Consider the following 56,976-nt stretch of genomic DNA (forward strand, 5'->3'; position numbering starts at 1 on the left):
CCCCCCCCCCCCCCCCCCCCCCCCCCCCCCCCCCCCCCCCCCCCCCCCCCCCCCCCCCCCCCCCCCCCCCCCCCCCCCCCCCCCCCCCCCCCCCCCCCCCCCCCCCCCCCCCCCCCCCCCCCCCGGCCCCCCCCCCCCCCCCCCCCCCCCCCCCCCCCCCCGTTCCCACATGTAGGCACAGTTCGGCCGTAGACGCAGAGAGGCGGCGATCATGGCCGCTTTCGTCGACCGCGTGACGGTCCACGTGGCCGCAGGCAAGGGCGCCAACGGGGTCAGCTCCGTGCACCGCGAGAAGTTCAAGCCCCTCGGTGGCCCCGACGGCGGGAACGGTGGCGACGGCGGCGACGTCGTCGTCGAGGTCGACCCCAGCGTGCACACCCTGCTGGACTTCCACCACCACCCGCACCAGAAGGCCGGCAACGGCAAGCAGGCCGCCGGCAACTACCGCAACGGTGGCCGCGGCGAGGACCTCGTGCTCCGCGTCCCCTCGGGCACCGTGGTGAGCATCGGCGGGCAGCCCGTGGCCGACCTGGTCGGCGCCGGCGCCCGCTTCGTGCTGGCCCGCGGGGGCAAGGGCGGGCTCGGCAACGCCGCGCTGGCCAACGCCCGCCGCAAGGCCCCCGGCTTCGCCCTGCTCGGTGAGCCCGGCGAGGCCGTCGACGCGGTCCTGGAGCTCAAGAGCATCGCCGACGTCGGCCTGGTGGGGTACCCCTCCGCGGGCAAGTCCTCGCTGGTCGCCGCCATGTCCGCGGCCCGGCCGAAGATCGCCGACTACCCGTTCACCACGCTCGTGCCGCAGCTGGGTGTGATCCGCTCCGGCGACACCACGTACACGATGGCCGACGTCCCCGGGCTCATCCCCGGCGCCTCCGTCGGCAAGGGTCTGGGCCTGGAGTTCCTCCGGCACGTCGAGCGCTGCGCCGTGCTGGTGCACGTCATCGACATGGCCACGATGGAGCCCGGGCGCGACCCGGAGACCGACATCGAGGCGCTCGAGCACGAGCTGCGCGAGTACGGCGGCGAGGAGCTGGACCTGGTGGGCCGGCTGCGGATCGCCGTGCTGAACAAGATCGACGTGCCGGACGCGCGGGAGCTCGTCGACCTGGTGCGCGCCCCGCTCGAGGAGCGCGGGCTGACCGTCTTCCCGATCAGCGCGGCCACCGGCGAGGGCCTGGCCGAGCTGGGCTTCGCGCTCGCGGCCGCGGTCGAGGAGCACCGGGCCGCGCTGCCGGAGCTGCCGCCGGCGCCGATCACCCTGACGCCGCGTGCGGTCGACGACGGCGGCTTCACCGTCGAGGCCGACCCGCGCACCGACGGCTGGCTGGTCCGCGGCGTCCGCCCCGAGCGATGGGTCCGGCAGACCGACTTCAGCAACGACGAGGCGGTCGGGTACCTCGCCGACCGGCTCAACCGGCTGGGCGTGGAGGAGGAGCTGGCCAAGGTCGGCGCCGTCCCCGGTGACGCGGTCACCGTCGGCGACGTCACCTTCGACTGGGAGCCGACGCTGCCGGCCGGCACGCTCAGCGTCGAGGAGACCGCCGGCCTGGGCGGCCGAGGCACCGACACCCGGCTGGAGACCAACACCCGGCTGTCGGCCGACGAGCGGCTGGCGGCCAAGAAGGCCCGGCGGCTGCCCTACGAGCTGGCCGACGCCGACGGCTCTTTCGACCAGGAGCTCCTCGAGGGCGACAGCGACCGGTGAGCGTGCGGGCGGAGATCGCCGGCGCACAGCGGGTGGTCGTGAAGGTCGGGTCGTCGTCGCTGACCACGCTGCCCGGCGGGCTGGACGAGGACCGGCTGCGCGCGCTGGTCGACGTCCTGGGGGCCCTGCGCGCGGCAGGCCGGGAGGTCGTGCTGGTCTCCTCCGGCGCCATCGCCGCCGGCCTGGCCCCGCTGGGGCTCGACAGCCGCCCCCGTGACCTGGCCACCGCGCAGGCCGCGGCCAGCGTCGGGCAGCTGCGCCTGGTGCAGACCTACGCCGACGCCTTCGCCGGGCACGGGGTGACGGTCGGGCAGGTGCTGCTCACCGCCGACGACCTCACCCGGCGCAGCCACTACCGCAACGCCCGGCAGACCGTCGAGCGGCTGCTCACGCTCGGCGTCCTGCCGATCGTCAACGAGAACGACACGGTCGCGACCGAGGAGATCCGCTTCGGTGACAACGACCGGCTCGCCGCGCTCGTGGCGCACCTGGCGGTCGCCGACGCGCTGGTGCTGCTCTCCGACGTCGACGGCGTCTACGACGGCGACCCGCGCACCGGCCCGGCCCAGCTGGTCGACACCGTGCGCAGCCGGGAGGACCTGGCCGCGGTCACCCTCGGCTCGGCCCGCCGCAACGGCGTGGGCACCGGGGGCATGGCCACGAAGGTCGAGGCCGCGTTCATCGCGTCGGCGGCCGGCGTGCCCGTCGTCGTCACCTCCACTCCCCAGGCGGCCGCGGCGCTGGCCGGCGAGCGGGTGGGCACCCTGTTCGCGCCCAGCGGCCGGCGCCCCTCGGCCCGGCAGTTCTGGCTGCGGTACGCCAGCCGGCCGCGCGGGCGGCTGCTGCTCGACGAGGGCGCGGTGCGCGCCGTCCGGGAGCGGCACGCCTCGCTGCTGGCCGCGGGCATCACCGGGGTGACCGGGGAGTTCCTGGCCGACGACCCGGTCGAGCTGGTCGGCCCCGACGGCGTCGTCGTCGCCCGGGGCCTGGTGGCCTACGACGCCCGCGAGCTGCCCGATCTGCTGGGCCGCAAGACCGGCGACCTCGACCCGGAGCACCGCCGCGAGGTGGTGCACCGCGACGAGATGGTGCTCGTCGGGCGCCGCGCCCCGGCCTGAGAGACTGCCGGGCGTGACCGTGCGACCCATCCGCGAGATCGGTGACCCCGTGCTGCGCACCCCGGCCGACCCGATCCGCGTCTTCGACAAGGACCTGGCCGCGCTCGTCCGCGACCTGGAGGAGACCGTCGACCACCCCGGCCGGGCCGGCGTGGCCGCCACCCAGATCGGGGTGGGCCTGCGGGTCTTCTCCTACAACGTCGACGGCGTGATCGGGCACCTGGTGAACCCGGTGATCACCGAGCGGTCCGAGGAGACGCAGGACGGCGACGAGGGCTGCCTGTCCATCCCGGGGCTCTACGCACCCACCGTGCGGGCGATGCACTGCGTCGCCGAGGGCTTCGACGTGCACGGGGAGCCGCTGCGGCTGGAGGGCAGCGGGCTGATGGCGCGCTGCCTGCAGCACGAGGTCGACCACCTGGACGGCACGCTGTTCGTCGACCGGCTGACCGGCGAGGCGCGCAAGCAGGCCATGCGCGCGCTGCGTGCCTGAGCTGCCGGTGGCCGAGCCGGCCGGCTGGGGTTCGGTTGCGCTGGCCGGTCAGCTGGTGACGCTGGCGCCGCTGTCCCTGGCCGACGCCCCCGACCTGGCCGTCGCCGCGGCCGACGGGCGGCTGTGGAAGCTCTGGTACACGTCGGTGCCCACCCCCGAGGCGATGGCCGACGACGTCGCGGCCAAGCTCGCCGCCCAGCAGGCGGGCACGATGCTCCCCTTCGTCGTCCGCCGCCGGGGCACCGGGGACGCGCTGGGGGTGACGACGTACTGCAACCTCGACCGGGCCACCCCGCGGCTGGAGATCGGCTACACCTGGACCCGGGCGTCGGCCCAGCGCTCCGGGGTGAACAGCGAGAGCAAGCTGCTCCTGCTGCAGCACGCGTTCGAGGTGCTCGGCTGCGTCGCGGTGGAGTTCCGCACGCACTGGCACAACCGGCAGTCGCGGACGGCGATCGCCGCGCTCGGCGCCAAGCAGGACGGCGTGCTGCGCAACCACCGCCGCCAGCCCGACGGGTCGCTGCGGGACACCGTGGTCTTCTCGATCACCGCGGACGAGTGGCCGGCGGTGCGGAGCAACCTGCGCTCCCGGCTCGCCCGCCACTCCGCCCGAGATCAGGAGAGCTGATCGTGCGTGCTCCTGGCTCACCGTGCACCGTGAGCCAGGAGCACGTGAGGCGAGCTCGGACGCCGGTGGCGCCGCGTAACCTCGACGCGTGTCCGACGCTGACTTCCCGCTCATCGGCGCCGCCGCGGCGCGTGCCCGCGAGGCCGCCCGCGTGCTGCGCACCCTGCCCACCGAGACCAAGGACGCCGCGCTCGCCGCGATGGCCGAGGCGCTGGTCGAGCGGGCCGACGAGGTGCTCACCGCCAACGCCGCCGACGTCGAGTCGGCCGCGGCCGACGGCACCCCGGCCTCGGTGCTCGACCGGCTGCGGCTGGACCGGCAGCGCGTGGCGGCGGTCGCCGACGCGCTGCGCCAGCTGATCGCGCTGCCCGACCCGGTGGGCGACGTCGTCCGCGGCTCGACGCTGGCCAACGGACTGCAGCTGCGCCAGGTCCGGGTGCCCCTCGGGGTGGTCGGGATCGTCTACGAGGCCCGGCCCAACGTGACCGTCGACGCCGCGGGTCTCTGCCTGAAGAGCGGCAACGCGGCGCTGCTGCGCGGGTCGGCGTCGGCGCACCGCACGAACACCGCGCTGGTGGCCGTGCTCACCGAGGCGGCCGAGAAGGCCGGTCTGCCGGCCGGCTCGATCGCCCTGCTGCCGGCGGACCGGGCCTCGGTGGGCGAACTGCTGGCCGCCCGCGGGCTGGTCGACGTGGTCATCCCGCGCGGCGGGGCGTCGCTGATCCAGCGGGTGGTCCGCGAGGCGGTCGTACCGGTGATCGAGACCGGCGTGGGCAACTGCCACGTCTACGTCGACGCCTCGGCCGATGCGGCGACGGCCGAGGCGATCGTGCTGAACGCCAAGACCTCCCGGGTCAGCGTGTGCAACTCCGCCGAGACGCTGCTGGTGCACCGCGACGTCCCCTTCCTGCCGCGGCTGCTCGCGGCGCTGGCCGACGCCGGGGTGACGCTGCACGGTGACGAGGCCGCGCGGGAGGCGCACGACGCCGTCGTCCCGGCCACCGACGAGGACTGGGCGACCGAGTACCTCTCCCTGGACATGGCCGTGCGGGTGGTCGACGACCTCCCGCAGGCGCTCGACCACATGGCGCAGTGGGGGAGCGGGCACTCCGAGGCGATCGTCGCCGACTCCGCGTCGGCGATCGCCGCCTTCACCGCGGGGGTGGACGCCGCGGCGGTGCTGGTCAACGCCTCGACCCGGTTCACCGACGGCGGCGAGTTCGGGTTCGGTGCCGAGATCGGCATCTCCACCCAGAAGCTGCACGCCCGCGGCCCGCTGGGGTTGCCGGAGCTCACCTCGACGACCTACGTGGTGACCGGCAGCGGCCACGTCCGCTGACGGGGACACCGCGCTCCACCCCCGGTGTAGCGAGACAGCACCGTCCACATGTGTCAGGGTGTGCGGCGGCGGGCGGCTGCCCGCGGGTGCCCGGGGTCTCCCACCGGGGGACCGGCGGCACGGGGGCGCCGGTCACCGGGCCCGCGCGACGGCGGCCGTCCGCCCCTGGCCGCCCGGTCCCACCGGGATCCGGTGGTCGGGCGACCGGATCACGCGATGCCGGGCTAGGCTCGGTCAGTGGCAGCGCGTCGGCTCGGGGTGATGGGTGGCACGTTCGACCCCATCCACCACGGGCACCTGGTGGCCGCCAGTGAGGTGGCCGAGCTGTTCGGGCTGGACGAGGTCGTCTTCGTCCCGACCGGCCAGCCCTGGCAGAAGTCCGAGCGCGGGGTCAGCCCGGCCGAGGACCGCTACCTCATGACGGTGATCGCCACGGCGTCCAACCCACGCTTCTCGGTCAGCCGGGTCGACGTCGACCGCGGCGGCCCGACCTACACCATCGACACGCTGCAGGACCTGCACCGCGAGCACCCGGACAGCGAGCTGTTCTTCATCACCGGCGCCGACGCGCTGGCCCAGATCGTCGGCTGGCGGGACACCGACAAGCTGTTCGACCTGGCGCACTTCGTCGGGGTGACCCGGCCGGGCTACCAGCTCGGGGACGCCGATCTGCCGGCGGGAGCGGTGAGCCTGGTCGAGGTGCCCGCGCTGGCGATCAGCTCCACCGACTGCCGCGACCGGGTCCGGCGGGGCCGGCCGGTCTGGTACCTGGTGCCCGACGGTGTGGTGCAGTACATCGAGAAGCGCGGCCTGTACCGCACCGAGGGCACCGGACGCCCCGCGGTCGGCCGCCCGGCCGCCGGCCGGCACACGCCCGAGCCCGCCGAGCCGACCCTGCCCGACGACCCAGCCCCCGGGGACACCTCGTCCCCCGATCTGCAGGAGATGCCCCGATGACCGCCTCGTCCGAGGCCCGAGAGACCGCGCTGATCGCCGCGCAGGCCGCCGCGGACAAGCTCGCCACCGACGTCTCGATCGTCGACGTCAGCGACCGGCTCGCCATCACCGACGCCTTCGTCCTGGCGTCGGCTCCCAACGAGCGCCAGGTGCAGTCGATCGTCGACGCGGTCGAGGAGCGGCTGCGTGACCACGGGGTCAAGCCCGTGCGACGCGAGGGCGTCGCGGAGTCCCGCTGGGTCCTGCTCGACTTCGTCGACGTCGTCGTGCACGTCCAGCACGCCGAGGAGCGCGCCTACTACGCGCTCGAGCGGCTGTGGAAGGACTGCCCGGTCATCCCCTTCGTCGACCGGTCCGCGCCTGCCGCCGCGCAGGCGCCGGTGGCCGCGACCCCGGACGCCGACGAGTCGACCGAAGACGCCGTCGCCGGCGCCGAGTCGACCGAGGACGCCGAGTCGGGCACGACCGACCGGTGAGCGAGGCCGCCTCCGGTACCCCGCCGGTCGGCCGGCTGCTGGTCTGGCGCCACGGGCGCACCGAGTGGAACGCCAGCGGGCGCTTCCAGGGGCAGCTCGACCCGCCGCTGGACGCGGAGGGGCGGGCGCAGGCCGCTCGCACCGCCCCGGTGCTGGCGGCCGGCCTGGACCCGGCCACCACCGTGCTCGTCTCCAGCGACCTGCAGCGCGCCCGGGACACCGCCGGTGCCCTGGCGTCGCTCCTGGGACTGCCCGTGCAGGTCGACGCCCGGCTGCGTGAGCACGGCCTGGGCAGCTGGGAGGGGCTGACCCGGGACGAGGTCGCCGAGCAGCTGCCGGAGCAGTACGCGGAGTGGGTGGCCGGTCGTCCGGTGCCCGGCCGCGGTGGGGAGCTGCAGGCCGACGTCGCCGCCCGCGCCGCGGCGGCGGTGGCCGACCTGCCGCCGGCCGAGACCGCGGTGCTGGTGACCCACGGCGGCACTGCCGGCCGGCTGCTGGAGGTGCTGCTGGACCTCGGCCCGGAGCACCGCAGGATCTTCGGCCCGCTCGGCAACTGCCACTGGAGCGAGCTGTCGTTCCAGGCGTCGGGCTGGCGGCTGATGCGGCACAACTCGGCGGTGCCCACGCCCGGTCCGGTCGAGGGTGGGCCGGGCGCCCACCGGGACCGCGGACCGTCCGGGTCCGATGCGCCGGACGCGCCGCTGCCGCCCGCCGGCGCGAGCCCCGAAGAGGGGGCGCCGGCGCAGGACGCCGACGCCCTCGGCTGAGCCGTCCGGTCCTCCGGGGCCCGTGGGTGGGAACGGCCGGCGCGGCGCCGGTTAGCCTCCGCCCATGTCCGTCGCCGTGGTCACCGACTCCACGGCCTACCTGCCGGCGGAGGTCGTCGCCGAGCTGGGCATCGAGGTGGTGCCGCTGTACGTGGTGCTGGCCGGCCGCTCCGGCCGTGAGGGCAGCGACGTCACCTCCGCCGAGGTGGCCCGCGCGCTGGCCGTCCGCGGGGGGCACGTCACCACCTCCCGGCCCACGCCCGGGGACTTCGTGGCCGCCTACCGCCGGCTGCTGGACGGCGGCGCCGACCGGGTCGTCTCCGTGCACCTGTCCGGTGAGCTCTCCGGCACCTGGGACGCCGCGCGGGTGGCGGCCGGGCAGGTGGGCGAGCACCTGGTCACCGTGCTCGACTCCCGATCGGCCGCCATGGGCAACGGCTTCGCGGTGCTGGCCGCGGCACGGGCGGCGGCCGCCGGTGGCAGCGCGGAGCAGGTGGCGCAGGCGGCCCGGGAGACGGCCACGGCCAGCCGCACGTTCTTCGTCGTCGACACCCTCGAGCACCTGCGCCGCGGCGGCCGGATCGGGTCGGCAGCCGCGTGGCTGGGCACCGCGCTGGCGGTCAAGCCGGTGCTCCACGTGACCGAAGGCCGGGTCGTCCCGCTGGAGAAGGTGCGCACCTCCGCCCGTGCGATCAGCCGGCTGGTGCAGCGCGCCGCGGAGGTCGCCGGGAACCGCCCGGTCGATGCCGCCGTGCACCACCTCGCCGCCCCCGAGCGGGCGGACCGGCTCGCCGAGCAGTTGCGTGCGCGCCTGCCCGGGCTGCGCGAGCTGCACGTCAGCGAGCTCGGTGCCGCGATCGGCGCGCACGTCGGCCCCGGTGCCGTCGGGGTGGTCGTCGACCCGACCGTCCACGGCGCGGACTGACCGGAGGCGGCGGGGGAGGCAGCGAGCGGGCGGCATCGGCCGACCTTGCCGTGCTGGCAGCTCAGGCCGGCCGCCGCCGTCCACAGCCGGGACCTCCGTCCACAACCTGGTCGGAGGCGGTGCGGGACGCAGCGCGGCCTCCCTAGCGTCCTCGGCGTGCGCTCCTCGCCCCGTCGCAACGACGACGACGTCATCCGTGCCCGGCTGCGGGCGCTGCTGGCGGAGGGACAGCGCCCGGGCGGCTGGGTCCCCGACGAGGACGAGGGCGAGGTCGATGACCGGTCGGAGGGGCCCGACGACCGCGAGCCGGACCATCTCCGCGACGGCGCAGCGCGCCGGTCCTCCCGGGCACCCGACGACACGCCGACGACCCCGCGCGGCGAGCCGGCCGAGGAGCAGGGCCTGCCCCCTGGGCTGGGGCGCCACCGAGCCCCCGGGCCGGCCGCGCGGGTGAGCCCGGGCCGGCCGGGGGCGTGGACGCTGTGGGCGGTCGCCGTCCTCGCCGCCGCGGTGGTGGTCGGCTGGACCTGGGCCGACCGGCCGACGGTGGACCAGGTGCCGGCCAGGTCCAGCTCGGTGGCGTCACCGGGCCCGCTGCCGGCGGCCCCGTCGCCGGCCCCGGCGGGCAGCGAGCCGTCCGCCGCTGCCGAGGTGGTCGTGTCGGTGATCGGCCAGGTCGCCTCGCCCGGGCTGGTCACCCTGCCGGCGGGCTCACGGGTCGCGGACGCGCTGGCCGCCGCCGGGGGGCTGCTGCCGGAGGCCGATCCCGCGTCGGTCAACGCGGCAGCGGTCCTGGTCGACGGCGAGCAGCTCGCCGTGGGGCTACCGGGCGCGGTCCCCGGGCCACCGGCGGCAACCGGAGGCCACACCGCCGGTGGGCTGCTCGACCTGAACCGGGCCACGGCGGCCGAGCTCGACGCCCTGCCGGGCATCGGCCCGGTGCTCGCCCAGCGGATCGTGGAGCACCGGACCACCCACGGCCCCTTCACCAGCGTCGAGCAGCTGGACGACGTCACCGGCATCGGGCCGGCCATCTTCGCCGAGCTCGTCGACCTGGTCACGGTCTGACGTGCCGGCCGGACGACGGCCCGCCGCGCCCGGCCCGGTGCCGCTGCCGGTGCCGGTGCACCGGGTGCGGGCGGCCGGCCGCTGGCGCTGGCTCGACCTGCGACTGGTACCGGTCGCGGCCACCGTCTGGCTGCTGACGCTGGCCGCGCCGCTGCTCTCCCCGGGTCTGCTCCGCGGCCTGGCGGGGGGCGCTGCGGCGGTCGCCGTCGTCCTGCTCGCCAGCCGCCGGGCCGGCGCGGCGCTGGTCCTGGTCGGGTGCCTGGCTGCGATCACCGTCACCGGCGCCGTCGCCGGCGTGCGGAGCCAGGCCCGGGACGACTCACCGCTGACCGGGCTGGCCGCCCGGGGCGCCGTGGTCTCCGTGGCCTTCGCACTCAGCTCGGACCCCCGGCCACTGGCCGGCAGCCCCGAGCGGGTGCTCGTGACCGGCCGGGTCAGCGAGGTCGACGGCCATCCCACCGGCGGAGCCCGGGTGTTGCTGTTCGGGCCGGCGGAGGAGTGGCGGGGCCTGCTGCCCGGCCAGTCGGTGACGGTGCGGGCCTCGCTGCGCCCGGCCGGCCCGATCGACGACGTGCTCGCGGTCCTGTCGGCGCGCTCCCCACCCCAGCCGGTGGGTGACGCCGGTGCCGTGCAGTCGGCGGCGGGGACCCTCCGCGCGGGGCTGTCCGCAGCAGCGGACCGCACGCTGCCCGATCCCGCGGCCGGCCTGCTGCCGGGGCTGGTCGTCGGCGACACGTCCGGCCTGGACGAGGTGCTCATCGGGGAGTTCCGCCGCTCCGGGCTCTCCCACCTGCTGGCCGTCTCCGGTGCCAACGTGGCGATCGCGGTGGGGCTGGTGCTCGCGCCGCTCCGGGCCCGCGGCAGCGACCGGCGGCTCCAGGCCCTCGTCGGTGTGCTGGCCATCGCCGGCTTCGTGGTGCTGGCCCGGCCGGAGCCGAGCGTGCTGCGGGCCGCGGCGATGGGCGCGGTGGCGCTGCTCGCGCTGGCCTCGGGCCGCAGCCGGGTCGCCGTCCCAGCGCTGGCGGCGAGCGTCACCCTGCTGCTGCTGGTCGACCCGGCGCTGGCTCGGGACCCCGGGTTCGCCCTCTCGGTCACCGCGACCGCCGCGATCGTGCTGCTGGCGCCGGGCTGGTCCCGCCGGCTGCGGCGACGGCGACTGCCCCGGCCGGTCGCCGACGCGGTGGCGGTGAGCGCGGCGGCCGGGCTGGCCACCGCCCCGCTGGTCGCGGCCCTCTCCGGTGCGGTGAGCCTGGTGTCGCTGCCGGCCAACCTCCTCGCCGCTCCGGTGGTCGCGCCGGCGACCGTGCTCGGGCTGCTGGCCGCGCTGGTCTCCCCGGTGACCGAGCCGGGAGCCGACGCGCTCACCTGGCTGGCCGGGTGGCCGGTGCGCTGGCTGGTCCTGGTCGCCCGGACGGCAGCCGCCGTCCCCGACGGTGCGACGCCCTGGCCGGCCGGGCGGACCGGCGCCCTGGCGCTGGCGCTGTTGCTCGGGGCGGTCTGCTGGGCGCTGGTCCGCTGGCCGCGGTTGCGCGGGCTGGCCCTGGCCGCCGTGCTGGGCGCGGTGGTGGTGGGATGGCCGCTGCGCCAGGCCGGGCGCGGGTGGCCGCTGCCGGAGACCGTGGTGGTCGCCTGCGACGTCGGGCAGGGCGATGCCCTGGTGTTCCCGACCGGGCCGCGCGAGGGGGTCCTGGTCGATGCCGGGCCCGACGCGGCTCTGGTCGACGGCTGCCTGGACCGGCTCGGCGTCGACCACCTGCCGCTGGTGCTGCTCTCGCACCTGGACGCCGACCACGTCGGCGGGCTGGCCGGGGCGCTCACCGGCCGCGCGGTGGGTGAGGTCGCCACCGGTGCCCTGGCCCCGGACGAGGACCGGCTCCCGGCGGTCCTGGAGTTGCTGGGCCAGGTGGGTGGGCGGCACACCGTCCTGAGGCCGGGGGAGCGGCGCACGGTGGGCGGAGCGGTGTTCGATGCGCTCGCCCCCGGTCCGGCCGACGCCACCGCGGGCGCCGACGCCAACCACCTGTCCCTGGTGGTGCGCGCGGAGCACCGCGGACTGCGGGTGCTGCTCACCGGTGACATCGGCGAGGAGGCGGAAGCCCGGCTCCGCAGGTCCGGCGCCGACCTCACCGCCGACGTGCTGAAGGTGCCGCACCACGGCAGCGGTGACGTCGACCCGGACTTCGTCGCCGCGAGCCGGGCCCGCGTGGCGCTGATCTCCGTGGGCGCCGGCAACAGCTACGGGCACCCGGCGCAGGAGCTGCTGGCGGCGGTCACCGAGGCCGGGATGCGGGTGCACCGCACCGACCGGGACGGCGACGTGGCGGTGGTCGGCCGGGCGGGGGAGTGGGGCGTGGCGGTGCGCGGCCCGGACACCGTGCTGCGCGGTGCGGCCACGCCCGAGCCGGCCGGCCCGCTGCTGACGGCGACGGTCCCGGTGCGCCGGGCGGCAGCGCGGTCGTGTCGGGAGCGCGTGGCAGCATGGCCACGTGGCTGCCGCACCCCCCGCTCCGACGTCCCGGTTGCGGCTGGTGGTCGGCGAGGAGGAGCTGCTGCGGGCCCGCGCCGTCTCCGCGGTGCGCGCCGCGGTCCGTGACCGCCACCCCGACGTCGAGGAGCACGAGCTGGTGGCCGCCGGGCTGCCGCTCGGGCACCTGGCCGACGTGCTGTCCCCGTCGCTGTTCGGCGGGCACCGGTTGGTCGTCGTCATCGGTGTGCACGAGGCCGCGGCCGCACTCGCCGACTCCCTGACCGCCTACCTGAAGGACCCGGACCCCGAGCTCACCCTGGTGCTGGTGCACGGCGGCGGGAAGCGCAACGAGGCCCTGCTGAAGGCGTTCAAGGCCGCCGGGGCAGCGGTCGACGAGTGCCCGAAGATCAGCTCGGCGGGGGAGCGGGTCGCCTTCGTGCGCAACGAGGTGCGCCACGCCGGTGGCCGGATCACCCCCGATGCGGTCACCGCCCTGCTCGACGCGGTCGGCAACGACCTGCGCGGGCTGTCGGCGGCGGCGAGCCAGCTGGTGTCGGACTTCGGCGGCAGCATCGACGCCGACGACGTCGCCCGCTTCCACCGCGGGCAGGCCGAGGTCACCGGCTTCACCGTCGCCGAGCGGGTGCTGGTCGGCGACACCGCCGGGTCGGTGGAGATGCTGCGGTGGGCGCTGGACCGCGGCGTGGCGCACGTCCTCATCGCCGACGCCCTGGCCGACGGCGTTCGCACCGCGGCCCGTGTCGCCTCGCTGAACACCTCGAACATCGGCGAGCTCGCCCGGCAGCTGAAGCTCCCGCCGTGGAAGGTGAAGAAGGCGCAGAGCCAGGCCCGGGGCTGGAGCATCGACGCCCTCCAGCAGGCGATCGGCGTGGCCGCCGAGCTGAACGCCGACGTCAAGGGCGCGGCCGCCAGCGCCGACTACGCCCTCGAGCGGGCGGTGCGCCGGATGGTGGCCATCCGGGCCGCCGGCGGCGGGCGGGCCCACTCCGGCCGTTGACCCGGTCGCCCCGGGCTGGCGCCGAGCTGCCGGCCGGCCGGTCAACGCGTCGGGCCCCCACTCCCGGAGGGGAGTGGGGGCCCGACGTCCAGCGGCGCAGCTCCGGTCAAGCGGGGCGCCGCTGCGGTGGATCAGAGAGAGGCGACCCGCTTGGCCAGCGCCGACTTGCGGTTGGCGGCCTGGTTCTTGTGGATGATGCCCTTGCTGGCGGCCTTGTCCAGCGCCTTGCTGGCGGTCTGGAGCGCGGTGGTCGCCGCTTCCTTGTCCCCGGCGTCGGCGGCCGCGCGGAAGCGACGCACCTGCGTCTTCAGGGCGGACTTGACCGCGACGTTGCGCTGACGCGCGATCTCGTTGGTCTTGATCCGCTTGATCTGGGACTTGATGTTCGCCACGCGTGAGCCTCGGATGTCTCGCAGGGAGGTGTACTTCTGACAGTGCGTCCGCGGCGCAGCACAGCGCACTGCGGACCGGCCTCACAAGATACCAGCTCACCGGCACCAGCTCCTACGGCGGACCGGTCGCCCACCCGGCGCACCACCCGGCGCACCACTCGGCGCACCGCCCCGCACCGCCCCGCACCGCCCTCGGGGACGAAGCCCCGCCGGGCGATCGCCGTCCCCGGCCCAGTCATGGGACGATGGTCAGCACTGTGACGACTCCTGCCTCCACCGATCCCGCCCGGATCCGGAACTTCTGCATCATCGCCCACATCGACCACGGCAAGTCGACGTTGGCCGACCGGATGCTCGAGGTGACCGGGATCATCGAGGCGCGGCAGATGCGTGCCCAGTACCTCGACCGGATGGACATCGAGCGCGAACGGGGCATCACCATCAAGGCGCAGAACGTGCGCCTGCCGTGGACCCCGCGCACCGGTGCTGCCGCCGGCGACGAGTACGTGCTGGACATGATCGACACCCCCGGCCACGTCGACTTCACCTACGAGGTGTCCCGGTCGCTGGCCGCGTGCGAGGGCGCGGTGCTGCTGGTCGACGCCGCGCAGGGGATCGAGGCCCAGACCCTGGCGAACCTGTACCTGGCGCTGGAGAACGACCTCACGATCATCCCGGTGCTCAACAAGATCGACCTGCCGGCCGCCCAGCCGGAGAAGTACGCCGCCGAGATCGCCCACATCATCGGCTGCGACCCGGCCGACGTGCTCCGCGTCAGCGGCAAGACCGGCGAGGGCGTCGCCGAGCTGCTCGACGCGATCGTGGAGAAGATCCCGCCACCGGTCGGCGACGCCGACGCCCCGGCGCGCGCGATGATCTTCGACTCGGTCTACGACATCTACCGCGGCGTCATCACCTACGTCCGCGTCGTCGACGGCCGGATCAGCGGCCGTGACCGGATCAAGATGATGTCCACCGGCGCCGCCCACGAGCTGCTGGAGATCGGCGTCATCTCCCCGGAGCCCAAGCCGGTCGAGGGCCTCGGCGTGGGCGAGGTCGGCTACTTCATCACCGGGGTGAAGGACGTCCGGCAGTCCCGGGTCGGTGACACCGTGACGCTGCAGCACAAGCCGGCACCCGAGCCGATCGGCGGCTACAGCGACCCCAAGCCGATGGTGTACTCCGGCCTGTACCCGATCGACGGCAGCGAGTACCAGCTGCTGCGCGAGTCGCTGGACAAGCTCCTGCTCAACGACGCGGCGCTGGTCTACGAGCCGGAGACCTCCGCGGCGCTGGGCTTCGGCTTCCGGGTCGGGTTCCTCGGCCTGCTGCACCTGGAGATCGTCCGCGAGCGGCTGGAGCGCGAAGCCGGGATCAGCCTGATCTCCACCGCGCCCAACGTCGTCTACCGGGTGGTGATGGAGGACCGCTCGGAGGTCGTCGTCACCAACCCCAGCGACTGGCCCAGCGGCAAGATCGACAAGGTGTACGAGCCGATCGTGAACGCCACGATCATCGCCCCCAGCGACTACACCGGGGCGATCATGGAGCTGTGCCAGAGCCGGCGCGGATCGCTGACCGGGATGGACTACCTGTCCGAGACCCGGGTCGAGCTGCGCTACACGCTGCCCCTCGGCGAGATCATCTTCGACTTCTTCGACGCGCTGAAGTCCCGCACCCGCGGCTACGCCTCGCTGGACTACGCCGAGGCCGGGGAGCAGGAGTCGAAGCTGGTGAAGGTCGACATCCTGCTGCAGGGCGAGGCCGTCGACGCCTTCTCCGCGATCGTGCACGCCGACAAGGCCTACAGCTACGGCGTGCTGATGGCCGGCAAGCTGCGCGAGCTCATCCCGCGCCAGCAGTTCGAGGTGCCCATCCAGGCCGCCGTCGGCTCCCGGGTCATCGCCCGGGAGACGGTCCGCGCCATCCGCAAGGACGTCCTCGCCAAGTGCTACGGCGGTGACATCAGCCGCAAGCGGAAGCTGCTGGAGAAGCAGAAGGAGGGCAAGAAGCGGATGAAGATGGTCGGCCGCGTCGAGGTCCCCCAGGAGGCCTTCGTCGCCGCGCTGTCCACCGCCGAGCCCACCAGCGCGAAGAAGTGACCGGCCAGGTCCTCGCCGTCTGTGTCTCGGGCGCGGACCTGCTGCCGCTGCCGGACAAGCGCCCCAGCCGGTCGGGCATCGACAAGCGGCCGGTCGCCGGCCGGGTCTCCGTCGGCGAGCTCGGCCTGGACGGCGACGTCCAGGTCAACCAGAAGCACCACGGCGGCGAGGGGCAGGCGGTCTACGCCTACGCCCAGGCCGACGCCGACTGGTGGGCCGCCGAGCTGGGCCGGGAGCTGCCGCCCGGCCGGTTCGGGGAGAACCTGCGGACCTCCGGGCTCGATCTGGTGGACGCCGTCATCGGTGAGCGCTGGCAGGTCGGGACGGCGCTGTTCGAGGTGACCGCCTGGCGTACCCCGTGCGCGAACTTCGCCCGGTTCTGGGGCGTGCCCGATCTGGTCAAGCGGTTCGCCGCCCGGGGTGCGACCGGCGCCTACCTGCGGGTGCTGGAGACCGGTGACGTCGGCGCCGGGGACGTGGTCGAGGTGCGCGACCGCCCCGACCACGGCATCACCGTGGGGGAGGCGTTCCGCATCGCGACGTTCGAGAAGTCGCGCGTCCCGGAACTGGCCCCGGCGCTGCCGTACCTGCCGGTGCGCGCCCAGCCCAAGCTCGCCGCCCAGATCGAGAAGCGGCTGGCAGCCCGGGTCTGAGCACCGCTCAGACGGTGAAGACGATCTTGCCGTTGGTGCGCCCCTCCAGCATCCGCGCGAACCCCTCGCGGGCCTCGGACAGCGGCAACTCCACGTCGATCTGCGGGCGCACCCCGGTGACCCGGCACATCTGGATCAGGTCGTCGAGCTCCTCGCGGGTGCCCATCGTGGAGCCGATCACCGACAGCTGGGTGAAGAAGACCCGGTTCAGCTCGGCGCCGGGGTTGAAGCCGGTGGTCGCCCCGCAGGTGACGACGACACCGCCGGGCTTGAGCGACCTGACGCTGTGGCTCCAGGTGGCCTCGCCGACGGTCTCCATCACGCCGTCCACCCGCTCGGGCAGCCGCGCGCCGGACTCGAACGCCCGGTCGGCACCGAGCGCCAGCGCCGCGGCGCGCTTCTGCTCGCTGCGGCCGGTCACCCACATCCGGTAGCCGGCGGCGGAGCCCAGCCGGACCAGTGCCGTGGCCACGCCACCGCTGGCGCCCTGCACGAGCACGGTCTGACCCGGCCGCAGGCCGGAGCGGACGAAGAGCATCCGGTAGGCGGTCAGCCACGCGGTGGGCAGGCAGGCGGCCTCGGCGAAGGACAGCTCGGCCGGCTTGGGGACGACGTTGCGCCGCGGCACCGCCACGCGCTCGGCGAGCGTGCCCTGGTACCGCTCGGACAGCAGCGATCGCTTGGGGTCCATCGTCTCGTCGCCGGTCCAGCCGGGGGAGGAGACGACCGCGTGCACGACGACCTCGTTGCCGTCCTCGTCCAGCCCCGCGGCGTCGCAGCCCAGCACCATCGGCATCCGCTCGGCCGGCAGCCCGACACCGCGCAGGCTGAACAGGTCGTGGTGGTTGAGCGAGGCCGCCTTGACCGTCACCGTCGTCCAGCCGTCTGGGACCTCCGGCTCGGGTCGGTCGCCCACCTCCAGCACCGAGAGCGGGTCGTCCGGGGCGGGCGTGGAGACGAAGGCAGCCAGCATGCCCGGACGCTAGCCGACCACCTCCCCCATCCGCGACGCCGTGGTCGCGACCGTTCCCGGTTCCCAGGCTGCCTGGCGGGCCGCGGTGGCGCGCCAGGCAGCCGGGTGCGAACGGTGCCCGGACGGTCGGGCGACCGGGTGTCAGCGGATGGCGTGCCCGTCCGGATCGAACAGCAGGACCTCGCCCAGGTGGACCCGCAGGACCAGCTCGGTGCCCTCCTGGACGACCTGGCGCTTGTCCAGCCGGACGATCAGCTCGCTCCGCGGGGCCACGCCGTCGTTGAGGCCCAACGGGTCGAGGAAAGCCAGCGTCTCCGAGCCGAGGCGCTCGATCCGGGTGACCCGGGCGGCCAGTCGGTCCTCTGACCCGGTCACGTCATCCCCGACGGCGTCGGCCCCCTCCGGGCGCATGCCGACCGTGACCTGCTCGTGCCCCGCCCCGCCACCAGGGACTGGGACCTGCAGCCACGGGGTGACCTCGGCCCGGCCGTCCCGCACCGGCACGCCGTCCACCAGGTTGATCGACGGAGAGCCGATGAACCCGGCGACGAAGACGTTCGCCGGCCGCTCGTACAGCTCGGTCGGAGTGCCCACCTGCTGGAGTCGCCCGTCCCGGAGGACGACGACGCGGTCGCCCATCGTCATCGCCTCGGTCTGGTCGTGGGTGACGTAGACGGTCGTGGTCCCCAGCCGCTTCTGCAGCTTCGCGATCTCCGCCCGGGTGGACACCCGCAGTTTCGCGTCCAGGTTCGACAGCGGTTCGTCCATGCAGAAGACCTTCGGGTCCCGGACGATCGCCCGCCCCATCGCGACCCGCTGTCGCTGCCCGCCGGACATCTTGGCGGGCTTGCGGTCCAGCAGGTCCTCCAGCTGGAGCACCCGGGCGGCCTCGGCCACCCGCGTGCTGATGTCCGCCTTGCTGACACCGAGGTTCTTCAGGGCGAACGCCATGTTCTCCCCGGCGGTCATGTTCGGGTAGAGCGCGTAGCTCTGGAAGACCATCGCGACGTCCCGGTCACGGGCCCGGCGGCCGGTGACGTCGACACCGTCGATGAGCACCCGCCCCGAGGTCACCGGCTCCAGGCCGGCGAGCATCCGCAGACTCGTGGACTTCCCGCACCCGGACGGACCCACGACGACGAGGAACTCGCCGTCCTGGACGTCCAGGTCCAAGTGGTCCACCGCGGGGCGCTCTCCCTGCGCGAAGGAGCGCGTGACCTCCTCGAACGTCACCGACGCCACGGCCGGCTCCCTCCTGCTGCTGGCCGGGGCGTCACAGCTTGGGCTCGATGTCCCGCTCGTAGACCTGCTGACTCTCCTCGGCCAGCTGACCGAAGACGGTCTCCACGTCCTCACCGCCGATGGTGATCCGGTCCAGGCCGGCGCCGATCCGGGCGCCACCGCCGGGCAGGAACACGCGGGCGTAGTCCTGCGGTGCGGTCACCTCGAGCTGCTCCAGCGCGGTCCGGGCGTTCGGGTTCTCTTCCAGGTAGGCGGCCATCTCCGGGTCGTCGATGGCGTCCTTGCGCACCGGCATGTACCCGGTGGCCTGGCTGAAGGTCACCGTGTTGTCGGTGTTGGTGAGGAAGGCGATGAGCTCCATCGCGGCTTCCTTGCGCTCATCGGAGATGCCCGCAGGGATCGCCAGCCCGGCTCCACCGGTCGGCGTGCCGGGAGGGGGGCCGGGCAGGAAGGCGGTGCCGAACTCGAACTGGGCGGTCTCGGTCAGCCCGCCCAGGGACCCGGTGGACTGCAGCAGCGAGGCGGCCTGCGCCGCACCGAACTGGTTGTTCGCGTCGTTGGAGATCGCGATGTCGCCGTTGCGGTACCTGTCCTGCAGGTAGCGACCGGCCTCCAGCGACTCCGGGGAGGTGAACGTCGGCTCCCACTCGTCGGAGTACGCCCCGCCGAAGGTCCAGATCATGCCCTGGAAGTACCAGTCCAGGTAGTTGCTGCCGTCCGGCAGCACCATGGGGGCGATCCCCGGGTTGGCGGCGGCCAGCCGCGGTGCCCACTCGGCGAACTCCGCCCAGGTCTCCGGGCCGCGGTCCGGCAGGCCGGCGGCCGCCCACATCTCCTTGTTGTAGTAGAAGAGCGGCGTCGACCGGGCGTAGGGCAGGGCGTAGTGGGCGCCCTCGTACTCGTAGTCCTCGCGGAGGGAGTCGACGTACCCGGCGGCGTCCACGCCGGCGCTCTCCCACAGGTCGTCCATGGGGGTGATGGCGTCGTTGAGCGCGAAGTTGAACCAGGTGACGTCGGAGGCGATGACCACGTCGGGCAGTTCCCCGCCGGACAGTGCGGCGTTGAACCGCTGGGCGGCTTCCTCGTACGAGGCGCCCGCGGTGACCAGGTTGACCTCGATCCCGGTCTCGGCCGTGAAGGCGTCGAGCAGCTCGGTCTCGACGGGCTTGGACTCACCCGGGTGGTTGGACCACATGGTCAGCGTCTCGACCGCTCCGCCGTCGCCGGACCCCCCGGTCCCTCCGGTGGCGGTGCCGGCGCAGGCAGACAGGGCGAGGACGCCGACCGTGGCACCGGTCAGCAGGAAGGAACGGCGGTCCAGGGACCTCATGGGGATCTCCGATCGTGGTGGGTTTCGTGCGATGGGGTGCAAGGCCACTGCCCGGCGCGCGGGACGCGCCGGCTGCCCTGATGAGGGAGGGGAGAGACGAGAGCGGGGACTGCGGCACGGACGACGTCCGCGCCGCCGGATCACCCCTTGACCGCTCCCGCGGTCAGCCCCTTGATCATGTGCCGCTGGAGCAGCAGGAAGACGATCAGGATGGGCAGCATGGTGAGGACCGTCCCGGCCATGACCGGGCCCCAGTTGGTGAGGCCCGCGGTGTCCTGCAGCTGCGCCAGCCCGACCGGCAGGGGAGCGGTGGAGGAGTCGTCCGCCATCAGCAGCGGCCAGAGGTACTGGTTCCACTCGGTGACGATGGTGATCAGGACGAAGGCGACCAGGGTGGGCCAGGACATCGGCAGCACGACCCGCCACAGCATCTTCAGCGGCCCGGTGGCGTCCATCTCGGCTGCCTCGATGATCTCCTTCGGCAGCGACAGGAAGTGGTTGCGCAGCAGGAACGTGCCGAAGGCGACGCCGGCCAGCGGGACGATGATCCCGGCGAAGGTGTTCCGCCAGCCGAGCTGGGCGACCAGGGCGTAGTTGCTGATCACCGTCACCTGGTTGGGGACCATGAGGCTGGCGATCACGAACAGCAGCACCAGGCTGCGGCCCGGGAACCGCAGGAATGCCAGCGCGAAGGCCGAGAGCACCCCGAGGGTGACCTCCACGACCGTGAGCACCGTGGTGATGACGATCGAGTTGCGCAGGTAGTCGGTGAACGCGACGCCGGTGCCCACCCGTGAGTAGTTCGCGGTCGTGAACGGGTCAGGCACCCACGTGACCGGCACGGTGTAGATGTCCGGTCGCTCCTTCAGCGACGAGATCAGGATCCAGTACAGCGGCAGGGCCACCACGAGGACGACCAGCAGCAGCCCTAGGTAGCCGCCGATGCGGCTCAACGGCCCGGACCTCTCGTGCGGCGCCGACTTCACGCGCGCCGCAGGGCCCGTCCGCACCTGCGGCGCAGTGTCCGTCCGCCCGGAGGGCGCCGGGGTGGTCACGACTCCCGCCCCCGCTCCATGACGCGGACCTGGACCAGGGTGACGACCAGCAGGGCCAGGAACATCATGGTGGCCACCGTGGCGCCGAAACCGGCCCGCTGGTTCACGAACGTCTCCTGGTAGACCTGGTAGACCATCGTCGTCGTGCCGTTGCCGAGCGGACCACCGCGGGTCATCGTGTCGATCACGTCGAAGACCTGGAAGCTGTTGAGCAGCACGGTGATGAGCAGGAAGAACGTCGCCGGGCGCAGCTGCGGCCACGTGACGTGCCGGAACCTGCGCCAGGTCGAGGCCGCGTCGATCTCGGCGGCCTCGTCGAGCTCTGCCCGGCGGCCCTGCAGGGCCGCCAGGTAGATGACGAAGGTGTAGCCCAGGTTCTTCCAGATGTAGGTGGCGGTCACCATGAACAACGCCCAGCCCGGGTCCTGGTAGAACGCCGGGGCGTCCAGGCCGACCCGGCCCAGCAGGTCCTGCACCAGGCCGAACGTCGGGTCGAAGACGAACTGGAACGCGACGCCGACCGCAGCGCCGGCGAGTACGAACGGCGCGAAGACCAGCGAGCGCACCGCGTTGCGACCGAAGAGCTTCTGGTCCAGCAGCAGGGCCAGCGCCAGGCCGATGACCATCGAACCGATCACCGCCGCCCCGGTGAAGACGACGGTGTTCCACAGCACCTGCCGGCTGGCCTGGCTGGTGAACCACTCGACGTAGTTGTCCAGGCCGATGAACGAGGCGGTCGGTGCGGAGATGTTCCAGTCGGTGAACGACAGCCGGACGTTGTCCAGCAGGGGGCGGTAGGTGAAGACCACCAGCAGGACGAGGTTGGGCAGCAGGAAGGCGGCTGCGATGAGCACGTCCCGCCGGCGGTTGCCCGGGGGGGCGGCCTTGGGCGAGGGCGCAGGCGGGTCGGGAGGGGCGGCCAGGGGAGCCGAAGGGCGCATCGTCTCCGACGCAGCGGTGATCGGCTGGGCACTCACGGTCGCCGACCTTGACCCGCTGTGGTGAACAGCGGGTGACCAGGCGTGTCCGCCGGACACGCCGTCGGGTGAACACGCCGATCCGGCGACTCGACGACCTGTGTCCCCGCTCGTCGAGCCCGGCGGTGCCCGGGTTCGGTCGACCGCCCTGGTCCGGCGCTGCCGGGCGCTCAGCGGACGATGAGGACGGCGTCCCTCCGCGGGACGAACTCACCGATCACCGGGGCGCCCAGCACCTCGCCGCCGAGCAGCAGCCCACCGGAGGTCTGCGCGTCGGCCAGCAGCAGCGCGTCGTCCTCGCTGACCGCGGACAGGTCGGCGTGGGGGCGCACCCAGTCCAGGTTGCGCCGGGTGCCGCCGGAGACGTAGCCGGCGGCCAGCGCCTCGCGCGCCCCGGTCAGGTACGGGACGGCGGCGGCGTCGACCACCGCGGTCACCCCGCTGGCCCGGGCCATCTTGTAGAGGTGGCCGAGCAGGCCGAACCCGGTCACGTCGGTGCCGGCGCGGATCCCGGCGGCGACGGCGGCGCGGGAGGCCTCGGCGTTGAGCGTGGTCATGGCGGCGAGCGCCTCCGGGGAGACCTCGCCGGTGGCCTTCATCCGGTTGTTGAGCACGCCGACGCCCAGCGGCTTGGTCAGCGACAGGGGCGTGCCGGCCACCGCCCCGGAGTTGGTGATGATCCGGTCGACGTCGACCAGCCCGGTGACCGCCATGCCGTACTTGGGCTCCGGGTCGTCGATGGAGTGCCCGCCCCCGACGTGGCAGCCGGCCTGGTGGGCGATCTCCAGCCCGCCGCGCAGCACCTCGGCGGCCAGCTCCGCGGGCAGCACGTCGCGCGGCCAGCCCAGCAGGTTCACCGCCACGACCGGGGTGCCGCCCATGGCGTAGACGTCGGACAGCGCGTTGGCCGCGGCGATCCGGCCGAAGTCGTACGCGTCGTCGACCACCGGGGTGAAGAAGTCGGTGGTCAGCACCAGCCCCTGGCCACCTGGGATGCGCACGACGGCCGCGTCGTCGCCGTCGTCCAGCCCGACGACCAGCTCGGCGGCGGGGTCGACCGGGCCCGTGGCGGTCAGCCCGGCCACGACGGACTCCAGCTCGCCCGGCGGGATCTTGCACGCGCACCCGCCGCCGTGCGCGTACTGGGTCAGCCGGATCGCAGTGGCGGTCATGACCTCGAACTCTAGGCCCTCACTCCCGGCCCGATCGGTGACGCCCGGGCCGGGCGTAGGGTCGGCCGCGGAGACGTCAGGGTGCCTGGTGGCCCCCGCGGCCTCTAAAGCCGACGTGGCCGAGCATCTCGGTCAGGCGGGTTCGATTCCCGTCCGTCTCCGCCAGCCTGCCGCGGAGCCGGCCTCTCTGGGCCGGCTCCGCGGTCGTTGGCCCGCGCGGCGAGCACCTAGGGTGGCGGTCGTGAGCGGTGATCCGCGCCGTCAGGTGCCCCGGACCGACACGGTCCTCGCCGAACCGCAGGTCGCCTCCGCCGTCGCCCGGCTGGGCCGGGACCTGGTCAAGGCAGCGGTGCAGACCGCGCAGCAGCAGGTGCGGGAGGGCGCGCTGTCGCCGGACGACGTCGTCTCGGCCGTGCTGGAGCGGCTGCCGGGCAGCGCGAGCAGCCTGCGCCCGGTGCTCAACGCCACCGGCGTGCTGGTGCACACCAACCTCGGCCGGGCGCCGCTGTCACCGGCCGCCGTGGAGGCCGTGGTCGCCGCCAGTGGCACGACCGACGTGGAGCTGGACCTGGCCACCGGCCGCCGCGGCCCGCGCGGGGAGGGGGCGCTCGGGGCGCTGCTGGCCGCCGTCCCGGCCGCCGAGGCCGCGCTCGTGGTCAACAACTGCGCCGCCGCGCTCGCCCTGGTCGCCACCGCGCTCGGCGGTCAGCTGGTCATCGCCCGCGGCGAACTGGTGGAGATCGGTGACGGTTTCCGCATCCCCGAGCTGCTGGCCGCCACGGGCGCGCGGCTGCGGGAGGTGGGGACGACGAACCGGGTCTCCGTCGCCGACTACACCGGCGCGCTGGGGCCGGACACCGGTGCGGTGCTGAAGGTGCACCCGTCGAACTTCGTCGTCCGCGGCTTCACCCGCTCCGCCGAGGTCACCGAGCTGTCCGCCGCGCTGACCGGCACCGGCGTGCCGCTGGTGGCCGACGTGGGCAGCGGGCTGCTGCGCCCGCACCCGCTGCTGCCCGACGAACCGGACCTGCAGACGACGCTGGCCGGCGGCGCCGACCTGGCGTTGTGCAGTGGCGACAAGCTGCTCGGCGGGCCGCAGGCGGGGATCGTGCTGGGCCGGGCGGAGCTGGTGCAGCGACTGCGCCGGCACCCGCTCTACCGCGCGTTGCGGGTCGACAAGACCACCCTGGCCGCGCTGGAGGCGACGTTGCGCGGGCCGGTGCCCCCGGTGCGCCGGATGCTGGACGCCGACGTCGCGGAGCTGCGGGCCCGCGCCACCGCCGTCGCCGCGGCGCTGCGGGCGCACGGGGTCGAGGCGGAGGCGGTCGACGCGACCGCCCGGGTCGGCGGTGGGGGAGCCCCGGAGTTCGAGCTGCCCAGCGTCGCGGTGGCCGTGCCGCTGGCCTTCGCCGAGCCGCTGCGCGCCGCGAGCACCCCGGTCGTCGGCTACGCCGCCGGCGACCGGACCCACCTGGACCTGCGCAGCCTGGCGCCGGCCGACGACGAGCGGCTGACCGCGATGGTGCGGGAGGTGGCGGCTGCGTGGACGTGATCGCCACCGCGGGCCACGTCGACCACGGCAAGTCGACGCTGGTGCGGGCGCTGACCGGGATGGAGCCCGACCGCTGGGAGGAGGAGCGCCGGCGCGGGCTGACCATCGACCTGGGCTTCGCCTGGACGACGCTGCCCGGCGGTCGCCGCCTGGCCGTGGTCGACGTGCCCGGCCACGAGCGGTTCGTCGGCAACATGCTCGCCGGCGTCGGCTCGGTGCCGGCCGCGCTGGTCGTGGTCGCGGCCGACGACGGCTGGTCGGCGCAGACCGCCGAGCACGTGGCCGTGCTGGACGCGCTGGGTGTGCGGCACGGGCTGCTCGCCGTCACCAAGGCCGACCTCGCCGACGCGGGCCCGGTGCTCGCCGACGCCGCGCAGCGCCTGGCCGGCACCTCGCTGGGGCAGGTGCCCGCGGTGGCCGTCAGCGCACGTACCGGCCAGGGCGTGCCCGAGCTGACCGCGGCCCTGGGCGGTGTGCTGGCAGCCCTGCCGGCACCCGACCCCGCCGCGGCGGTGCGGCTGTGGGTCGACCGGGCCTTCACCATCCGCGGCGCCGGCACCGTGGTCACCGGCACCCTGGCCGCCGGCACGGTGCGCGCCGGCGACCGGTTCGCCCTGGGCGACCGGGAGGTGACCGTGCGCGGGCTGCAGTCCCTCGGGGCGCCGGTCGAGGCGGCGTCGGCCACCGCCCGGGTCGCGCTGAACCTGCGCGGGGTCGCGGTCGAGGAGATCGCCCGCGGCGACGCGCTCCTCACCCCGGGCGCGTTCCGCCGGACCGCCGAGGTCGACGTCTCCCTGACCACCCCTCCGGAGGACCGGCTGCCCGCCGAGCTCGTGGTGCACATCGGATCGGCCACCGTCGCCGCGCGGGTGCGCCCGCTGGACGGATCGGCGGTGCGGCTGCGGCTGAGCGCCGAGCTGCCCCTGCGGATCGGCGACCGGCTGCTGCTGCGCGACCCCGGCGCCCGCCGGGTGCTCGGCGCCGACGTGCGGGACGTGGACCCGCCGGAGCTGCGCCGCCGCGGGGCCGCACGGTCGCGCGCCGCCGAGCTGGCCGACCGCCCGGCCGGGGAGGAGGGCGCCCGCGCCGAGCTGGTGCGCCGCCGGTTCGTGCGGCGGGCCGACTTCGTCGCGATGGGCTGGCCCGTGCCCGCCGGGGCGACCGAGGTCGGCCCGTGGCTGATCGCCCCCGGGCTGGCCGACGAACTGGCGGCCCGGGTGCCGCAGGTGGTGACCCGGTACCGGCAGCTGCGCCCGCTGGAGACCGGGCCGCCGATCGCGGTGCTGCGGTCGGCGCTCGAGCTGCCCGACGCCGAGCTGGTGCCCGCCGTCGTGCGCCCGCCGCTGTCGCTGCGCGACGGCCGCGTCGTCGCCGGCTCCGCGGGGCTGCCCGCGCACGTGCAGCGGGCGGTCGACGACGTGCGGGCCCGGCTGGCCGGCGCCCCCTTCGCCGCCCCCGAGGCGCCCGACCTGGCCGCGGCCGGGCTCGGCCCGCGGGAGCTGGCCGCCGCAGTGCGCGACGAGCAGCTGGTCCGGATCGCCGAGGGGATCTACCTGGCGCCGGGCGTGGCCGAGGAGGCGCGGCGGCGGCTGGCCGAGCTGCCGCAGCCGTTCACCCTCAGCGACGCACGCAAGGCGTGGCAGACCACGCGCCGGGTCGCCGTCCCGCTGGCCGAGTGGCTGGACGCGCGCGGGGTGACCGTGCGGCAGCCGGACAACACCCGCCGGCTGCGCTGACCGGCTCCGGCCGGACCGGCGGCCGGCGCTGCGGCGTGGTCGGCCCGACGTCGCGGCGCACGCCCCTACGGTGACGCGGTGATCGACTTCGCCAACGGTTCCGTGTTCAAGCTCAGCCCGTGCAAGCCGGACGACATCGCCCCGGCCGTGGCGCCGCTGATGATCCGGGGCGAGCAGTTCGTCGCCACGTTCAAGGGCGTCCGTGACTTCGTGGTCTTCACCGACAAGCGGCTCATCGCGGTCAACATCCAGGGCATCACGGGCAAGAAGCGGGACTTCACCTCACTGCCCTACAGCAAGGTGCAGGCGTTCTCCGTGGAGACGGCCGGCACCTTCGACCTCGACGCCGAACTGGACCTGTGGTTCAGCGGGCTGGGCAAGGTCCGGCTGGAGTTCAAGGGCAACGCCGACATCCGCCAGCTCGGTCAGATGATCGCGACCTACGTGCTCTGAGGGACGGCCCCGAGGTGGTCCGCCGACGCTCGTGCTCTGCTCACCAGCGGTGAGCAGAGCACGAGCTCTCCGGGGGCATCAGTCCGCGGCGGGCACCCAGCGGGCCGGGCGCTTCTCCCGGAAGGCGGCCATGCCCTCCTGGCCCTCGTCCGAGGCGAAGGCGCGGGCCGAGAGCTCCGCGAGCGCGGGAAGGGCCCCGGCGAGGTCGTGCCCGCCCCGCAGCAGCTGCTTGGTCACCGCCAGCGCTGCCGGCGCCCCGGCCGCCAGCGCGGTCACCTGGGCGGCCACGGTGGCGTCCACCGCGTCGTCGGCCACCGCCAGGTCGACGACCCCGGCGGACGCCGCGGTGGCCGCGTCGAACACCTCACCGGTGAGCATGAGCCGGTGCGCGGCGTGCGGCTGCATCCGCGGGCGGCAGACCGCCGAGATCACCCCCGGCACCAGCCCGAGCCGCACCTCGCTGAACGCGAAGGTCGCCGAGGCCCCGGCGACGACGACGTCGCAGGCCGCGGCCAGCCCCACCCCACCGGCCCGGGCCGGGCCACGGACGACGGCGACCACCGGCTTGGGCGCGTGCCACAGCCGGGTCAGGAGCTCGGGGAACTCGCGGACCCCCTGCTCGCTGCTCGCCCCGCCGGTGGCCTCGCGCAGGTCCATGCCGGAGCAGAACACCCGCCCGGTGTGGTCGAGCACCACCACCCGGACGGCGTCGTCGGCCAGGGCGTCGTCCAGCGCGGTGCGGAGCTGGGCGCGCATCGCGCGGGAGAGGGCATTGCGGTCGGCGGGGGAGTCCAGGGTCAGCCGGGCCACCCCGGCGGAGACGTCGACGGTGAGCACGCGGTCGTCGCTGGTCGCGGAGGTCACGCCGCCATCCTGCCGGGAGCCGTCACACTGGGAGCAGCGATGACTGCCATGACGAGCCCACCCGCCCGGCCCTTGCCTCTGCTCGGCCAGACCCCGGCCCTCCCCGCGGACCCCTCGATGCTCCCGGCATCCGCCCGGGACGGCCTGCCGACCACGCCCTTCGGGCTCTACGTGCACGTGCCGTTCTGCGCCACCCGCTGCGGCTACTGCGACTTCAACACCTACACCTCCGACGAGCTCGGCCCGGGCGCCAACCGCAGCGAGTACGCGGCCACCGCGATCGCCGAGCTGCGGCTGGCCGCCGAGGTGCTGGGGCCGGACCGGCCCGCGGTGCAGACGGTCTTCGTCGGCGGCGGCACCCCCACCCTCCTGCCGGCCGGTGACCTGGTCGCGGTGATGGACGCCGTCCGTGAGCTGTTCCCCGTCGCGCCGGACGTGGAGGTGACCACCGAGGCCAACCCGGAGTCGGTCACCCCGGAGTCGCTGGCCACGCTGCGGGCGGGCGGCTTCACCCGGATCAGCCTGGGCATGCAGTCCGCGGCCGAGCACGTGCTCGCGGTGCTGGACCGCCGGCACACCCCCGGCCGCGCGGTGCAGGCCGCGCACGAGGCGCGCGCCGCCGGCTTCGAGCACGTGAACCTCGACCTGATCTACGGGGCACCGGGGGAGTCCGACGCCGACTGGCAGGCCTCGCTGGACGCCGTCCTGGCCGCGCCGGTCGACCACGTCAGCGCCTACGCGCTGATCGTCGAGCAGGGCACCCGGCTGGCCCGCCGGGTCGCCCGCGGCGAGCTGCCGATGCCGGACGACGACGTGCTGGCCGACCGCTACGAGCAGGCCGACCGGGCGTTCGGGCGGGCCGGGATGGGCTGGTACGAGGTGTCGAACTGGGCGCGCGACCGCGCCGCCCGCTGCCGGCACAACGAGCTGTACTGGGCGAACGCGAACTGGTGGGGGATCGGGCCGGGTGCGCACTCGCACGTCGGCGGGCTGCGCTGGTGGAACGTCAAGCACCCGGCCGCCTACGCCGACCGGCTCGCCGCGGGCCTGCACCCGGCCGCCGACCGCGAGCTGCTGACCCGCGAGGACCAGGCGCTGGAGACGGTGATGCTCGGGCTCCGGCTGCGCGACGGGCTGCCGCTGACCGCACTCAGCGCCGCCGGCCGGGCACGGGCCGCGGAGGCATGCGTCCGTGGGCTGCTGGAGCCGGCGGCGCACACCGCCGGTCTGGCGGTGCTGACCGACCGCGGGCGGCTGCTCGCCGACGCCGTCGTCCGCGACCTGACGGACTAGCCGATCTCGTCCAGCGGCAGGCCGACGTAGAGCATGCCGATGAGCTCCCCCGCTGGGGAGTGCACGCCGGTGTACGCGGTGAAGTACTCCCGGCCGGCGACCATGGCCGGCCCGGTGTAGGTCTGCCCGGCCAGCACCGCGGCGAGCACCGGGTTCGGGCTGCCGTCGGGGTTGGTACGGGGGATGTAGGTGCCGATGTTGCGCCGCCCCGCCGGGGTGACCACCGACGTGGCCGCCCGGACCATGCTGCCCTCGGCGTCGAGCCGCTGGAAGAGCGTGCAGCTGCCGCCGACCTCGGCGACGACCGCGTCGACCAGCCGCGCCGGGCGGCGCGGGTCGTCGTCCCGGTCCACCGGCACGCCACCGAGCAGCAGCTCCGGGAGCGTCGCCCCGTGCGCGGCGTCGGTGGCCTGGTTGCGCACGGTCAGGCTCACCGCCTGCTCGCCCAGCTCCACGCCGCCGGCGTCGTCGAGCAGGTCCTGGGCGGTCGTCAGCGCCCGGCGGACGTAGGCCAGCCGCTGGCTGTCGGCGAGCTGCGCCACGGCGTCGGTGATCCGTGCCGAACCGCTCGCGGCCCGGTCGACGTTGTCCACCACCCGGTCGGTGGCGGCGCGCTGCTGGTCGACCGCGGCGCTGATCGCGTCCTGCGCCTCGGCGATGGACCCGAGCGTGCCGGTGATCCGCTGGATCGCGCTGACCGCCTGCCGGGTCTCGGACTGCACCGCCTCGATCTGCGAGCCGATGTCCTCCGCGGCCTGGGCGGTGCGGCTGGCCAGCTGCTTCACCTCGTCGGCGACGACGGCGAACCCGCGGCCCACCTCGCCGGCGCGGGCGGCCTCGACGAAGGCGTTGAGCGCCAGGAAGCGGCTCTGCTGGCTGATCGCGGAGATCAGCCGGACCATCTCGGTGATCGACTCGCTCGCCGTCTGCAGCGCGGCGATCCGCTCGTCGACGGCCTGGGCGTCGCGGACGGCCTCCTCGGCCACCGCCGAGGCGCGCGAGGTGCTGGCGGAGATGTCGGAGATCGCCGTCCGCAGCTCGGTGAGCGACTCCGCGGCCTCGCGCGAGGTGTCGGAGACCTCCCGGCTGGCCGAGGAGAGCACCCCGGCCTGCTTGGCCGCGGTCTCCAGCGTGCCGTCGTGCTCCGCCCGCCGGCGGGGACGGGCGGGCGGTGCGGGCGGCGGTTCGGCCGTCGTCGTCGCCGGTGGGGTGCTCCCAGCAGTGGACCAGCGCACGAACGGGCTCCTTCCGGCGCGCCCGAGCGCACGGCCGGACGTCGCGGGCACCGGGTGTGCCCGTGGGCAGCGCCCGGTCCTCCGACATGGACAGCAGTTCCGCCGGCAGGGCTCCGGTGACCGGCCGGCGGACCGCGAGGCGAATGCTAGGAGCTGGCAGCGTCGTTCTCCCGTCCCGGCGTGATGACGCGCCGACCCTGGGTGATCGGCGGCGCGCGGGATCGTTCCCACCTGACGGATGTCAGGCCGGGTCGACGACGTCTCGCACTGCCGCGACCGCACCACCGGCCGCCAGGCTGGTCCCCGTGTCCGAGACCCCCGCCCTCGACATCGAGGGGCTGACCGTCCGGTACGGCGGCACCCTCGCCGTCGACGCCCTGGACCTGCGCATCGGCACGGGTGAGACCGTCGCCCTGCTCGGCCCCAACGGAGCCGGCAAGTCCTCGACCGTCAACGCGGCGCTGGGGCTGTTCCGCCCCACCGCCGGCCGCGTGCGCCTGCTCGGCCGGCAGCCGCAGGCCGCCGTCCGGGCCGGCGCGGTCGGCGCGATGCTGCAGCACGGCGGCCTGCCCAGCGAGACCCGGGTGGGGGAGGTGCTCCGCCTCGTCGCCGGCAGGTACCCGGCGCCCTGGCCGCTGGCGGACCTGGCCGCGACCGTCGGCATCGACGGGCTGCTCGACCGGCGCACCGACGCGCTGTCCGGCGGCCAGCGTCAGCGGGTGCTGCTGGCCGTCGCACTCGTCGGCTCCCCGCCGCTGCTGGTGCTCGACGAGCCGACCGCGGCGATGGACGTCGAGGCGCGGCGGGCCTTCTGGACGACGATGCGCGGGCTGGTCGGGCTCGGGCACACCGTCGTGTTCGCCACCCACCACCTGGAGGAGGCCGAGGCGGTGGCCGACCGGGTGGTCGTCGTCGACGGCGGCCGGGTGGTGGCCGACGGGTCGGTCGCCGACGTGACCCGGGGCGCGGGGGAGCGCACCGTCCGGTTCCGGACGGGCGGCCCGCGGGGCGAGCTGGCCGGCCTGCCCGGGGTGACCGGCGTGGGCGGCTCGGCCGACGTCGTCGAGCTGACCACCAGCGACCCCGAGGCGACGCTGCGCGCCCTGCTGTCCCGCTTCGACCGCCTCCCGGACCTGGAGGTCCGTGGCGCCAGCCTCGAGCAGGCGTTCCTCGCGCTGCTGAGCGGTCGCCCCCCGACCCGGCCGACCACCGGAGCCGGGCGATGACCGACCTGCTGCTCTTCCAGCTGCGCCGCGTGGGGCGGAACAAGCAGTACCTGTTCTTCACCGTGCTGCTGCCCGCGCTGTTCACGATCTTCCTCACCAAGGTCATCGGTGCGCAGGTGCCGGACGGCGACCAGCAGGACCTCGCCGGCGCCGTGCTGGTCTCGATGCTGGCCTACGGCGCGATCGGTGCGGCGTTGGGTGCGACGATCCGGATGGCCTTCGACCGCTCCTCGGGCTGGCTGCGGCAGCTGCGCGTGACCCCGGTGCCGACCGGGACGGTGTTCACCGTCGACGTGCTGGTCGGCGCCCTGCTGGTGCTGCCCAGCCTCCTCGTGGTGGCCGCGGTCGGGCGGTTCGTCAACGGCGTCGCACTCGGCCCGGGCACCTGGCTGACGCTGGTCGGGTCGCTCTGGGCGGGGTCGCTGGTGTTCGTCGCCCTGGGCGTGGCGGTGGGGCTGGCGCTGGACGCGCAGGCAGCCGGCGCGGCGATCGGCATCCTCGGCACCGCGCTCGCCGCGCTGGGTGGGCTGTGGTTCCCGGTGGAGCAGTTCCCCGAGGGCATGGCGACGTTCGCCCGGACCCTGCCGTCCTACTGGTTCGCCGAGCTGGGCCGCGACGCGATGGCCGGACGGTTCTCCGGCACGCCGGTGGCCGTGCTGGCCGGCTACGGCGTCCTGTTCGCCGCGGCGGCGCTGGTGGTCGCCCGCCGGCGCCCGCTGCACGCGGTGGCCGGCTGAGCCGTCGTGCGGACCCCGGGCGATAGCGTCGCCGCCGTGGAGACCGGCGGCCGGAACTGGCGGGGAGCGGTGTGGTCGCTGCCCTGGCTGTTCTTCCAGCTGTTCCCGATCGCCGACCTGATCGGCACCCCGCGGCCGGCGAGCGTGGTCGTGCTGGCGGTGGCCGGGCTGGTGGTCTTCACCGCGACGTACCTCTACTGCGTGACCGCGCTGCCGGGCAGCGGCGGAGCCCGCTGGGACCTGGCGGTGCTGGCGGTGCTCGGGGTGGTGCTGGCCGTCTCCTTCGGCAGCGCGTGGGCCGGGCTGATGATCTACGTCTCGGCCGCGGCGTCGATGACGCTGCCGCACCGCTGGATCTGGCCGGTGGCCGGCGCGGCGGCCGCGGTGTCCGCCGCGGTGCTGGCGGTCAACGACGACTTCAGCCTCGCCGTCATCCCGGCGCTGTGCCTGCTCACCGCGTTCGCCATGCGCGGCATGCGGTACCTGATCACGGTCAACCGAGAGCTCACCGAGGCCCGCGAGGAGCTGGCCCGCAACGCCGTCGCGGAGGAGCGGCTGCGCTTCGCCCGCGACCTGCACGACCTGCTCGGGCACTCGCTGTCGCTGATCGCGCTCAAGAGCGAGCTCGCCCGCCGGCTGGCCGAGCGCGACCCGGCCCGGGCCGCGGCGGAGATGGGGGACGTCGAGGAGGCGGCCCGCCGGGCGCTGGCGGAGGTGCGCGACGCCGTCAGCGGCTACCGCCAGGTGAACGCCGCCCAGGCGCTGGCCGAGGCCCGGGCCGCGCTCACCGGCGCCGGCATCGCCGTCCGGCTGCCCGACCGCGTGCCGGTGCTGCCGGGCACCGTGGACGCCGCGCTGGGCTGGGTCGTGCGCGAGGCGACGACCAACGTGCTGCGGCATAGCGGCGCCCGACGGGTGACCGTCTCGCTCACCGAGGACGGCGTCACCGCTGCGCTCGCCATCGAGGACGACGGGGCCGGGACCGGGGCCGGGGAGCGGATCCAGGTGGTCGGCGCGTCGTCGGGCTCGGGGCTGGCCGGGCTGCGGGAGCGGGTCGCCGCGCTGGGCGGCGAGTTCACCGCGGGCCCGGTGGACGACGGCGGCTGGCGGCTCGCCGTCCGTCTGCCGCTGCAGCCGGCCGGGGCGGCGGCCCGGTGATCAGGGTGCTGCTGGCCGAGGACCAGACGCTGGTGCGCGGGGCGCTGCGCGCGCTGCTGGACCTGGAGGAGGACATCGAGGTCGTCGCCGAGGTCGGCCGCGGCGACCAGGTCCTCGCCGCCGCCCGGGAGCACCGCCCCGACGTCGCCCTGCTGGACATCGAGATGCCCGGTCAGGACGGCATCGAGGCCGCGCGGGAGCTCGCCGGTGCGCTGCCGGAGGTGCGCGCGGTCGTGCTCACCACGTTCGGCCGGCCGGGGTTCCTGCGCCGGGCGATGGAGGTGGGCGCGGCCGGGTTCCTGGTCAAGGACTCCCCGGTGGCCGAGCTGGCGCGGTCGATCCGCGCGGTGGTGGCGGGGGAGCGGGTGATCGACCGCGACCTCGCCGCGGCGGCGCTGGCGATGGGCGCCACGCCGCTGTCGACGCGGGAGGCCGACGTGCTGCGGGCCGCGGCCGACGGGGCGACCGTCGCCGACATCGCCGGACGGCTGTTCCTCAGCGAGGGGACGGTGCGCAACTACCTGTCCGCGGCGATCGGCAAGACCGGCGCGCGCACCCGGGTGGAGGCCGCCCGGGTGGCCGAGGAGAAGGGCTGGCTCTAGCGGGGCTGGTCGAGGTCCAGCGCCGCGGACCCCCCGCGGTGGGCACTCCACGGGCCGCTGCCCCAGGGGGCCGCGGTGTTGCCGGGGTCGCCGGACTGCGCGGGCAGCTCGGCGGTGTCCGGCGCCGCGTGCCGGGGGGCCGGCTCGCGCATGAGGGTGTCGAGGTCCAGCACCCGGACGTGGATGACGTTGCGCTGCTGCAGCGCCGCCCGCAGCGCGCGGTGCAGCCCGTCCTCCAGGTACATCTCGCCGTGCCACTGGACGGCGTGCGGGAACAGGTCGCCGTAGAAGGTGGAGTCGTCGGCCAGCAGGGCGTCCAGGGCCAGCTCGCGTCTGGTCGTGACCAGCGTGTCGAGCCGGATCTGCCGGGGCGGGATCATCGCCCAGTCACGGGTGGAGAAGTTGTGGTCGGGATACGGCCGCCCGTCCCGCACCGCCTTGAAGATCAGAGCTGGTCCTCCCGTTCCCCCGGACACCCCCGGAGGGGTGCTCACGACCGACGTCCACCCTAGTGGGCCGGGCCCCGTCACGCCGACGGTCGGGACGGCGCCGACGACCGGGACGGCGCCCGGGCACCGGGGTCACCGCGAGCCGGAGGACGGCGGGGGAGTGCGGTCGTATGCTGGCACTCGGCTCGCGCGAGTGCCAGGACGCGTCCTGGCCGGCCGTGCGCGGGCCCGTCGAACCGGTACGGGAGGTGTCAGCCGTGGCGCACGACGACCGGCGCCTGCGGGTGCTGCGAGCCATCGTCCAGGACTACGTCTCCACCAACGACCCGGTGGGGAGCAAGGCGCTGGCGGCCCGGTACGACCTCGGGGTGTCCCCGGCCACCATCCGCAACGACATGGCGGTGCTGGAGGAGGAGGGCTACATCACCCAGCCGCACACCAGCGCCGGGCGGGTGCCCACCGACAAGGGCTACCGGCTGTTCGTCGACCGGCTGTCCTCGGTCAAGCCGCTGTCGGCCGCCGAGCGGCGGGCCATCGAGCGCTTCCTCGACGGCGCCGTCGACCTGCACGACGTCCTCGGCCGCAGCGTCCGGCTGCTGGCCCAGCTCACCCGCCAGGTCGCCGTCGTGCAGTACCCGACGCTGTCGCGCAGCGCCGTCCGGCACCTCGAGCTCGTGCCGCTGACCAGCAGCCGGCTGCTCATGGTGCTCATCACCGACACCGGCCGGGTCGAGCAGCGCGTCGTCGACACCCCGGACGACGTCGAGCCCGACACCGTCGCCGAGCTGCGCGCGCTGCTCAACGCCGCCTTCACCGGCAAGAAGCTCGCCGAGGCCAGCGACACCGTCGGCGACCTGGTCGAGAACGCCCGGCCGCAGCTGCGGCCGCTGGTCGCCGCGGTCAGCGCCACCCTGCTGGAGACGCTGGTCGAGCCCTCGGAGGACCGGCTGGTCATCGGCGGCACGGCCAACCTCGCGCAGGGCGGCGCGCTGGACTTCCCGGGCACCTTCCGCCCGCTGCTGGAGGCCCTGGAAGAACAGGTGGTCGTCCTGCGGTTGATGGCCGAGGTGGGTCCGAGCACGGTGACGGTGAGCATCGGTGAGGAGAACGAGCACGAGGCGCTGACCGCCGCGTCGTTCGTCTCCGTCGGCTACGGGTCCGGCGACCAGGCGCTCGGCGGCCTCGGCGTCGTCGGCCCCACCCGGATGGACTACGCAGGCAACATGGCCGCGGTACGAGCCGTGGCCCGCTACGTCGGCCACCTGCTGGCCGAGAGCTGAGGACGGGACAAGACTGCATGGCGACCGACTACTACGGCGTGCTGGGCCTGGCCCCCGGAGCGACCGACTCCGAGATCAAGAAGGCCTACCGCCGGCTGGCGCGGGACCTCCACCCCGACGTCAACCCCGCCCCGGAGGCCAAGGAGCGCTTCGGTGAGGTCAGCCGCGCCTACGAGGCGCTGACCGACCCGGAGAAGCGCCGCATCATCGACCTCGGCGGCGACCCGTACGAGACGAACGGCGGCCGGGCCGGCAGCCCGTTCGGCAACGCCGGCTTCGGCGGGCTCGGCGACATCATGGACGCCTTCTTCGGTGGCGCCGGAGCCGCGCGCGGCCCGCGCGGCCGGGTCCGCGAGGGCAGCGACGCGCTCATCCGGGTCGAGCTCGACCTGGCCGAGACGGTCTTCGGGACGACGACGGAGATCACCGTCGACACCGCGGTGGTCTGCGACGTCTGCACCGGCGCCGGCACCGCGCCGGGCACCCACCCCGAGACCTGCCCCACCTGCAACGGCCGCGGCGAGGTGCAGAGCGTGCAGCGCTCCTTCCTCGGCCAGGTCATCGCCAGCCGTCCCTGCCCGACCTGCCAGGCCACCGGCCAGGTCATCCCGAACCCGTGCGGGCAGTGCGGCGGTGACGGCCGGGTCCGCGCCCGCCGCACCATCCCGGTGAAGATCCCCGCCGGCGTCGAGGACGGCATGCGCATCCGGCTGGCCGGCCACGGCGAGGTCGGCCCCGGCGGCGGCCCGGCGGGTGACCTCTACGTCGAGGTGCACGAGCGCCCGCACGACGTCTTCACCCGCGACGGCGAGGACCTGCACTGCCGGGTCACGCTGCCGATGACCGCCGCCGCGCTGGGCACCACGCTCAAGCTGGAGACCCTCGACGGCAACGAGGACCTCGACATCCGGCCCGGCACCCAGTCCGGCAGCGTGCTCACCCTGCGCGCGCACGGCGCCCCGCGGCTGCGCGGCACCGGCCGGGGCAACCTGCTGGTGCACATCGACGTGCAGACCCCCAGCCGGCTCGACGAGCGCCAGCAGGAGCTGCTGCGCGAACTCGCGGCGCTGCGCGGCGAGGACCTCGCCGACGGCGCCGCGGCCAACCACGGCGGCGGCCTGTTCTCCCGGGTGCGCGACGCGTTCAACGGCCGATGAGCGAGGCCCCGGACGCGCCCGCCGCCGACGGTGCCCCCCTCTTCCTGCTCGACCAGGTGCCCGACGGCGACGTCGTCACCGTGGACGGCGCCGAGGGTCGGCACGCCGTCGACGTGCTGCGGCTGACCTCGGGCGAGCGGGTCAAGGTCGCCGACGGCCGCGGCCTGCTCGTCGAGGGCACGGTCACCGCGGCCGGCCCCGGCGGGCTGCAGGTGCAGGTCGACGCCCGGCACGAGGTGCCCGCCCCGCAGCCGGAGTTCGTGCTGGTCCAGGCGCTGCCCAAGGGCGACCGCGGGCCGCTCGCCGTCGACCTCGCCACCGAGCTGGGCGTCGACCGGATCGTGCCGTGGACGGCGGCCCGCTGCGTCACCCGCTGGCGCGAGGACCGGGTGGAGAAGGGCCTGGCCAAGTGGCGCTCGGCCGCCCGTGCCGCCAGCAAGCAGGCCCGCCGGCCGCGGGTGCCGGAGGTGACCGAGCCGATGACCACCCGGCAGGTGGTCGGTCTGCTCGCCGACGTCGACCTGATCCTGGTGCTGCACGAGCAGGCGCGGGAGCCCTTCGCCCGGGTCGAGGTGCCGGCCACCGGCACGGTCGCCGTCGTCGTCGGCCCCGAGGGCGGGCTCACCGACGGCGAGGTGGTGGCCTTCCGCGCCGCCGGCGCCCGCTCGGTGCGGCTGGGCGCCGAGGTGCTGCGCACGTCGACCGCCGGCGCCGCCGCGCTGGCCGCGCTGAGCGCCAGGACCCGCTGGGGGTGAGCGCCGTGTCGATCATGGGCGGATCGCCGAGGACACGCCGGTCCGCGGCGTGGCGGCCGGCAACGAGCCCGTGATCAACCGGGAGGGCGGCGGGGCGGCTACCTGATCGCGTGCCGCGCGCGGGCGCTGACCAGGTCGACGCCGGCGGTCAGCAGCACGACGGCCACCAGCACCGTGGTCACCGCGCTCCAGTCGAAGGTGGCCAGCGACGTCGCCAGCAGCGCGCCCAGCCCGCCGGCGCCGAGCAGCCCGATCAGCACGGTGTCCCGGATCGCGACCTCCCACCGGTACAGCGCGTAGGCCAGCACCGGCCCGACGGCCCGCGGCGCCACGCCGTACAGCCAGCCGGCCACCGGCGGCGTGCCCATCGCCGCCAGCGCCGCCCGCGGCCGCGGGTCGAGCTCCTCGGTGGCCTCCGCGGCGAGCCGGCCCAGCACACCCAGCGTGTAGACGCCGAGCGCCAGCGCCCCGGGCAGCACGCCGGGCAGCAGCACGAACAGCAGCACCAGCGCCCACACCGGCGGCGGCACGGCCCGCAGCACCAGCAGCGCCAGCCGGACGACGCTGCCCACCACCCGGCGCCCCGGGCCCGGGCGCCCGGCCGGGTGCGCGGCCACCCCGGCCAGCAGCACCGCCCCGACCGTGGCGACGGCGATCGCGATCACCGACATCTGCAGCGTCTCCACCGCGGCGGTGACGACGGCGCGCAGCAGGCCGGCATCGGTGGCCGGCGGCCAGGCGGCGGCCAGCACGTACCGCAGCTGCTCACCGGTGCGGTCGGAGACCAGCGTCGCGGGGGAGACCGCCAGGTACCACCAGGCCCACGCCACCGCGGCGACGGTGACCGCCACGGCGCCGGTGAGCGCCGGGTCGCGCCGGAGCCGGTTCCCCGACGAGCGCGGCGACGCGACCCGCCGGCGCACCGCCCGGCCGGCCACCACGGCCAGCACGCAGAGCGCGGTGAGCGCGTAGACGCAGGTCCACACCTGCCCCCAGCGCAGCGAGCTGAACGACAGCGACAGCTGGTAGCCCAGCCCGCCGGCGCCGATCAGCCCGAGCACCACCGCCGAGCGCACCGCGCACTCCAGCCGGTAGAACGAGTACGACAGCAGCCCGCCCGACGCCGGCGGCAGCAGCCCGTAGACGACGGCGGCCACCCGGCCGGCGCCGGCGGCGAGCAGCGCGTCGTGCGCGCCGCGCGGCACCTCGTCGAGCAGGTCGGCGAACACCTTCGCCGTCACCGCCCCGTAGGGGATGCCGATCGCCAGCACGCCGACCCATGGGTCCAGGCCCAGCAGGTTGACCAGCAGCAGCCCCCACACCGCCTCGTGCAGCCCGCGGGGCACGGCCAGCGCGCCGCGGGCCAGCAGCCACCCGGCCCGCCGCCGTCCCCAGGTGGTGCGGGCCACGGCGACCGCGCCGACCGCCCCCAGCCCGACCGCCAGGGCGGTGCCCAGGGCCGCGTAGGCGATGGTCACCAGCGTCGCGGTGCCCAGCACCGAGAGGAACGCGGGGTCGAGCTCGGGACGGAGTGCGGCCGCGGCGAACCGGCCGAACTGCGCCGTCCCCGACCGGTTGACCACCTCGCCACCGAGCAACCCGGCTCCGGCCAGCGCCGCGCAGACGGCGGCCAGCGCGCCCAGCCCCCAGGCCCAGCGGGTGCGCGCCCGCCGCAGCCGGGGGGCGGGCACCGCGGTCAGCACCGTCACCGCGGCGCCCCGTAGAACTCGGCCAGGTCGCCGGCGGTCAGCCGAGCCGCGGGGGCGTCGAGCACCACCCGCCCGTCGACCAGCCCGACCACCCGGCTGCAGTGCCGCAGCGCCAGCGCCGGGTCGTGCAACGAGGCCACCAGCGCGCCGTTCCGCTCGGCGGCGAGCCCGGCCAGCAGCCCGAGCACCGAGTCGGCGAGCACCGGGTCCAGCGCGGAGGCTGGCTCGTCGGCGAGCACCAGCTCCGGGCGCTGCACCAGCAGCCGGGCCACTGCGACCCGCTGCCGCTGCCCACCGGAGAGCCGCTCGGTGCGCTCGTAGGCCCGGTCGGCCAGCCCCACCGCCGACAGCGCGGCCAGCACCTCGGGCATCCCCTGCGGGCGCACCAGCGACCAGACCGCCCGGGCCGCCGACCAGTCGCCGAGCCGGCCGGCGTTGACGTTGTGCACCACCCGCAGCTGGCCGACCAGCTCCAGGTGCTGGTGCACCGTGCCCACCCGGGCGCGCAGCCGGCGCAGCGCCGGTCCGCGCAGCGCCGCCGGGTCGGCGCCGAGCACCCGCAGCGACCCCGCGGTGGGCTGCACCGAGCCGTTGACCAGCCCCAGCAACGTGGACTTGCCGGCGCCGGACGGTCCGACCAGCGCCACCCGCTCACCGGCGCCGACGGTCAGGTCGACGCCGGTGAGCGCGGGGGTGCCGCCGTAGCGGACCGAGACGTCGTCCAGCCGGAGGACGGCGGTCAGCTGATCAGCCCCAGCTCGCGGCCGATCTCCTCGATCTGGGTGTAGTTCGAGGCCTCGGTCGGGATGAACGCCCCGGCGCCGAACAGCTCGAGCACCTCGGCGTCGTCCGGGTCGTCGGCGGACAGCCCGGTGAACCAGTCGGTCAGCCGGCCGGGCAGCTCCGGGCCGATCCGCTCGACGGCCTGCGGCCCGAGCAGCCAGTGGTAGTCGTGGTACGCCGGGGTGCGGGCGTACTGCACCACGGCGGGATCGACCGAGCCCTCCTCGCTGCGGGAGGTCCACACCTGCTCGTTGAGCACACCGGCCTGGTAGCTGCCCGACGCCACCAGCGCCAGCGTCGCGTCGTGGGAGCCGGAGAACCCGGGCCCGCCGGGGAAGCCCTCGGGGTCCACGCCCTGCTGCTGCAGGAACCAGGCGGGCATCAGCCGGCCGGAGGTGGAGGTCTCGCTGCCGTAGGTGAACCGCAGGTCGGCCAGCGGGGTGAGGTCCTCCGACGGTGCGAGCCCGGTCGCGGTGTTCACCACGAACACCGAGTGGAACTCCTCGTCGATGTCGCGCTGGGCGACGGGCTCCGCGCCGGGGGTCTGCAGCCGGGCCTGGACGCCGGTGAGGCCGCCGAACCAGACCAGGTCGAGGTCGCCGGTGCGGAAGAGGGAGACGGCGGCGCCGTAGTCGGTGACCGGCTGGTAGGTGACGTCCAGGTCGAGCGCGCCGGACATCGCGTCCGCGACGGTGCCGTGCAGGCGCTGCAGGACCTCGGGGTCCTGGTCGGGGATGGCGCCGATGGTGAGGGTCCGGCGGCCGCCGCTGGTCGGTGCGGCCGAGCCCCCGGAGCCGGTCACGGGGGAGGAGCGGTCGCCGCAGGCGGCGAGCGCGGCGGCGGTGACGGTGGCCGCGGCGCCGGCGAGGAAGCCGCGCCGGCTCACCCTGCTGTTCGCTTGTGCCTCGTGGATCTGTGCGGGGCCACCCGACCGGACGGCGGAACGGGTGCTCACTACGTCCTCGCGGGGGGACGGGGAACGGACACGGGGACCTCCACGTGGGCTCGGGGAACGATGCGCCCATCCTGGCGCACCTCTTCCCGGGGGTCCCCGCTGGGCTCAGCCCAGCTCGACGATGCTGCGCGTGACGCCGGCCTGCTCGGTGAGCACCGCGCCGATGTGCTGCCGGGTCTCGTTGATCCGGCCGACGATCTCCCGGATGGAGGTCAGCGCGCCGACGACGTCCTGCACGTCGCCCTGGATGGTGGCCACCCGGCTGCTGACGTCCTCGGTGGCCTGCGCGGTCTCCCGGGCCAGCTCCTTGACCTCCCCGGCGACGACCGCGAACCCCTTGCCGGCATCGCCGGCGCGCGCGGCCTCGATGGTGGCGTTGAGGGCGAGCAGCTGCACTCCTGACGCCGGTGGTCGCGGGATCCGTCCCACGACTCATCGGCAGGTCCCGGCCGGAACTTGACCGCAGAAGATTGCGCACAGTGCAACCGACGGCGTGATTCCGGACCGGGTCGGGTACTACGGTTCCCGCCATGACCGGGACCAGCAGCGACTGCCTGTTCTGCCGCATGGTCGCGGGGGAGATCGCCCCGGACGTCGTCCGGGAGACCGGCCGCACGCTGGCGTTCCGGGACATCTCCCCGCAGGCGCCCACCCACGTGCTCGTCGTCCCCCGGGACCACCACCCGACGATCGGGGCGCTGACCGCCGCCGACCCGGCGCTGGCCGCCGAGCTCCTGGCCGCCGCGCAGGCGGTCGCCGAGCAGGAGGGCCTGGCGACGGCGGACGGCCCGGAGCCCGGCTGGCGGCTGGTGGTCAACAGCGGGCCGGACGGCGGGCAGACCGTGCACCACGTGCACCTGCACGTGCTCGGTGGCCGGGGCCTCACCTGGCCCCCGGGCTGAACGGCCGCTGCGCCAGCCCGGCCGGGGGAGCGCCGCGCGGGTAGACTCCCGGAGGTCACAGCCCCGTCGCAGGAAGGCAGGGTCGAGCGTACTTGCCCGACACCTCACCAGACGCCGTCCCCGCCGCCCTCACAGCGTCGGCCCGAGAGCTGTCCGCGCGTGCCGCGGCAGCCGGCGTCCCGGACGACGCGGCCGTACCGGCCGACGTCCGCACCGCCATCACCGTTCCCGAGACCGTCTCCATGGTCGCCCTGCTGGGCTCCGGCGACGAACTGCTCCGGCTGGTCGAGAGCGAGCTCGCCGCCGACGTCCACGTCCGGGGCAACGAGATCGCCGTCACCGGCCAGCCCGCGGACAACGCCTTCGCCGTCCGCGTCTTCGACGAGCTGATCGCGCTGCTCGCCACCGGCCAGGTCCTCCGGCCGGACTCGGTCCGCCGGGTCGTCGCCATGCTCAGGGCCGGCGGCTCCGAGCGCCCGGCCGACGTGCTCAGCCTGGACATCATCAGCCGCCGGGGCCGCACCATCCGGCCCAAGACGCTGAACCAGAAGCGCTACGTCGACGCGATCGACACCCACAGCGTGGTCTTCGGCATCGGCCCGGCCGGCACCGGCAAGACCTACCTGGCGATGGCCAAGGCCGTGCAGGCGCTGCAGACCAAGCAGGTCAACCGGATCATCCTGACCCGCCCCGCGGTGGAGGCCGGCGAGCGGCTGGGCTACCTGCCCGGCTCGCTGTCGGAGAAGATCGACCCGTACCTGCGCCCGCTGTACGACGCGCTGCACGACATGGTCGACCCCGAGTCGATCCCGCGGCTCATGCAGTCGGGCACCATCGAGGTGGCGCCGCTGGCGTACATGCGCGGCCGCACGCTCAACGACGCGTTCGTCATCCTCGACGAGGCGCAGAACACCACCGCCGAGCAGATGAAGATGTTCCTCACCCGGCTCGGGTTCGGCTCGAAGATGGTCGTCACCGGCGACGTCACCCAGGTCGACCTCCCCGGCGGCGCGCAGAGCGGCCTCCGGGTGGTCCGGGACATTCTGCAGGGCGTCGACGACGTGCACTTCTCCACGCTCAGCAGCTCCGACGTGGTGCGCCACCGCCTGGTCGGCGACATCGTCGACGCCTACGAGCGGTGGGACACCGCGCGCCAGACCACCACCGCGACGGGTGCCGGCCCGTCCCGGGCGGCCCGCCCCCGCCGGCAGCAGGGGAGCTGACCGCGGTGCCCGTCGAGGTCGCCAACGAGTCCGAGATCGCCGTCGACGAGGACGCGCTGGCCGGCGTCTGCCGCTACGTGCTCGACAGCCTGGACGTCAGCCCGCTGGCCGAGCTGTCGGTGCTCTGCGTCGACGTCGACTACATGGCCACCCTGCACGAGCGGTGGATGGGGGAGAAGGGGCCGACCGACGTCCTCGCCTTCCCGATGGACGAGCTGGACACCGGCCGTCCCGACGACCCCGAGCCGGGTCCGGCCCTGCTCGGCGACGTCGTCCTCTGCCCGGCCGTCGCCGTCCGCCAGGCCCGGGCCGCCGGCCACTCGATGGCCGACGAGCTGCTGCTGCTGGCCACCCACGGAGTGCTCCACCTGCTGGGATACGACCACATGGAGCCCGACGAGGAGAAGGAGATGTTCGGCCTGCAGTCCTCGCTGCTGGAGGGCTGGCGCTCCGTGCCGCGTCAACCGGTCACCGGCGAACCTGCCACCAGCGGGCCCTCGGAGCCCGGGGTCCGATGAGCACGACAGCGATCGTCCTGCTGGTGATCGCGGTCCTCCTCGTCCTGCTCGCCGGCGTCTTCGGCGCGCTCGACGCCGCCCTGCAGCGGCTGTCCCCGGCCGGGGTCGACGAGCTCCGTCGCGACGGGGTGAAGCGGGCGACTGCGCTGACCCAGGTCATGTCGGAGCGGGCCCGGCACGTGGCCCTGCTCCTGCTGCTGCGGATCGTCTGCGAGATGACCGCGGCCGTGGTGGTCGCCGTCGTCCTCTACGACCTCGTCGAGGGCCTGGCCGCGGGGATCGCCAGCGCCGCAGCCGTCATGACGGTGGTGAGCTACGTGCTCGTCGGCGTCGGCCCCCGCACGCTCGGCCGCCAGCACGCCTACCCGATCGGGCTGGCCGCGGCCGGGCTGATCCGCCTGCTCGGCCGGCTGCTGGGCCCGGTCGCCACCCTCCTGATCCTCATCGGCAACGCCATCACCCCCGGCCGCGGCTACCGTGACGGGCCGTTCTCCAGCGAGGTCGAGCTGCGCGAGCTGGTCGACATGGCCGAGGAGCGCGGCGTGGTGGAGTCCGGCGAGCGGAACATGATCCACGGCGTCTTCGAGCTCGGCGACACCATCGCCCGCGAGGTGATGGTGCCCCGCCCCGACGTGGTGTGGATCGAGCGCGGCAAGAACCTCCGCCAGGCGCTGGCGCTGTGCCTGCGCAGCGGCTTCTCCCGCATCCCGGTGATCGGGGAGAACGTCGACGACATCATCGGCGTCGTCTTCCTCAAGGACCTCGTCCGCCGGTCCCAGGGCCTGGCCTCCGGTGACCCGGGACCGCAGGTCGAGGACCTCATGCGCCGGGCGAGCTTCGTGCCGGAGTCCAAGCCGGTCGACCAGCTGCTGCGGGAGATGCAGGCCTCGCGCACCCACATGGCCGTCGTCGTCGACGAGTACGGCGGTTTCGCCGGCCTGGTCACCATCGAGGACATCCTCGAGGAGATCGTCGGCGAGATCGACGACGAGCACGACACCGTGCAGCGCCCGCCCGTCGAGGAGCTCGAGGACGGGTCGGTGCGGATCACCGCACGGCTGCCGGTGGAGGACCTCGCCGACCTGTTCAAGGTCGAGCTGCCCGACGACGACGGCGTGGAGACCGTGGGCGGGCTGCTCGCCCGGGAGATCGGCATGGTGCCGATCGAGGGGTCGGCCGCGGAGGTCGGCGGGCTGCACCTGGTCGCGGAGAGCACCGGCGGGCGGCGCAACCAGATCGACACCATCGTCGTCACCCGGGTGCCCGAGCCGGGTTCGGACGACGACGGCGGGACCGAGGACGGCGACGACGAGACGACCGCCCGCCAGCCCGAGCCGGCCGCCGTGGAATCCTGACCCCTCGTGAGCGCTGCTGAGCTGGACCCCGAGGACGCCAAGCTGATCACCCTGGCCCGCTCCGCGCGCGGCCGCACGGGGGCCGCCGAGGGGGCCGCGGTCCGCGACACCGACGGGCGCACCTACCTCGCCGCCACCGTCGCGCTGCCCTCGCTGCAGCTCACCGCGCTGCAGGCCGCCGTCGCCGCGGCCGTCTCCAGCGGGGTCGAGGGCCTGGAGGCCGCGGCCGTGGTCAGCGAGGCGGCGTCGGTCGAGGCGGCCGGGCTGGCCGCCGTCCACGACCTGACCGCCTCCGCGCCGGTGCTGCTCGCCGGCCCCGACGGTGCGGTCCGCACGACCGCCTGACGCTCCGCCTCCGGGCAGTGATCAGGTGACCTGATCGATGCCTGTCCTACCGCACCAATGGTGGTGCGGTAGGACAGGCATGGGTGCGGGAGGACGGGCGTGATCAGCTCCGCAGGGGGCGGCCCAGGGCGTCGGCGAAGGCCTCGGGGTCGCGCACCCGCACGGTGAACGCCTCCTCGGTCTGCCCGTCCATGTCCAGGTGCCGGACGCTGACCCGGGTGCGCCCGGGCCACCACCCGCCGCGCCGGCGCGCCTTCGGCCAGCCGGCCGGTGGCCCGCCGCGCACCACCTCCTGCACCAGTACCCGCGGGACGATGCGGAACGAGGAGACCTGGCGCAGCCCGGCGATGTCGGTGGAGAGGCCGGCGTCGGAGACGGTCAGCCGCCCGGTCGAGCCCACCACCACCAGTGCGGCCAGCGCCAGGGCGATCGGCAGCTCCGCGGCCACGCCCGAGCCGCCCTCGCGCCAGGCGATCACGCCCAGCCAGGTGGCGAGGGCCAGCGCGGTCAGGCCGAGCACCAACGGGCCGGCCGGGTCGTACTGCCAGTAGCGCAGCGGGGCGGGGGTGACGGTGACCGAGCGCTTCGGTCCGCGGGCGGCGAAGTAGCCGTAGCTGGTGACCTGCGTGATGTGCCGCTCGCGGTCGCGGGCCGCCGTCACCGCCAGCGGCTCGCCCTGTTCGCGTCGGGACCGGGGAGGCATGCGCCCATGATCGCAGCCGCCCTGCCCGGCCTGTCGGTGCGCAGTGGGAGACTGGCCGACGTGACCGACACCGACCAGCCGCCCTACCGCAGCGGCTTCGCCTGCCTGGTGGGCCGGCCCAACGCCGGCAAGACCACGCTGACGAACGCGCTGGTGGGCGAGAAGGTCGGCATCGTCAGCAACCGGCCGCAGACCACCCGGCACGCCATCCGCGGCGTGGTGCACCGGCCCGGCGGTCAGCTCGTGCTCGTCGACACCCCCGGCCTGCACAAGCCCAAGAGCCTGCTGGGCCGCCGGCTCAACGACGTCGTCCGCGACACCCTGTCCGAGGTCGACGTCATCGTCTTCTGCATCCCGGCCGACCAGCCCGTCGGCGCCGGTGACGCGTTCATCGCCCGGCAGCTCAAGGAGGTCACCACCCCGATCGTGCTGGTGGTGACCAAGACCGACGCGGCGAGCAAGAAGCAGGTCACCGAGCAGCTGGTGGCCGCCAGCCAGCTGGTCGAGGCCCGCGAGATCGTGCCGGTCAGCGCCGTCGCCGGCGACCAGGTCGAGCTGCTGGAGGACCTGCTGATCGGCCTGCTGCCCGAGGGGCCGCCGATGTACCCCGACGAGCAGACCACCGACGAGGACGTCGAGCGGCAGATCGCCGAGCTGGTGCGCGAGGCGGCGCTGGAGAAGGTGCGGCAGGAGGTGCCGCACTCCCTCGCCGTCACCGTCGAGGAGATCCTGCGCAAGCCCGATCCGCGCGACCCCGAGGCGGTGTTCACCGAGATCCACGCGTTGCTGCACGTCGAGCGCCCCAGCCAGAAGCCGATGCTGCTGGGCAAGGGCGGGCAGACGATCAAGGCGATCGGCAGCGAGGCGCGGGTCGGGCTGGAGACGCTGCTGGGCGGCCGGGTGCACCTCGACCTGCACGTCACGGTGCTGGGTGAGTGGCAGGACGACCCGAAGAAGCTGAACAGGCTGGGGTATTGAGCACGACGCCGCAGTCGCTGTACCGCGACGAGGGGATCGTGCTGCGCACCCAGAAGCTGGGTGAGGCCGACCGGATCGTCACGGTGCTCACCCGGCGCACCGGGAAGGTGCGCGCGGTGGCCAAGGGCGTGCGCCGCACGAAGAGCAAGTTCGGCGCCCGGCTGGAGCCGTTCAGCCACGTCGACCTGCAGCTGTACACCGGCCGCAACCTCGACGTGGTCAGCCAGGCCGAGTCGATCCGCGCCTACGGGCCCGCGGTCGTCGGCGACTACCGGGCCTACACCGCGGGGACGGCGGTGCTGGAGACCGCCGACCGGCTGACCGTGGAGGAGAAGGAGCCCGCGCTGCGGATGTTCCTGCTCGTCGTGGGCGCGCTGCGCACGCTCGCGGAGGGGGTCAAGCCGCCGCCGCTGGTGCTCGACGCCTTCCTGCTCCGCGCCATGTCGGTGGCCGGCTGGGAGCCCGCGCTGGGTGACTGCGCCCGCTGCGGCGAGCAGGGCCCGCACCGCCACTTCTCCGTCCCGGCCGGGGGCACCGTCTGCCCGGCCTGCCGTCCCACCGGCTCGGCGATGCCCAGCCCGGTGACCGTCGAGCTGCTGGAGGCCCTGTTGACCGGCGACTGGGGGCGGGCCGAGGCCAGCCAGGGCATCAACCGGCGCGAGGGCAGCGGCCTGGTCGCGGCGATGCTGCAGTGGCACCTGGAGCGGGGCCTGCGCTCGCTGCCGCTGGTCGACCGCACCGATGCCCCCCGCGCCGGCGCGCCCCACGTCGAGGCGTCGCGGTGAGGCGCGAGGTCAAGGCGCCCAACCCGCACGCCTCGGGCGCCACCCCGCCGGACATCCCGGCGGACAAGGTGCCCGGCCACGTGGCGATCGTGATGGACGGCAACGGCCGCTGGGCCAAGCAGCGCGGGCTGCCGCGGACGGCGGGGCACGAGGCGGGGGAGTCCTCGCTGTTCGACTGCGTCGAGGGCGCGATCGAGCTCGGCATCACGGCGATCAGCGCCTACGCCTTCTCCACCGAGAACTGGCGGCGCAGCCCGGAGGAGGTCCGCTTCCTGATGGGCTTCAACCGCGACGTGATCCGGCGGCGCCGCGACGAGATGCACGAGCTCGGCGTGCGGGTGCGCTGGGCGGGGCGCCGTCCCCGGCTCTGGCGTTCGGTGATCAAGGAGCTGGAGATCGCCGAGGAGCTCACGAAGGACAACGACGTCCTGACGCTGACCATGTGCGTCAACTACGGCGGGCGCGCGGAGATCGCCGACGCGGCCGCCGCGATCGCCCGGGAAGTCGCCGCCGGCCGACTCGACCCGGACAAGGTGGACGAGAAGACCGTCGCCCGCTTCCTCGACGAGCCGGACATGCCCGACGTCGACCTGTTCGTGCGCAGTTCGGGGGAGAACCGGACCAGCAACTTCCTGCTCTGGCAGGCGGCCTACGCCGAGCTGGTCTTCCTGGACACGCTGTGGCCGGACTTCGACCGCCGGCACCTGTGGCAGGCCTGCGAGGAGTACGCCAGCCGGCAGCGCCGCTTCGGCTCCGCGTGACGGCCGGGAAACGGCTGGCTGGGGGCCCGGCGCGGGCTCTAGGGTCCCGGTCGTGTCCGACCCCATCGCCACCAACCGGGCCAACTGGGACGAGCGGGTGCCCAGGCACCTGGTGGCCCACGGGGTCGACGAGTTCATCGCCGATCGGCAGCGGCTGAGCGACGTCGTCCGGGAGGACCTGCGACTGCTGCGGCCCCACCTGCCCGACCGCAGCCCGGACGGGCTGTCGCTGGCGCACCTGCAGTGCCACATAGGCACCGACACCCTGTCCTGGGCGCGGCTGGGCGCGCGGGTGACCGGCATCGACTTCTCCCCGGCCGCCACTGCGGCCGCACGGCAGATCGCGGCACGGGCCGGGCTGGCGGCCACCTTCATCGACAGCGATGTGGCCGGTGCCGCCGACGCGCTCGGCGGTGCGCGGTTCGATGTCGTCTACACGGGCATCGGCGCGCTGCCCTGGCTGCCGGACCTGCGTGCCTGGGTGGCGACGGTCGCCCGCCTCCTCCGCCCGGGCGGCGTGTTCTTTGTCCGGGACGGGCATCCGCTGCTGACCGCCGTGCGCGGCGACGGGGCCGATGGCCCCCTGGTGCTGGAGGGCCCGTACTTCGGCACGAGTGCGCCGCTGCGCGACGACGGTGGGACGACCTACGCCGACGACCGGGTGCGCCTGGCCAACACGGTCACCTACGAGTGGCCGCACTCGCTCGCCGACGTCCTGCAGTCCCTGCTGGACGCGGGGCTCCGGCTGACGTCCTTCGCCGAGCACCGGTCGGTTCCCTGGCGGGCGCTGCCCTCGCTCGTCCCGGGGGAGGGCGGCTGGGTCCTGCCCGACCACCCGGAGCGGTTGCCGCTGACCTTCTCGCTGACCGCGACGGCTCCCTGAGCGGGGTCGCGTCAGGCGCGGCCGGCGGCCCGGCACTCGGCGCAGGTGCCCATGATCTCCAGGGTGTGGCTCACGTCGGAGAAGCCGTGCTCGCCGGCGACCCGGTCGGCCCACTGCTCCACCGCCGGCCCGGCGACCTCCACGGTGCGCCCGCAGGAGCGGCAGACCAGGTGGTGGTGGTGCTGGGCGCTGCACCGGCGGTAGAGCGCCTCGCCGGAGTCGGTGCGGATGGAGTCCAGCTCGCCGTCGTCGGCCAGCGCCTGCACGGCGCGGTAGACCGTGGACAGCCCCACCGTGTCACCGGAGGTGCGCAGCCGGGCGTGCACCTCCTGCGCGCTGTGGAAGCCGTCGAGGGAGTCGAACACCGCGGCGACGGCGGCGCGCTGGCGGGTGGTGCGGGCCATCAGGCGTTCCCCTCGGCGGGCTCGCGGTGCGCGGCGTGGGCGATCGCGTCCCGCACGATGTGGGCGACGTGCCCGTCGACGAGCCGGTAGTCGACCTCGCGGTGTCGGCGCACCCCGGTGACCAGGCCGGCTCCGCGCAGCACACGCAGGTGCTGGGAGACCAGCGGCTGCGGCACGCCGAGGGCGTCGACCAGCTGGTGCACACAGCGGGAGCCGTGCTCGTCGAGCAGGGCGACGATCGACAGCCGGAGCGGGAACGCCAGCGCGGTGAGCAGCTCGCTGGCGGCCAGCACGTCAGCGGGGATGGTCCGGCTGGGGGTGGAGACGGCCGCGGGCATGACATCATCCTCCACGCACATGAAAACGGTTGTCAAACACAGGAGGTCGCGGTGTTCGCCGTCACCCGGTTGCGGGCCCCGGCCGACGACGTCGCGGAGCTGCTCACCGCCGCGACCGACCTGCTGGCGGTGCTGCGCACCCGGCCCGGCTTCCGGGACGGCGCGGTGGGCCGCGCGGCCGACGACCCGGAGCTGCTCGCGCTGTGGACCGTGTGGGACGGCGTCGGCACCTACCGCCGGGCGCTGTCCGCCCCCGAGGTGAAGCTCGCCGGCGCACCGGTGTGGGTGCACGCCGTGGACGAGCCGGGCGCCTACCTCACCGACTGAGACGCGTCAGGGGAGCTCGAACCGGGCGACCAGCCCGCACAGCTCTCGGTGATCCGGGCCAGGTCCGCGGCGGTCAGCACGCGCAGCGAGCGCAGCCGGAGTGCCGTCACGAGGCGGTGCGGGGTCATGGGCGGGCCTCTCGCGCGGACGGGGCGGGGGACCAGCGCGTGCGCGCGGGTCGCCTCCGCCGTCGTCATCGGCAGGCCCACCTGCCGTTTCCACCCGATCCGGGCATGTTTCGGATCCGGTACCGAGGGGCCCGCTCAGTCGGTACCGGACTCCATCGCCGCCCGGTCGAGCAGCTCGTCGTTCGGGGAGACCTGGCCGCGCGAGGCGATCGCCTCCGCGCCGCCCTCCTGCGAGGCGTCGATCAGCCCGGTGGACGCCGCCTGCGCCGCACCGATCGACGTCGGGGTGGCGCCGCCGACCATCCCCATCCGGGCGTACTGCTCGAGCTTGGCGCGGGAGTCGGCGATGTCGAGGTTCCGCATGGTCAGCTGGCCGATCCGGTCGACCGGGCCGAACGCGGAGTCGACCGTCCGCTCCATGGAGAGCTTGTCCGGGTGGTAGCTGAACGCCGGGCCGGAGGTGTCCAGCACCGAGTAGTCCTCGCCACGCCGCAGCCGCAGGGTCACCTCGCCGGTGACGGCCATGCCGACCCACCGCTGCAGGGACTCGCGCAGCATCATCGCCTGCGGGTCCAGCCAGCGGCCCTCGTACATCAGCCGGCCCAGCCGTCGGCCCTCGCTGTGGTAGGTGGCCAGCGTGTCCTCGTTGTGGATCGCGTTGACCAGCCGCTCGTAGGCGATGTGCAGCAGCGCCATGCCCGGGGCCTCGTAGATGCCGCGGCTCTTGGCCTCGATGATCCGGTTCTCGATCTGGTCGGACATCCCCAGCCCGTGCCGGCCGCCGATGGCGTTGGCCTCCAGAACCAGGTCGACGGCGGAGGCGAACTCCTTGCCGTTGATGCTGACCGGGCGGCCGTACTCGAAGCCGACCGTGACGTCCTCGGTGGCGATCTCCACCGCCGGGTCCCAGAACTTCACGCCCATGATCGGCTCGACGGTCTCGATGCCGGTGTCCAGGTGCTCCAGGGTCTTGGCCTCGTGGGTGGCGCCCCAGATGTTGGCGTCGGTGGAGTAGGCCTTCTCGGCGCTGTCCCGGTAGGGGAGGCCGTGGGCGACCAGCCACTCCGACATCTCCTTGCGGCCACCGAGCTCGGTGACGAAGTCGGCGTCCAGCCAGGGCTTGTAGATGCGCAGCCCGGGGTTGGCCAGCAGGCCGTAGCGGTAGAACCGCTCGATGTCGTTGCCCTTGTAGGTGGAGCCGTCGCCCCAGATCTGGACGTCGTCCTCGAGCATCGCGCGCACCAGCAGGGTGCCGGTGACCGCGCGGCCCAGCGGGGTGGTGTTGAAGTAGCTGCGGCCACCGGAGCGGATGTGGAACGCGCCGCAGGTGAGCGCGGCCAGGCCCTCCTCGACCAGCGCGGCCTTGCAGTCGACCAGCCGGGCGATCTCCGCGCCGTAGGCAGCGGCGCGGCCGGGCACCGAGCCGATGTCGGGCTCGTCGGCCTGGCCGATGTCGGCGGTGTAGGTGCAGGGGACGGCGCCCTTGTCACGCATCCACGCGACCGCCACGGAGGTGTCGAGGCCGCCGGAGAAGGCGATCCCGACGCGGTCGCCGACGGGCAGGGAGGTGAGCACCTTGGACACGGGTAAGAGTATGCACAGTTATGTATGGACATGCAAAGTCGGGTGGTCACCGCCCGGAGGTCGGCTCGGAGTGGCGACTAGCGTTGGGAGGTCAACCCCGCCGACCGCCAGCCGGATGGAGCCCTCGTGCCCAGCGACGCCCAGTCCCCCCGTACCGCCGACCCCGCCCGCCTGGACAAGGTGGTCAACCTCTGCAAGCGCCGGGGGATCGTCTTCCCGTCCGGGGAGATCTACGGCGGCACCCGCTCCGCCTGGGACTACGGGCCGCTGGGTGTGGAACTCAAGGAGAACATCAAGAAGCAGTGGTGGCGCACCGTCGTCCAGGGCCGTGACGACGTCGTCGGCCTGGACTCCTCGGTCATCCTGCCCCGCCAGGTGTGGGTCGCCTCCGGTCACGTCGGCGTGTTCACCGACCCGCTGACCGAGTGCCAGAACTGCCACAAGCGGTTCCGGGCCGACCACCTGGAGGAGGCCTACGAGGAGAAGAAGGGCCGGACGCCGGCGAACGGCCTGGCCGACATCACCTGCCCCAACTGCGGGGTCACCGGCTCCTGGACCGAGCCGCGCGACTTCAACATGATGCTCAAGACGTACCTCGGCCCGGTCGAGGACGAGTCGGGGCTGCACTACCTGCGCCCGGAGACCGCGCAGGGCATCTTCGTCAGCTTCGCCAACGTCATGGGCGCGTCCCGGAAGAAGCCGCCGTTCGGCATCGGCCAGATCGGCAAGTCCTTCCGCAACGAGATCACCCCGGGCAACTTCATCTTCCGCACCCGTGAGTTCGAGCAGATGGAGATGGAGTTCTTCGTCCAGCCCGGCACCGACGCCGAGTGGCACCAGTACTGGATCGACGAGCGCACCCGCTGGTACACCGACCTGGGCATCGACCCGGCGAACCTGCGGCACTACGAGCACCCGAAGGAGAAGCTGAGCCACTACTCGACGCGCACCGTCGACATCGAGTACCGGTTCGGTTTCCAGGGCTCGGAGTGGGGCGAGCTGGAGGGCATCGCCAACCGCACCGACTTCGACCTGAGGACCCACTCGGAGCACTCCGGCTCGGACCTGTCCTACTTCGACCAGGCCTCCAACGAACGGTGGACGCCGTACGTCATCGAGCCGGCCGCCGGCCTCACCCGCTCGCTGATGGCGTTCCTGGTCGACGCCTACACCGAGGACGAGGCGCCCAACGCCAAGGGCGGCATCGACACCCGCACGGTGCTCAAGCTCGACCCGCGGCTGGCGCCGGTGAAGGCCGCCGTCCTGCCGCTGTCGCGCAACGCCGACCTCTCGCCCAAGGCCCGCGACCTCGCCGCCGAGCTGCGGAAGAACTGGAACGTGGACTTCGACGACGCCGGTGCCATCGGCCGGCGCTACCGCCGGCAGGACGAGGTCGGCACCCCGTTCTGCATCACCGTCGACTTCGACACCCTCGAGGACGACGCGGTGACCATCCGGGAGCGCGACGCGATGACCCAGGAGCGGGTGGCCCTGGACCAGGTCGTCGCCTACCTCGGCGCCCGCCTCCCCGGCTGCTGACGCCCGGGCTGGACTGCTGAGGCCCGGGCTCCTTGGCGGGCGTTCCCGGGTCAACCCGGCTGACCTGACGTTGAGCCGTGTCACAGCACGGCTCAACGTCAGGCCGCCCGGGTCAACCCGCTCCGACGAGGTCGTCGGCTCGGACCAGTCAGCCGTCGTCCCCGTCGGACTGCCCCCGGTGCCGGCCCTCCGATCGGGGCACCTCCGTCCACTCCCGGGTCGCCGGCCCGGACGCGGACAGCGAGCGGCGCACGAGGCGCTCCAGCTCCAGGCGCCGGCTGCCCAGGTCGACGGCGGCGATCCGGACGAAGCGAACGCCCCATGACCGGAGCTGGTCCTCGGCCCGCTTCTCCCGCCAGAGTTCTTCCTCCGGCGTCCGCCCGAACGACGGATCCCGGTACTTCACCTGGCCGTCGAACTCGATGGCCAGGGCGTGCTCGGGGTACCAGCCGTCGACGACCTTCACCAGCCTGCCGTCGACCCGCAGCTCCACCTGCGGGATGAACGGTGGCAGGTCGAGTGCGGCGAAGGTCAGCCGGCCATGGGTCTCCAGCCACGACTCGGCTCGGCCGTCGGCGAGCGCGACGGCCCGCACGCTCCGCGGCACGCCGGGCACGCACGCCTGCCTCGCCAGCACGCGGCCCAGCTCCTCGCGCGTCGTGAGCCCGCGCAGCAGGGCGGCGTCGACGGCGGCCACGGCATCCGTCTCCGGCCAGGTCCGGGCGAGGTCGACGACGGTGCGCGCCGCGGTCGTGAGCCGGTAGGCGCCCCGCGCGGTGACCTCGTCGACCGGCAGCTCCGCCCGGGTCATCAACCACCCGCGCCCGCGGCGCCAGTGGTGCGGGTCGGTCAGGTGCACGGTGGCCGGGGTGTTCCGGGGGCGCGGCAGGCCCCAGACCCACGCGGCCGTCGCACCACCGAGGACGGCGGACGGCCGGGCCAGGCCGGCGGTGACGGCCAGCGCGTCGAGCCCGGGGCGCCGTCCCGTCCGCTCCACCTCGGCGAGGTCGCGCGCGGTCACGAAGACGCCGGTGCGCAAGCGGACCCACGTACCGGACCGCACCGCCGTCCGGACCTCGCGCTCGCCGATGCCGGCCGCGGCGACCTCGGCCGTGGTGAAAAGCCCGAGCCGGCGGCGCCCGGGCTCGGCCACGGCGAGTGGAACGGGGAGGGGGACGGTCACCGGGGCAGCGTGGCCGGGTCCGGTGACCGGGGGCTGCCCACCAGGGCGAGCTGTGGACGGGGGCGCCAGCCGGGGACGGTGGGGGGCGCCTCGCACGGTGATCCGGTACCGCCGGGCGGGTTGACCCGACCGGGCTGACGTTGAGCCCTGCCCTGGTACGGCTCAACGTCAGGTGGACCGGGTCGACCCGCGCCAGCGACGAGGGCTGACCGACCAGGCTCACGAGCCGTGACCACGGGCACACCGCCGGGCCACCTACCCTGGAGTGCGTGACCAGCACCCTCGAGCGGACGACGGCGCTGCCGGCGCTGCAGCTCGGGTCGCTGACCGTCGACCCCGCCGTGGTGCTCGCGCCGATGGCCGGGATCACCAACCCGGCCTTCCGCACGCTGTGCCGCGAGTTCGGGGCAGGGCTCTACGTCTGCGAGATGATCACCACCCGGGCGCTGGTCGAGCGCAGCGCGAAGACGCTGCAGATGGTCCAGGCCGCGCCCGGTGAGGCCGACGCGTTCAGCGTCCAGCTCTACGGCGTCGACCCGGCCACCGTCGGGCGGGCGGTGGAGATGCTGGTCGACGAGAACGTGGCCGGCACCCGCCCGGCGCACATCGACCTCAACTTCGGCTGCCCGGTGCCCAAGGTGACCCGCAAGGGCGGCGGCTCGGCGCTGCCGTGGCGCCGCACCCTGTTCCGGAACATCGTCCGGGCCGCCGTCACCGCCGCCCGCGACGTACCGGTGACGGTGAAGACCCGCATCGGGATCGACGCCGACCACGTCACCTACCTCGACGCCGGGCGGATCGCCCAGGACGAGGGCGCGGCGGGGATCACGTTGCACGGCCGAACCGCCGACCAGCTCTACAGCGGCACCGCCGACTGGGCGCCGATCGCCCGGCTGGTGGAGACCGTCGAGATCCCGGTGCTGGGCAACGGCGACCTGTGGGAGGCCGACGACGCGCTGCACATGGTCGCCGAGACCGGGTGCGCCGGCGTGGTGGTCGGGCGGGGCTGCCTGGGCCGGCCGTGGCTGTTCGGCGACCTGGCCGCGGCCTTCGCCGGCTCGTCGCGGCGCACGCTGCCGACGCTGCGCGAGGTGGCCGCGGTCATGCACCGGCACGCCACGCTGCTGGCGGAGGACCAGGGCGAGCTGTGGGGCTGCACCGACTTCCGCAAGCACGTCGCCTGGTACCTCAAGGGGTTCAGCGTGGGCTCCGACGTCCGCCGGGCGCTGGCGATGGTCAGCAGCCTGGACGAGCTGGCCGAGCTGCTCGGCCGGATCGCCGACCAGCCCTACCCGGAGGCGGTGCTGGGTGCCCCGCGCGGGCGCACCACCCCGCCGCGGCCGGTGGCGCTGCCGGAGGGCTGGCTGGCCGACCGCGACGACCCGACCCCGCCGTCCGGCGCGGAGCTGACGGTGAGCGGCGGATGACCACCGGCCCCTTCCTCTACGACGACGGTCCGGCGCCGCTGCACACCGGCACCCCGCGCCGGCGCACCGGCCTGCTGCTGGGGTTGCTCATCGGCACCCTGGTGGTGGCGGTCGGCATGGTCGCCGCGATGGGCGTGTTCAAGGGCTCACCGGAGGACCAGGCCGAGGAGGTCGCGACGGTCTTCGTGCGCGCCCTCAGCGCCGGTGACCTCGGCACCGCCTACGACCTGGTCTGCGACGACGTGCGGGCCCGGGTGCTCGCCCCGGACCTGGCCGAGGACTACGTCCGGCCGGGCACCCCGGAGGTCACCGGCACCACCGCGGACGTGGTCGACGGCATGCCGGTGCAGCGGGTCGACGTCCGCTGGGACGACGACGGCTCGGTATCCCGGACCCAGCTCACCGTCGTCCCCGAGGGCGGCACGAAGGTCTGCGGCAACCGGGCGCTCGACTGACCGGCGAGCCGCCCACCCACCAGCCCCACCGCTGTCAGCGCCGCGTGGTACCCATGACGCGTGGCAGCGTTCGCGGGCCGGCTGGCCGTCCGGGTGGTCGGGGCCGCGGTGGCGGCGTCGGTGCTGCTGGTCGGCTCGACGGCGCTGGCGATCTGGTGGACCGCCCGGCAGGACGCCCGCCCGGCCTCCGACGCGATCGTGGTGCTCGGTTCGGCGCAGTACAACGGCGTCCCGTCCTCCATCTTCGAGGCGCGGCTGGAGCACGCCCGTGAGCTGTACGAGCAGGGCGTGGCTCCGGTGGTCGTGACCGTGGGCGGCCGGGCCGAGGGCGACGAGTTCT

Annotated in this window: 57 protein-coding genes, 1 tRNA gene and 1 pseudogene (1 of these 59 only partly in view); 40 read left to right on the forward strand and 19 right to left on the reverse strand. The window is 74.7% G+C overall.

Features of this window, described 5'->3' with window-relative positions; genetic code table 11:
- Window positions 1-211 precede the first annotated feature (211 nt).
- From obgE to holA, 12 genes are all read left to right on the forward strand, one after another.
- Window positions 212-1,702, forward strand: coding sequence for a GTPase ObgE (gene obgE / locus ACI783_RS12350; protein ID WP_457140707.1), 1,491 nt, complete (start codon window positions 212-214; stop codon window positions 1,700-1,702).
- Window positions 1,699-2,820, forward strand: coding sequence for a glutamate 5-kinase (proB, locus tag ACI783_RS12355; RefSeq protein ID WP_457140708.1), 1,122 nt, complete (start codon window positions 1,699-1,701; stop codon window positions 2,818-2,820). The genes obgE and proB overlap by 4 nt, the downstream gene beginning before the upstream one ends.
- Window positions 2,821-2,833: 13 nt before the next feature.
- Window positions 2,834-3,313 (forward strand): peptide deformylase, encoded by a 480-nt coding sequence (gene def / locus ACI783_RS12360; protein WP_457140709.1) that lies wholly within the window; start codon window positions 2,834-2,836, stop codon window positions 3,311-3,313.
- Entirely contained in the window at window positions 3,306-3,941 is a 636-nt protein-coding gene (locus ACI783_RS12365) for a GNAT family N-acetyltransferase (RefSeq protein WP_457140710.1), read from the forward strand. The genes def and ACI783_RS12365 overlap by 8 nt, the downstream gene beginning before the upstream one ends.
- Before the next feature lie 88 nt (window positions 3,942-4,029).
- On the forward strand, window positions 4,030-5,280 hold the full coding sequence (locus ACI783_RS12370; RefSeq protein WP_457140711.1) for a glutamate-5-semialdehyde dehydrogenase: 1,251 nt from the start codon (window positions 4,030-4,032) through the stop codon (window positions 5,278-5,280).
- A gap of 237 nt (window positions 5,281-5,517) precedes the next feature.
- Entirely contained in the window at window positions 5,518-6,237 is a 720-nt protein-coding gene (gene nadD / locus ACI783_RS12375) for a nicotinate-nucleotide adenylyltransferase (RefSeq protein WP_457084443.1), read from the forward strand.
- Window positions 6,234-6,713: a ribosome silencing factor gene (gene rsfS, locus ACI783_RS12380; protein ID WP_457140712.1), complete on the forward strand. Its 480-nt coding sequence runs from the start codon at window positions 6,234-6,236 to the stop codon at window positions 6,711-6,713. The genes nadD and rsfS overlap by 4 nt, the downstream gene beginning before the upstream one ends.
- Entirely contained in the window at window positions 6,710-7,480 is a 771-nt protein-coding gene (locus ACI783_RS12385) for a histidine phosphatase family protein (RefSeq protein WP_457140713.1), read from the forward strand. Before rsfS ends, ACI783_RS12385 begins: the two co-directional genes overlap by 4 nt.
- A gap of 64 nt (window positions 7,481-7,544) precedes the next feature.
- Entirely contained in the window at window positions 7,545-8,405 is an 861-nt protein-coding gene (locus ACI783_RS12390; protein WP_457140714.1) for a DegV family protein, read from the forward strand.
- A gap of 156 nt (window positions 8,406-8,561) precedes the next feature.
- Window positions 8,562-9,473, forward strand: coding sequence for a ComEA family DNA-binding protein (locus ACI783_RS12395; protein WP_457140715.1), 912 nt, complete (start codon window positions 8,562-8,564; stop codon window positions 9,471-9,473).
- Window position 9,474: 1 nt separating this feature from the next.
- Complete coding sequence (locus tag ACI783_RS12400) at window positions 9,475-12,066, forward strand: ComEC/Rec2 family competence protein (protein WP_457140716.1); 2,592 nt, start codon at window positions 9,475-9,477, stop codon at window positions 12,064-12,066.
- On the forward strand, window positions 11,960-12,958 hold the full coding sequence (holA, locus tag ACI783_RS12405; protein ID WP_457140717.1) for a DNA polymerase III subunit delta: 999 nt from the start codon (window positions 11,960-11,962) through the stop codon (window positions 12,956-12,958). Before ACI783_RS12400 ends, holA begins: the two co-directional genes overlap by 107 nt.
- Window positions 12,959-13,089: 131 nt before the next feature.
- Here holA and rpsT read toward each other — a convergent pair whose 3' ends face one another.
- Complete coding sequence (gene rpsT, locus ACI783_RS12410; RefSeq protein ID WP_457084455.1) at window positions 13,090-13,350, reverse strand: 30S ribosomal protein S20; 261 nt, start codon at window positions 13,348-13,350, stop codon at window positions 13,090-13,092.
- A gap of 257 nt (window positions 13,351-13,607) precedes the next feature.
- Between rpsT and lepA the strand changes: the two genes are divergently transcribed.
- Window positions 13,608-15,452, forward strand: a complete 1,845-nt coding sequence (lepA, locus tag ACI783_RS12415) for a translation elongation factor 4 (protein WP_457084457.1) — start codon at window positions 13,608-13,610, stop codon at window positions 15,450-15,452.
- Window positions 15,449-16,105 (forward strand): MOSC domain-containing protein, encoded by a 657-nt coding sequence (locus ACI783_RS12420; RefSeq protein ID WP_457140718.1) that lies wholly within the window; start codon window positions 15,449-15,451, stop codon window positions 16,103-16,105. Before lepA ends, ACI783_RS12420 begins: the two co-directional genes overlap by 4 nt.
- A 7-nt stretch (window positions 16,106-16,112) precedes the next feature.
- Here ACI783_RS12420 and ACI783_RS12425 read toward each other — a convergent pair whose 3' ends face one another.
- The 6 genes from ACI783_RS12425 to selD all read right to left on the reverse strand — a co-directional run bounded on the left by ACI783_RS12425 (window position 16,113) and on the right by selD (window position 22,854).
- Complete coding sequence (locus tag ACI783_RS12425) at window positions 16,113-17,078, reverse strand: zinc-binding dehydrogenase (RefSeq protein ID WP_457140719.1); 966 nt, start codon at window positions 17,076-17,078, stop codon at window positions 16,113-16,115.
- Window positions 17,079-17,219: 141 nt separating this feature from the next.
- Complete coding sequence (locus tag ACI783_RS12430) at window positions 17,220-18,320, reverse strand: ABC transporter ATP-binding protein (protein ID WP_457140720.1); 1,101 nt, start codon at window positions 18,318-18,320, stop codon at window positions 17,220-17,222.
- Window positions 18,321-18,351: 31 nt separating this feature from the next.
- Entirely contained in the window at window positions 18,352-19,650 is a 1,299-nt protein-coding gene (locus ACI783_RS12435; RefSeq protein WP_457140721.1) for an ABC transporter substrate-binding protein, read from the reverse strand.
- Between the two features lie 140 nt (window positions 19,651-19,790).
- On the reverse strand, window positions 19,791-20,603 hold the full coding sequence (locus ACI783_RS12440; protein ID WP_457140722.1) for a carbohydrate ABC transporter permease: 813 nt from the start codon (window positions 20,601-20,603) through the stop codon (window positions 19,791-19,793).
- A 98-nt stretch (window positions 20,604-20,701) separates the two neighbouring features.
- On the reverse strand, window positions 20,702-21,682 hold the full coding sequence (locus ACI783_RS12445; protein WP_457140723.1) for a carbohydrate ABC transporter permease: 981 nt from the start codon (window positions 21,680-21,682) through the stop codon (window positions 20,702-20,704).
- Window positions 21,683-21,852: 170 nt separating this feature from the next.
- Entirely contained in the window at window positions 21,853-22,854 is a 1,002-nt protein-coding gene (selD, locus tag ACI783_RS12450) for a selenide, water dikinase SelD (RefSeq protein WP_457140724.1), read from the reverse strand.
- A gap of 69 nt (window positions 22,855-22,923) precedes the next feature.
- Here selD and ACI783_RS12455 point away from each other — a divergent pair.
- From ACI783_RS12455 to ACI783_RS12470, 4 genes are all read left to right on the forward strand, one after another.
- Window positions 22,924-23,019 (forward strand) — tRNA-OTHER (locus tag ACI783_RS12455).
- Between the two features lie 76 nt (window positions 23,020-23,095).
- Window positions 23,096-24,406, forward strand: coding sequence for an L-seryl-tRNA(Sec) selenium transferase (gene selA / locus ACI783_RS12460; RefSeq protein WP_457140725.1), 1,311 nt, complete (start codon window positions 23,096-23,098; stop codon window positions 24,404-24,406).
- Complete coding sequence (selB, locus tag ACI783_RS12465; protein WP_457140726.1) at window positions 24,397-26,142, forward strand: selenocysteine-specific translation elongation factor; 1,746 nt, start codon at window positions 24,397-24,399, stop codon at window positions 26,140-26,142. Before selA ends, selB begins: the two co-directional genes overlap by 10 nt.
- A gap of 78 nt (window positions 26,143-26,220) precedes the next feature.
- Window positions 26,221-26,595 carry a PH domain-containing protein gene (locus ACI783_RS12470; protein ID WP_457140727.1) on the forward strand — a complete coding sequence of 125 codons (375 nt, stop codon included), beginning with the start codon at window positions 26,221-26,223 and terminating at the stop codon, window positions 26,593-26,595.
- 78 nt (window positions 26,596-26,673) lie between these two features.
- On the opposite strand, the gene ACI783_RS12475 is transcribed toward ACI783_RS12470, so the two are convergent.
- On the reverse strand, window positions 26,674-27,459 hold the full coding sequence (locus ACI783_RS12475; protein WP_457140728.1) for an enoyl-CoA hydratase-related protein: 786 nt from the start codon (window positions 27,457-27,459) through the stop codon (window positions 26,674-26,676).
- A gap of 117 nt (window positions 27,460-27,576) precedes the next feature.
- Between ACI783_RS12475 and hemW the strand changes: the two genes are divergently transcribed.
- Window positions 27,577-28,752, forward strand: coding sequence for a radical SAM family heme chaperone HemW (gene hemW, locus ACI783_RS12480; protein WP_457140729.1), 1,176 nt, complete (start codon window positions 27,577-27,579; stop codon window positions 28,750-28,752).
- On the opposite strand, the gene ACI783_RS12485 is transcribed toward hemW, so the two are convergent.
- The gene (locus tag ACI783_RS12485) at window positions 28,749-29,987 is read right to left on the reverse strand and encodes a Cache 3/Cache 2 fusion domain-containing protein (protein ID WP_457140730.1); all 1,239 of its coding nucleotides are present in this window, start codon (window positions 29,985-29,987) and stop codon (window positions 28,749-28,751) included. The two genes, hemW and ACI783_RS12485, sit on opposite strands and share 4 nt — an antisense overlap.
- A gap of 305 nt (window positions 29,988-30,292) precedes the next feature.
- On the opposite strand from ACI783_RS12485, the gene ACI783_RS12490 reads away from it, so the two are divergent.
- The 4 genes from ACI783_RS12490 to ACI783_RS12505 are packed head-to-tail and all read left to right on the forward strand — an operon-like array spanning window position 30,293 to window position 33,710.
- The gene (locus ACI783_RS12490) at window positions 30,293-31,213 is read left to right on the forward strand and encodes an ABC transporter ATP-binding protein (protein WP_457140731.1); all 921 of its coding nucleotides are present in this window, start codon (window positions 30,293-30,295) and stop codon (window positions 31,211-31,213) included.
- Window positions 31,210-31,950 (forward strand): ABC transporter permease, encoded by a 741-nt coding sequence (locus ACI783_RS12495; protein ID WP_457140732.1) that lies wholly within the window; start codon window positions 31,210-31,212, stop codon window positions 31,948-31,950. The genes ACI783_RS12490 and ACI783_RS12495 overlap by 4 nt, the downstream gene beginning before the upstream one ends.
- Before the next feature lie 36 nt (window positions 31,951-31,986).
- Window positions 31,987-33,108, forward strand: coding sequence for a sensor histidine kinase (locus tag ACI783_RS12500; RefSeq protein ID WP_457140733.1), 1,122 nt, complete (start codon window positions 31,987-31,989; stop codon window positions 33,106-33,108).
- On the forward strand, window positions 33,105-33,710 hold the full coding sequence (locus tag ACI783_RS12505; protein ID WP_457084883.1) for a response regulator: 606 nt from the start codon (window positions 33,105-33,107) through the stop codon (window positions 33,708-33,710). Before ACI783_RS12500 ends, ACI783_RS12505 begins: the two co-directional genes overlap by 4 nt.
- Here ACI783_RS12505 and ACI783_RS12510 read toward each other — a convergent pair.
- Window positions 33,707-34,204 carry a type II toxin-antitoxin system VapB family antitoxin gene (locus ACI783_RS12510; protein ID WP_457140734.1) on the reverse strand — a complete coding sequence of 166 codons (498 nt, stop codon included), beginning with the start codon at window positions 34,202-34,204 and terminating at the stop codon, window positions 33,707-33,709. The two genes, ACI783_RS12505 and ACI783_RS12510, sit on opposite strands and share 4 nt — an antisense overlap.
- Window positions 34,205-34,416: 212 nt before the next feature.
- Here ACI783_RS12510 and hrcA point away from each other — a divergent pair, with 212 nt between their 5' ends.
- From hrcA to ACI783_RS12525, 3 genes are read left to right on the forward strand one after another with little or no spacing between them, the layout of a single operon-like run.
- Complete coding sequence (hrcA, locus tag ACI783_RS12515) at window positions 34,417-35,439, forward strand: heat-inducible transcriptional repressor HrcA (protein WP_457140735.1); 1,023 nt, start codon at window positions 34,417-34,419, stop codon at window positions 35,437-35,439.
- Between the two features lie 17 nt (window positions 35,440-35,456).
- A complete protein-coding gene (gene dnaJ / locus ACI783_RS12520) occupies window positions 35,457-36,596 on the forward strand; it encodes a molecular chaperone DnaJ (protein ID WP_457140736.1) in 1,140 nt (379 codons plus the stop codon).
- Complete coding sequence (locus ACI783_RS12525) at window positions 36,593-37,351, forward strand: 16S rRNA (uracil(1498)-N(3))-methyltransferase (RefSeq protein WP_457140737.1); 759 nt, start codon at window positions 36,593-36,595, stop codon at window positions 37,349-37,351. Before dnaJ ends, ACI783_RS12525 begins: the two co-directional genes overlap by 4 nt.
- Before the next feature lie 98 nt (window positions 37,352-37,449).
- Here the strand turns inward: ACI783_RS12525 and ACI783_RS12530 are convergent, their stop codons facing one another.
- The 4 genes and pseudogenes from ACI783_RS12530 to ACI783_RS12545 form a co-directional block, all read right to left on the reverse strand.
- Window positions 37,450-39,060 (reverse strand): PhnE/PtxC family ABC transporter permease, encoded by a 1,611-nt coding sequence (locus ACI783_RS12530; protein ID WP_457140738.1) that lies wholly within the window; start codon window positions 39,058-39,060, stop codon window positions 37,450-37,452.
- Window positions 39,057-39,803 (reverse strand): phosphonate ABC transporter ATP-binding protein, encoded by a 747-nt coding sequence (locus tag ACI783_RS12535; RefSeq protein WP_457140764.1) that lies wholly within the window; start codon window positions 39,801-39,803, stop codon window positions 39,057-39,059. The genes ACI783_RS12530 and ACI783_RS12535 overlap by 4 nt, the downstream gene beginning before the upstream one ends.
- Window positions 39,800-40,729 carry a putative selenate ABC transporter substrate-binding protein gene (locus ACI783_RS12540; protein WP_457140765.1) on the reverse strand — a complete coding sequence of 310 codons (930 nt, stop codon included), beginning with the start codon at window positions 40,727-40,729 and terminating at the stop codon, window positions 39,800-39,802. Before ACI783_RS12540 ends, ACI783_RS12535 begins: the two co-directional genes overlap by 4 nt.
- 174 nt (window positions 40,730-40,903) lie before the next feature.
- Window positions 40,904-41,188 (reverse strand): annotated as a pseudogene (locus ACI783_RS12545) (methyl-accepting chemotaxis protein); the annotation flags it as partial.
- A 140-nt stretch (window positions 41,189-41,328) separates the two neighbouring features.
- Here ACI783_RS12545 and ACI783_RS12550 point away from each other — a divergent pair.
- From ACI783_RS12550 to ACI783_RS12570, 5 genes are all read left to right on the forward strand, one after another.
- Window positions 41,329-41,700: an HIT domain-containing protein gene (locus tag ACI783_RS12550; protein WP_457084874.1), complete on the forward strand. Its 372-nt coding sequence runs from the start codon at window positions 41,329-41,331 to the stop codon at window positions 41,698-41,700.
- A 92-nt stretch (window positions 41,701-41,792) separates the two neighbouring features.
- Complete coding sequence (locus tag ACI783_RS12555) at window positions 41,793-42,923, forward strand: PhoH family protein (protein ID WP_457084870.1); 1,131 nt, start codon at window positions 41,793-41,795, stop codon at window positions 42,921-42,923.
- Between the two features lie 5 nt (window positions 42,924-42,928).
- Entirely contained in the window at window positions 42,929-43,441 is a 513-nt protein-coding gene (gene ybeY / locus ACI783_RS12560; RefSeq protein ID WP_457140739.1) for an rRNA maturation RNase YbeY, read from the forward strand.
- Window positions 43,438-44,796 (forward strand): hemolysin family protein, encoded by a 1,359-nt coding sequence (locus ACI783_RS12565; RefSeq protein ID WP_457140740.1) that lies wholly within the window; start codon window positions 43,438-43,440, stop codon window positions 44,794-44,796. The genes ybeY and ACI783_RS12565 overlap by 4 nt, the downstream gene beginning before the upstream one ends.
- 6 nt (window positions 44,797-44,802) lie before the next feature.
- Window positions 44,803-45,141 carry a cytidine deaminase gene (locus ACI783_RS12570; RefSeq protein WP_457140741.1) on the forward strand — a complete coding sequence of 113 codons (339 nt, stop codon included), beginning with the start codon at window positions 44,803-44,805 and terminating at the stop codon, window positions 45,139-45,141.
- Between the two features lie 103 nt (window positions 45,142-45,244).
- On the opposite strand, the gene ACI783_RS12575 is transcribed toward ACI783_RS12570, so the two are convergent.
- Window positions 45,245-45,844: a hypothetical protein gene (locus tag ACI783_RS12575; RefSeq protein WP_457140742.1), complete on the reverse strand. Its 600-nt coding sequence runs from the start codon at window positions 45,842-45,844 to the stop codon at window positions 45,245-45,247.
- 6 nt (window positions 45,845-45,850) lie between these two features.
- Between ACI783_RS12575 and era the strand changes: the two genes are divergently transcribed.
- The 4 genes from era to ACI783_RS12595 are packed head-to-tail and all read left to right on the forward strand — an operon-like array spanning window position 45,851 to window position 49,251.
- Entirely contained in the window at window positions 45,851-46,822 is a 972-nt protein-coding gene (gene era, locus ACI783_RS12580) for a GTPase Era (RefSeq protein ID WP_457140743.1), read from the forward strand.
- The gene (gene recO / locus ACI783_RS12585) at window positions 46,819-47,607 is read left to right on the forward strand and encodes a DNA repair protein RecO (RefSeq protein ID WP_457140744.1); all 789 of its coding nucleotides are present in this window, start codon (window positions 46,819-46,821) and stop codon (window positions 47,605-47,607) included. Before era ends, recO begins: the two co-directional genes overlap by 4 nt.
- Window positions 47,604-48,368, forward strand: coding sequence for an isoprenyl transferase (locus ACI783_RS12590; RefSeq protein ID WP_457140745.1), 765 nt, complete (start codon window positions 47,604-47,606; stop codon window positions 48,366-48,368). The genes recO and ACI783_RS12590 overlap by 4 nt, the downstream gene beginning before the upstream one ends.
- 52 nt (window positions 48,369-48,420) lie before the next feature.
- Entirely contained in the window at window positions 48,421-49,251 is an 831-nt protein-coding gene (locus ACI783_RS12595) for a class I SAM-dependent methyltransferase (protein WP_457140746.1), read from the forward strand.
- Between the two features lie 11 nt (window positions 49,252-49,262).
- On the opposite strand, the gene ACI783_RS12600 is transcribed toward ACI783_RS12595, so the two are convergent.
- Together ACI783_RS12600 and ACI783_RS12605 are read right to left on the reverse strand one after the other, a co-directional pair.
- Window positions 49,263-49,655, reverse strand: a complete 393-nt coding sequence (locus ACI783_RS12600; RefSeq protein ID WP_457140747.1) for a Fur family transcriptional regulator — start codon at window positions 49,653-49,655, stop codon at window positions 49,263-49,265.
- Window positions 49,655-49,993 carry an ArsR/SmtB family transcription factor gene (locus ACI783_RS12605; protein ID WP_457140748.1) on the reverse strand — a complete coding sequence of 113 codons (339 nt, stop codon included), beginning with the start codon at window positions 49,991-49,993 and terminating at the stop codon, window positions 49,655-49,657. Before ACI783_RS12605 ends, ACI783_RS12600 begins: the two co-directional genes overlap by 1 nt.
- A 51-nt stretch (window positions 49,994-50,044) precedes the next feature.
- Here ACI783_RS12605 and ACI783_RS12610 point away from each other — a divergent pair, with 51 nt between their 5' ends.
- Window positions 50,045-50,320 (forward strand): antibiotic biosynthesis monooxygenase family protein, encoded by a 276-nt coding sequence (locus ACI783_RS12610; protein WP_457140749.1) that lies wholly within the window; start codon window positions 50,045-50,047, stop codon window positions 50,318-50,320.
- Between the two features lie 263 nt (window positions 50,321-50,583).
- Here the strand turns inward: ACI783_RS12610 and argG are convergent, their stop codons facing one another.
- The gene (gene argG / locus ACI783_RS12615) at window positions 50,584-52,032 is read right to left on the reverse strand and encodes an argininosuccinate synthase (protein WP_457140750.1); all 1,449 of its coding nucleotides are present in this window, start codon (window positions 52,030-52,032) and stop codon (window positions 50,584-50,586) included.
- A 126-nt stretch (window positions 52,033-52,158) separates the two neighbouring features.
- Between argG and ACI783_RS12620 the strand changes: the two genes are divergently transcribed.
- Window positions 52,159-53,571 carry a glycine--tRNA ligase gene (locus ACI783_RS12620; RefSeq protein WP_457140751.1) on the forward strand — a complete coding sequence of 471 codons (1,413 nt, stop codon included), beginning with the start codon at window positions 52,159-52,161 and terminating at the stop codon, window positions 53,569-53,571.
- Between the two features lie 148 nt (window positions 53,572-53,719).
- Here ACI783_RS12620 and ACI783_RS12625 read toward each other — a convergent pair whose 3' ends face one another.
- On the reverse strand, window positions 53,720-54,754 hold the full coding sequence (locus tag ACI783_RS12625) for a type IV toxin-antitoxin system AbiEi family antitoxin domain-containing protein (RefSeq protein WP_457140752.1): 1,035 nt from the start codon (window positions 54,752-54,754) through the stop codon (window positions 53,720-53,722).
- Between the two features lie 269 nt (window positions 54,755-55,023).
- On the opposite strand from ACI783_RS12625, the gene dusB reads away from it, so the two are divergent.
- The 3 genes in view from dusB to ACI783_RS12640 are tightly spaced (at most 60 nt apart) and all read left to right on the forward strand, a layout consistent with a single transcriptional unit that may run on beyond the window.
- Entirely contained in the window at window positions 55,024-56,181 is a 1,158-nt protein-coding gene (dusB, locus tag ACI783_RS12630; protein WP_457140753.1) for a tRNA dihydrouridine synthase DusB, read from the forward strand.
- Entirely contained in the window at window positions 56,178-56,636 is a 459-nt protein-coding gene (locus tag ACI783_RS12635; protein WP_457140754.1) for an Rv0361 family membrane protein, read from the forward strand. Before dusB ends, ACI783_RS12635 begins: the two co-directional genes overlap by 4 nt.
- Window positions 56,637-56,696: 60 nt before the next feature.
- On the forward strand, window positions 56,697-56,976 hold the 5' portion of the coding sequence (locus ACI783_RS12640; RefSeq protein ID WP_457140755.1) for a YdcF family protein. The gene runs 350 nt beyond the window's last position; only the first 280 of its 630 coding nucleotides appear in the window; the start codon lies at window positions 56,697-56,699; its stop codon lies off the right edge, out of view.

This window comes from Modestobacter sp. SYSU DS0511, from assembly GCF_054050755.1.

Coding starts and splice junctions, on each gene's coding strand:
- obgE (WP_457140707.1), top strand. CDS start 212: ATGGCCGCTTTCGTCGACCGCGTGACGGTCCACGTGGCCGCAGGCAAG.
- rsfS (WP_457140712.1), top strand. CDS start 6,234: ATGACCGCCTCGTCCGAGGCCCGAGAGACCGCGCTGATCGCCGCGCAG.
- ACI783_RS12390 (WP_457140714.1), top strand. CDS start 7,545: ATGTCCGTCGCCGTGGTCACCGACTCCACGGCCTACCTGCCGGCGGAG.
- ACI783_RS12425 (WP_457140719.1), bottom strand. CDS start 17,078: ATGCTGGCTGCCTTCGTCTCCACGCCCGCCCCGGACGACCCGCTCTCG.
- ACI783_RS12435 (WP_457140721.1), bottom strand. CDS start 19,650: ATGAGGTCCCTGGACCGCCGTTCCTTCCTGCTGACCGGTGCCACGGTC.
- selD (WP_457140724.1), bottom strand. CDS start 22,854: ATGACCGCCACTGCGATCCGGCTGACCCAGTACGCGCACGGCGGCGGG.
- hemW (WP_457140729.1), top strand. CDS start 27,577: ATGCTCCCGGCATCCGCCCGGGACGGCCTGCCGACCACGCCCTTCGGG.
- ACI783_RS12495 (WP_457140732.1), top strand. CDS start 31,210: ATGACCGACCTGCTGCTCTTCCAGCTGCGCCGCGTGGGGCGGAACAAG.
- dnaJ (WP_457140736.1), top strand. CDS start 35,457: ATGGCGACCGACTACTACGGCGTGCTGGGCCTGGCCCCCGGAGCGACC.
- ACI783_RS12525 (WP_457140737.1), top strand. CDS start 36,593: ATGAGCGAGGCCCCGGACGCGCCCGCCGCCGACGGTGCCCCCCTCTTC.
- ACI783_RS12550 (WP_457084874.1), top strand. CDS start 41,329: ATGACCGGGACCAGCAGCGACTGCCTGTTCTGCCGCATGGTCGCGGGG.
- ACI783_RS12565 (WP_457140740.1), top strand. CDS start 43,438: ATGAGCACGACAGCGATCGTCCTGCTGGTGATCGCGGTCCTCCTCGTC.
- ACI783_RS12575 (WP_457140742.1), bottom strand. CDS start 45,844: ATGCCTCCCCGGTCCCGACGCGAACAGGGCGAGCCGCTGGCGGTGACG.
- era (WP_457140743.1), top strand. CDS start 45,851: ATGATCGCAGCCGCCCTGCCCGGCCTGTCGGTGCGCAGTGGGAGACTG.
- ACI783_RS12600 (WP_457140747.1), bottom strand. CDS start 49,655: ATGGCCCGCACCACCCGCCAGCGCGCCGCCGTCGCCGCGGTGTTCGAC.
- ACI783_RS12605 (WP_457140748.1), bottom strand. CDS start 49,993: ATGCCCGCGGCCGTCTCCACCCCCAGCCGGACCATCCCCGCTGACGTG.
- ACI783_RS12635 (WP_457140754.1), top strand. CDS start 56,178: ATGACCACCGGCCCCTTCCTCTACGACGACGGTCCGGCGCCGCTGCAC.